Origin of the sequence: Psychroflexus sediminis, assembly GCF_900099815.1 — a bacterium.
Lineage (GTDB): Bacteria > Bacteroidota > Bacteroidia > Flavobacteriales > Flavobacteriaceae > Psychroflexus > Psychroflexus sediminis.
This window is the reverse complement of record NZ_FNCW01000014.1, coordinates 1-52292: the sequence shown is the minus strand read 5'-3', so window position 1 is coordinate 52292 and position 52292 is coordinate 1. Positions and strand designations below refer to the sequence as shown.

Genomic DNA, 52292 nt, shown 5'->3' with positions numbered 1-52292 from the left:
TCGGGAGAACCGCTGTAGATGAAAAAAGCCTAACTCATTGAAAGTCAGGCTTTGATAGATTTAGTCTTGAGGTCTCGAGCGGATTCGAACCGCTGTAGATGGTTTTGCAGACCACTGCCTAGCCACTCGGCCACGAGACCTTATTTTGAGATTGCAAATTTAAGGATAATCTTTAAATGATTAGACGTAATTATAAAAAAATTACCTCTATGATAAATAATACTATTTCATTCAGTTCTATGTTTCTCTATAATATCAGATAAAATAGTTGGAGTTTGAATGATTTTCTTGATAAACTTAGTGCTTTTCATTCGCTTTATAAACTTTTCAATAAATAATGCTTCTGACCTATTTCTACATTCAAATTTTAAAACTAGTTCCCAATCATTAGCCATTCTTGTATATGCACCTTTAAAATAATGATTTTTATGAAGAGCTAGTCTATGTTCCACATGAGAGGTTTCGCCAACGTAATACTTATTAACATCTTCTGAATGTATAATATATACAAAATGCATAATAGAAGAATTGTTAAAGGTAGTGAAATAACATTTGTCGAGCGTCCCGAAGTGTCGGGAGAACCGCTGTAGATGGTTTTGCAGACCACTGCCTAGCCACTCGGCCACGACACCATTTTAAAGAAGTGCAAATTTAAGAAATTATTTCAATCCCCAACAGAATAATGAAGATAAGATTTAATCTCGAGATCTAGACAAGGTTATGCTTACACTTTCAACATCTCCTCCCAGGGGCGGGTTTAATTTAGCCACTTTTACTTTTGAAGTCTGCACAGGATCCAATTCAGAAAAAATCCTGTCCAGAATGCGTTTCGCCACATGTTCTAAAAGCTTGGAAGGCTGTGTCATTTCTTCCTTTACAATTTTATTGAGATGCACGTAATCTACGGTATCTTTTAAAGCATCAGATTCTGCAGACAGGTCCAAATTGGCTTCCACACTCAGATCCACACGGTAATCGCTGCCGATTTTTGTTTCTTCCGGCAAACAGCCGTGGTAGGCATAAACACGAATATTGGTTAACGAAATTCTATCCAAGGTTTTTTTACAAAGATAAGCCAGACTTGAGTCGGAACACTCAAAGCTTCTATTTCGATTCCACCCTATTAATAAGGTTTTAACATAATTTAACGTCGGGCATTGTAACATTACTCAACTTTGAAAGTCCTATTAAGAGCAACTCAAGTCTTATGATAGAAATAAAAAATTTACACAAGTCCTACAAAATGGGGAAAAATTCTCTCCACGTGTTAAAAGGAATTAATTTTAATGTGGAAGAGGGTGAATTGGTTTCTATCATGGGGTCTTCCGGTTCCGGAAAATCCACCCTGCTTAATATTCTGGGGATGCTGGATGAAGCCGATGAAGGCTCTTACACCTTAGACGGTGTACCCATTAAGAATCTGAACGAAAAGCTGGCTGCTCAGTACCGAAATAAATTTTTAGGCTTTATTTTTCAGTCTTTCAACTTAATCAATTATAAATCTGCCCTGGACAATGTGGCCTTACCCTTATATTACCAGGGGGTCAATAGATCTGAACGCATGGAAAGGTCCATGGCTTATCTTGAAAAAGTAGGTCTTGCTGCCTGGGCACATCATAAACCCAACGAACTTTCCGGAGGTCAAAAACAAAGGGTGGCCATCGCGAGAGCTCTGGCTAGTGACCCTAAAGTTCTTCTTGCCGATGAGTTAACCGGGGCTTTGGACTCTAAAACTTCCTATGAAATCATGGATCTCATTCAGCAAATTAATGATGAAGGCAGAACCATTCTAGTGGTGACCCACGAAGAGGATATTGCTCAAATGTCTAAGCGCATTGTCAATTTGAAAGATGGAGTGATCATAGACGATAGAAAAATAACTCAGGTAAGAGCGATACAGAATGTTTAGTTTAGAACGCTGGCAAGAGGTTTTTGAGACCATTTCTAAGAATAAACTTAGAACTTTTCTTACAGGATTTTCTGTAGCTTCCGGTATATTTATCCTTGTCATTTTACTTGGCGTAAGTGTTGGGTTTCAAAACGGTATCGAAAGTCAATTTCAAAATGATGCCGAGAATATTATCAATGTTTATCCGGGAAGGACAGCCCTAAGCTACGAAGGCTTCAATAAAGGCCGGAGAATTCAATTGAGAAATGAAGATTATGAAGTCGTTACTGAAAATTCAAAACAGGAAATTGAGTTTAAATCTCCAACCTATCAAATTTATGCAGGTCTCATTTCCCACGGAAATAATTCCGGGAACTATCGGGTAGAAGGTGTACTGCCAGATTACCAGTATCTGGAAAAAGCAGATATCATTGAAGGAAGATTTATAAATGCAAACGATAATAAAGCAAAGGAAAAATATGCGGTTATTGGAAACCGGGTAAAAAAAGATCTTTTCGAAGATGAATCTCCAATAGGTAAATATGTACAGGTTTCAGGACTGAATTTTAAGGTCATAGGGGTGTTCACAGACCCAGGTGGTGAAAGAGAGGAAACAAGAATATATGTGCCTATTAACACCGCTCAAATTGTTTTTGGGGCAGGAACTGATATCCGGTCCATGGGATTTACACTTCCAAAAGAGGAAAATTATGAGCTTGCTCTCAAACAATCCAATGCCTTTGCAGCGCAGATGGAAAGGATGTTGAAAACAAAACTGCAAATCGACCCCAAAGATGAAAGTGCACTATTCATAAGTAACAATATTGAAAATACGAAAGAAATTTACGTGCTAATCAGTGCCATGCAGATATTTTTCTGGGGCGTAGGGATCGCCACTTTACTGGCCGGAATTATAGGTGTGAGCAATATCATGCTTATCATCGTAAAAGAGAGAACCAAAGAGATAGGGATACGGAAAGCCCTTGGGGCAGAGCCCCTGTCTATTGTGGGAATGATTTTACATGAATCCATTTTTGTAACAGCTATTTCCGGGCTTTTCGGATTGATTTTCGGACTTGTTTTATTAGAAATAGTTGGCCCTTATATTGAGCTTGACTTTATAAAAAATCCGAGTGTTAACTTCAATATTGCGGTTTCCACCTTGTTATTACTAATCGCAGCTGGTGCAATTGCCGGATTCTTTCCTGCCTGGAGAGGAGCTAGAATTAAACCTATAGATGCTTTAAGAGACGAATAATATGTTCAACAGAGACAAATGGAATGAAGTTATAGAGTCATTGACTTCAAATTTATTCAGGACCATATTGACGGCCTTTGGTGTCTTTTGGGGCATATTTATTCTTGTTATCCTGCTGGCAGCCGGGAATGGCTTTGAAACCGGAGTCAAGCAACTTTTTGACGGTATTTCTTCCAATTCTATGTTTATGTGGTCACAGACCGTTTCAAAATCGTATAACGGCTTACCTAAAGGACGTCGCTATAGTTTTGACCTTGATGATGTAGAAGAAATAAAAAGAGGTGTCAGCGGGCTTAAATACGTTTCTCCAAGAAATCAGCTTGGTGGTTTTGGCGGAGAAAACAATGTCGTAAGAGGCCTGAAAAGCGGCGCCTTCAATGTGTATGGCGATTATCCTGACATACAGTATCAGGAACCCATGAAAATACTTAAAGGTCGGTTTTTGAATCAAAATGACATTGAAGCCAAAAGAAAGGTTGCTGTCATAGGGGAAGGCGTTGTCAAAGGGCTGTATGATTTCGATGAAGATCCCATAGGGACGTATGTCAAAGTTCAGGGAGTCAACTTTATGGTTATAGGGATTTATAAAAAGAAAGGCTTTGGAGGCGGAAATGCTGAGGAAGCCCAGAAACAAATTTATGTTCCCTTTACGGCTTATTCACAAGCCTTCAATATGGGTCAAAACGTGGGCTGGATGGCCATTACTGCCAACGATAATAATTCTATTACCAGGCTAAAACCTCAAATTTTTGACATTATAAAAGAAAATCATGACATCGCTCCAGACGATGACAGAGCCATAGGTAATTTTGATTTGTTCGAGCAATTTTCAAAGATATCCGGACTTTTCATAGCGCTCAACGCCGTAGCTTATTTTGTAGGCATATTGATCTTGTTGTCTGGGGTGATAGGCATCAGCAACATCATGCTTATCGTTGTCAAAGAAAGAACCAACGAGATAGGAGTACGCCGGGCATTGGGAGCAACACCCTGGCAGATAAGAGGCCAGATTCTTTTTGAATCTGTTTTTCTCACCATTATTGCCGGGATGACAGGAATCGTATTTGCAACTGGGGTTTTGGCAATCATCAATGCGCTGATGCCTGAAAATTCTGATATTCCTTTTACAAATCCAAGTGTGGATCTTATTACCGTTATCATCGCCTTATTAATATTAATTGTTTCTGGTCTTTTTGCCGGTTTTATTCCAGCACAAAACGCGATACGCGTAAAACCAGTAGACGCCTTAAGAACTGAATAAAAACAACCTTTACCTAATAGAAATTAAACATGAAAAAAGTTATCACCATCATTATTCTACTTGTCATTGTAGTCTTATTTGGGGGATCTTTATTTTACCTCTACCAAAAAAATCAAGAAAGCCCTGAAGTTTTTAAAACTGAAGAACCCACCACCGAAACGATTGTAAAGAAAACAATGGCTACGGGGACACTCATACCAAGAGAGGAAATAGACGTAAAACCCAATATTTCCGGAGTTGTTGACAAGCTTTTTGTCAAGCCTGGAGAGATCGTAAAGATTGGCGATATGATTGCTCAGCTAAAGGTGGTTCCTAATATCACTAGCCTGAACTCAGCAAAGAACCAGGTAAGACAGGCAAAAATCAATTTAGCCAATGAGAGAAAAATATTTGAAAGACAAAGCGAACTTTTTGAAAAGGGAGTGATTTCTGAAAATGATTTCGATCTAGCTAAAAATGCCTACGACAACGCCTTGCAAACGCTTAAGGCTGCCGAGGAAAATTTGGAAATCATCCAGACAGGTACCACTCAGGATGCCGGAAATGCGGCTACTACAGAAATAAAAGCAAGAATCTCAGGGATGATTCTGGATGTTCCTATTGAAGTGGGTAACCAGGTTATTGAAGCCAATAACTTCAACGAGGGAACTACAATCGCCATTATCGCGAAAACGGACGATATGATTTTCGAAGGAAAAGTTGACGAATCTGAAGTCGGTAAAATAAAAGAAGGTCTGCCTTTGGAAATAACCGTTGGCGCCATAGAAGACAAAACCTTTAATGCTACGTTGGATTATATTTCTCCAAAGGGTACAGAAGAAAATGGAGCGGTTCAATTTGATATTGAAGGAAGCTTAAAACTCAATGACAGCATTTTTATAAGATCCGGACTTAGCGCCAATGCGTCAATCATTTTAGAAAGATCTGACGATGTTCTAGCGATCAGTGAAGCTTTAGTTCAATTTGAAAAAGACACCAAAAAACCCTTCGTGGAAGTCGAAATCGGCGAGCAGAAGTTTGAGAAAAGAATGGTAGAACTTGGTCTGAGCGATGGAATTAATGTGGAAGTCATCTCTGGAGTAAGCAAAGGAGATAAAATTAAAGTATGGAATAGAGTTGAAGAACCTATTGCCGGTAATCCTAGAAGAAGATAGTTTATGAGATCATTTGTATTAATTATAAGTATATTCTTTTTGAGTGTTCAGGTACAAGCTCAAGAGAACGATGTTCCAAAGGAATGGACCTTGGAAGCCTGTGTGAGGTATGCCATGGATAACAATATCTCTGTTAAACAATCCCGTTTAAACATAGAAACTGCAGAAATAAGCAGAAGCGAGGCCATTGGAAATTATTTGCCAAGCTTAAACGGAAGTACAAGCAACTCCTGGAATTCAGGTCTTACACAAAACGTCACTACGGGAATTTTAGAAACGCAAACCGTCAGGAATCTTTCGGCCAATGTTACCGCCGGTGTGACCTTATTTGATGGATTGAATAATCTGAGAACCTTTCAGCGAGCCAAATTAGAGAAACTTGCCAGCCAGTACTCCTTACAACTGATGAAGGATGATATTGCCCTTTTTGTGGCCAATTCGTATCTGCAGATCCTGGTCAATAAGCAGCAACTTGAACTGCTGGTAGAACAAAATTTAGTCACCAAAAAACAACTGGAGCTTACCCGAAAAACTGTAGAAGCAGGGAGTGCCCCGGAAGGTGATTTGTTAGAAATTGAGGCTATCAATGCTGACGAAGAGCAACAGATTGTGGTAGCGCAAAACAATTTAAGAATTGCAAAAATAAGTTTAGCACAAACCCTCTTGATTGAGGATTACCAGAATTTTGATATTGCAGACGAAGAATACGATATTCCCCTGACCGATATCTTGTCTAAGACACCGGAAGAGATCATTGAAAAGGCCAAGGTAGATCGCTATGAGGTTAAAGTTGCTGAACAGAATCTGGAAATAGCTGAAAAAGACATTGAAATTTCAAGAAGTCAGCTTTATCCTTCGCTTAACGGTTTTCTAAACTATAACACCAGAGAGTCTGACAGAGGACGAAGTGTAGGTGCCGGTATTGATCCAAATGAACCCACAAGAGAGATTGGCGTCGTTGAAGCCACTGGCCAGGCCGTAGTCGCTCCGAATTTTAGAGTAGAAACTGCAGGACCCAGTAGTTTCTTCGATCAGCTGTCCAGAAACGACGGGTATACATTCGGTCTTCAGTTGAATGTTCCTATTTTCAATGGATTTGCAACCCGCAATCAGATAAAAAGAAGGGAAGTCAATGCGAAACGTGCTGAATTTGAATTACAACAGGCCGAACTGGATCTGGAAGCCAATGTTTATCAGGCTTACGTAGATGCACAGGGCGCAGCAAAAGCCTATGCCGCAGCTATGAAAGCCGTAGAATCTCAAAAATTAGCTTTTGATTATGCTCAACAACGCTTTGAAGTAGGTGTTTCCAATGCTTTTGAACTGAGCCAGTCCAAATTTAGACTTACCAATGCAGAAAATACTTTAATCAATGCTAAATACGATTACATATTCAATATAAAAGTTTTAGAATTGTACTTTGGAATTAGAGTTGTCGAGTATTAAAAATAAAGCGTTTTGGACAGTATTATCCTTTGTTTAGAAACCTCCACGACCAATTGCTCGGTGAGCATTGGTCGCGGAGACTCCATACTCGCTTTTAAAGAAGTCAACTCCAAGAATTTTTCACATTCTGAGCAACTGCATGGTTTTATCAACGAATTACTGGCTCAGGAAAAATTAACGCCTAGGGATCTGCACGCGGTCTCCATCAGTAAAGGTCCAGGCTCTTATACGGGGCTCAGAATAGGCGTTTCTGCCGCAAAAGGCTTGGCCTTTGCTTTGGATATTCCATTGATTTCAGTCTCTACTCTGTTCTGTTTAGCTAAGCAGGTTGATATTGAGGAAGGTTTGATTGTCCCCATGCTCGATGCCAGGAGAATGGAAGTATACTCAGAAGTTTTTGACGCTGACTTCCATTCCAAAAGAGAAATCAAAGCTGAAGTTTTAGAGGAAAATTCCTTTCAAAAGGAACTTGAATCAGGGGAAGTCCATTTCATAGGAAGTGGTGTTGAAAAATTTGAGGGCATTTGCAGTCATCCCAATGCTGTTTTTCATCATAAAAAACTTCCTTCTGCCCAGGAACAATTCTTTATAGCAAAACGGAAGTTTGATAAAAAAGCTTTTGAGGATGTGGCTTATTTTGAACCCTTTTACCTCAAGGATTTTGTGAGTAAGTAAAGGTTTAAGATTCCTTTTCTTTACTCATGTCAAATAAATGCACATCTCGCTGTGGGAATGGGAACGATACACCAGCATCTTCGAGTTCGATTTTGAGTTTTTCCATCGTATCAAAATTCAAGGCCCAGTAATCTTCTTTTTTGGCCCAGAATCTTAAAGATAAATCTACAGAATTATCGCCTAACCCCGTAACTACAACAGCCGGTTCCGGATCTTTTAAAGTTCGTTCATCAGAATTAACTATATCCAGTAAGACTTCTCTGGTCTTTTTAATATCGCTATCATAAGAAATACCAACGGGCATCGCATTTCTTCGTATAGGTTCAAAAGAGTAATTGACGACCTTATTGTTGGAAAGCTGTCCGTTTGGGATAATAACTCTTTGGTTACCAATGGTAGTCAAAAACGTATAAAAAATTGTAATTTCAGTCACTGTACCCGATTCGCCCTGGGCATCTATAAAATCGCCTACGCGAAATGGCTTTAGAATAATTATCAAAACCCCTCCTGCAAAATTGGATAAGGAGCCTTGTAAAGCCAAGCCGATGGCCAAACCGGCAGCCGCTAAGATGGCGGCAAATGATGTGGTTTCTACCCCAAGTTTCGAAATCACAATAATGAACAGTAAGATCTTAAGAGCAATTCCAAGAATGCTCAATGCAAATCCTCTTACCCCTGGATCCACTTCGCGCTTCTCCATGACTTTCCTGATTTGGCCTAGGATTAACTTAATGACCCAAAATCCAAGAATGAGGATTACTAAGGCAGCTATGACGCTTGGCAGATAAGAAATTACTTTACCTAAAAATAAATTGGCCAGTCCGCTAATACTTTCTATTGAGATGTCTTCCATAGTTTTTGTTTTTATGTTATCTAACAAATATAAAATTAATTAATAATTAAACCATTAGTTACTAGCTCTCTAGATTCCGGATTGATAAAGATTAATTTACCTGAAGAATCCTGGGTCATCAAAATCATGCCTTCACTCAATGTTCCCTTCAGTTTTATAGGTTTAAGGTTAACCACAACGCTTACCTTTTGGCCTACTAGTTCTTCAGGCTTATAATGTTCGGCAATCCCGGAAACAATGGTTCTTTCATCAAGCCCAGTATCGACTTTCAGGACCATCAGCTTTTTGGTTTTCGCTTTTTTCTCTGCGGAAATGATTGTGCCTACTCGCAAGTCCAGTTTTGAAAAATCTTCAAAAGTAACTTCCTCTTTTTGGGGTTCCAGTTTTGATTCTTCTTCAGCGTTTGAAACTTTAGTAGCTTCCAGTTTTTCAATCTGCTTTTGAATTTCGTCGTCTTCAATTTTACTGAATAAAAATTCAGCTAAATTAATCTGATGCTCTGAAGGAATCAATTCGTCTAGTTTTGAAATATCCCCCCATAATAAGGGATGCGAGAAGGAGTCAAAATTCAGCATTTTCTTCAATTTCTCTGCGGTAAACGGCACAAAGGGTTCACTGACGACTGCCAAAGCTCCCGCCACCTGCAGAGCCACATACATGATGGTCGCTGTGCGTTTCGGATCGGTTTTCTGAAGCTTCCACGGCTCTTCGTCAGCTAGATATTTATTGCCCAGTCGCGCCAAATTCATCATCACACCCTGAGCTTCACGGAAACGGTATTTTTCTATGGAGTCTGAAATGCTTTGCGGAAAGGCTTTAATATCGCTTAGAACTTTTAAATCGGTCTCTGTAAATGAAGAAGCTTCGGGCACCATGCCTTCATAATACTTATTGGTAAGTACCACGACTCTGTTGATAAAGTTGCCATAAATCGCAACTAATTCGCTGTTGTTTCTGGTTTGAAAATCCTTCCAGGTGAAATCGTTGTCTTTGGTTTCTGGAGCATTGGCCGTCAAGACATATCTCAGCACATCTTCTTGACCTGAAAAATCCTCCAGGTATTCATGCAGCCAAACCGCCCAGTTTCTGGAGGTTGACAATTTTCTACCTTCCAGGTTCAAAAATTCGTTTGCCGGCACATTATCCGGCAGAATATAGCTGCCTTCTGCTTTGAGCATGACCGGGAAAATGATGCAGTGAAAAACGATATTGTCTTTTCCGATAAAATGCACCAGTTTGGTGTCTTCGTCTTTCCAGTAGGGCTCCCAGTCTTTGCCTTCTCGCTCAGCCCATTCTTTAGTTGAGGAGATATAACCGATAGGTGCATCAAACCAGACGTAAAGCACTTTGCCTTCGCCGCCTTCCACGGGAACAGGAATGCCCCAGTCCAGATCTCTGGTCACCGCTCTGGCGCGTAAGCCTTCATCGATCCAGGATTTACACTGTCCGTAAACATTGGACTTCCAGTCTTTTTTGTGGCCTTTTATGATCCAGTCTTTCAAAAAATCATCGTATTGATCTAAAGGTAAAAACCAGTGCTTGGTTGATTTCAAGGTGGGGACGTCGCCTGTAATCGCTGACTTGGGATTGATTAGATCTGTGGCGTTAAGCGAAGATCCACATTTTTCACACTGGTCTCCGTAGGCTTCTTCGTTACCGCATTTCGGGCAGGTTCCCGTCACGAAACGATCGGCCAGAAACTGATCCGCTTTTTCGTCGTACAATTGCTCGGTCGTTTCTTCGATAAACTTATCGTTATCGTACATATTCTGAAAAAACTCCGTCGCCGTATCGTGATGTACCTGGGCTGAAGTTCTGGAGTAATTATCAAACTGAATTCCGAAATCCTGAAAAGACTGTTTGATGATGGCGTTGTATTTATCGACGACATCCTGTGGACTTACGCCTTCTTTTTTGGCTTTGATGGTGATAGGCACGCCGTGTTCATCGCTACCACAAACGAAGACCACATCTTCGCCTTTTAATTTTAAGTAGCGCGTGTAGATATCTGCAGGCACATAAACACCAGCCAAATGACCTATATGTATGGGGCCGTTGGTATAAGGCAAGGCCGCGGTAATCGTATAACGTTTTGGATTTTTCATAGTCTAAAATTCTTACCACAAATGTAATAAACACTGTCACATTAAAAGACAAAGGATATCGATTCTTGAGCATAAGCAGTCGAAGGTTTTATACACGACCTGTAGATTAATTATAACTCTAGTGATGTCCCTTGGGAGATGAGCAGAAGGTTTTGATTTCACAGCAGACATTCATTTAAGAATTAAATTGGATTTGTAGGAGTTGAGCAGATGAATCCTAAAAAATCATCATAACATTTAACAGTACGGATTATTGTGTTATATTTGTACGTATAGAATAATTAGCTATGGATTCAAAACTGACTTTAAAGCTCAATCAAAGCGTTATAGAGAAGGCTAAAGTATATGCAGCTGAAAACAAAATGAGTTTATCTCGAATTATAGAGGCTTATTTACAATCGTTAACAAGCAAAAATGACACTTCAGAATTTGACATTTCACCCTTTGTAAAAAGTATAGCCACTGGAACTCAACTCCCTTCTGATATTGACTATAAAAATGAGTATTCTAATTATGTATTAGAAAAATACAAATGAAAAGAAGAATTTTTTTAGACACCAATATTATGTTGGACTTCCTTGGAGAAAGACATCCCTTTTATGATTCAGTCGCGAAAATTGCAACGCTTGCTGAAAAAGGTGAATTAGTCATGGTGGTTTCTCCAATTTCATTTGCAACGGTCAACTATTTTTTAACAAAGTTTGAAAACCCTAAAATAGCAAAAGAGAAACTTAGAAAGTTTAAAATTATCTGTGAAATATGTTCTCTAAATGAACAGACTATAGAAAAGGGACTAAATTCTTCTATAAAGGATTTTGAAGATGCTTTACAATATTTCAGTGCCACCGAATCTAACTGCGACCTTATACTCACTAGAAATGCTAAGGACTTTAAGAAATCATTATTACCTGTAATGACAGCAGATGAGTTTTTAAAATCGCTAATGACTAAATAATCTATGAGTTATGTAGAAATATCAATTTGTAGGAATTAAGTATTTTAGTGCTTCAAATTCAACTATGATTCAACCTCCTCCCCTAGAAAAAAACGACCAGGTCGCTATCATAGCCACTGCAAGAAGCATTACAGAAAAAGACCTGCAACCCGCAATCGACTTATTAAAAACCTGGGGGTTGATACCTGTTTTAGGAACAAGCATTGGTTTACAGGAGCATCAGTTTGCAGGCAGCGATAAAGAACGGGCCGAGGATTTTCAAAATCAGATCAACGATCCTAAGATCAAAGCGATCTGGTTTGCCAAAGGTGGTTACGGCTCAATCCGGCTTTTGGATCTGGTGGATTTTTCTATGCTGAATAACCAGCCTAAATGGCTGATTGGCTATTCGGATGTCACCGCCATTCATCTGCACCTGCAAAACATGGGCATTGCCAGTCTTCATGCGCAAATGGCTTCTGCCATCGAGACCCGGTCTGCTTCCACTTCAGGTGAACTTAAGAAGGTACTATTTGGTAAGAATCTTCAGATTGAATATGCCTCCAGACATACGAATCATGTGAATGGGGAAGTCAAAGCGGAAGTACTGGGTGGCAATCTATCTGTATTATATTCAGCAATAGGAAGTCAAAGCATGCCCAGCTTTAAGAATAAAATTTTATTTCTCGAAGACCTTGATGAATACCTTTACCACATCGACCGGATGATGCAGAATCTGAAAAGAAGCGGACTTCTGAGTCAGATTTCGGGACTGATTGTGGGGGGAATGACCGACATGAATGATAACACTGTTCCCTTTGGTAAAACGGCTGAAGATATCATTTTTGAAGCGGTAAAACACCTAAATATTCCCGTAGCTTTTAACTTCCCCGCAGGCCATGTGGAAACCAATTTGCCCGTCATGTTTGGCAAAACGGCTCAGCTTAGCGTTACTTCTGACAGGGTTCGCTTGGTGTTCTAATCCTGTGTAAACTGAATTGACTACAAATGAAGGCTTTGGCACATCGCCAATGCTGAATAAGCTGATTGGAATGAGGCTTTATACTACCACCCTAACCTGTTGAATAATAAAACTTTAAAGCTATCTGTTAATTGAAAATTAGCAATACCTTTCGACCTGTAAACTCTTAAACAATATGATGAGAAATTTAATGTTAGTAATGGTTATTCTGTTTTCAACAAGTATAGTATTCACCTCTTGTCGGGAAACAACAACAACGACCAAAGAAGTGAGAGTTGAGACCATAGAATCGAAAGGAGCGATAGAACGTGCCGGAGAAAAGGTGGATTCTAAAGTCAATGAGGAAATTGACAAAACCATCGATAAAATCGATAGCGAGTAATAAACTTGATAAGCTCGAACAGATTGTTCGAGCTTTTTTTTATTAAGCAGTTTGCTGTAATTCTATTTTTTTAAAGCACTTCCCATAGATTTAAATTATTATTTCCAAACCTCCTAAAACAAACTCCTTTTCATAATTTCAAAGACTTCATTTCTGATGTAAAGTCATACTTGAATTGATCTTTCAAGAATGACGTATGCTTATCCGTTTAGTGTCCTCAATAATTTTTTATGTTGAAGGCCTGGAAAAAGTCTCGAATGTATAGATGGGACACTTTTGATTCAGGTTTAACGTTTAGGTTTCATAGCCGATATAGAGTTGATAAGCTATCTTTAAGTATCTTAGAGTTAAATTTAGTTGTTATAATAGCCATGGCACAGCATAACGAATTAGGTAAAAGCGGCGAAAAAGACGCGGTGAATTTCCTGAGAAATAAGGGCTATGACATCCTGGAAACCAATTATGTTTACGATAAAGCTGAAGTCGACATCATTGCCAAATCCGGTGAGTATCTGGTCGTCGTGGAAGTGAAAACCAGGAGCACGCCAGACTTTGGCGATCCGCAGGATTTTTTAAAGCCCGCACAAATCAAACGTTTGATTAAGGCTGTGGACTATTATATAAATGAAAAGGATATCGATCTGGAAGTGCGCTTTGATATTATAGCGATAATTAAAAATAAATTAGGAAAACGTATAGAGCATCTTGAGGATGCTTTTTATTACTTTGAATAAAATTTAATGCTATGAGTAAGCCCGTTTTAAAAATAAAAGAGCTCGGTTTTCACTGGGAAACCAAAGATCCGTTTATGTTTTGTGCCTTTCATCAGGATCAGTTTCCTAAAGGCGAAGCTAACTTAGGCCCACCTAAAGAGGCTCTGAAAGGGCGATTTCTCGGAAACGATTTCCAGAAAAAAGATGGCTGGAGAATGTATCACGGACAGGAAGTGCCGGGATTCCCCTACCATCCGCACGCCGGTTTTGAAACCATCACTTTGGTGGAACAGGGCTATGCAGACCACTCCGATTCTATGGGCGCCAAAGGGCGTTTTGGCGAGGGCGATGCACAGTGGATGACGGCCGGAAAAGGGGTGTTACATTCGGAAATGTTTCCACTGCTGCACCGGGATCAGGAAAATCCCTTACTCTTGTTTCAGATTTGGCTGAACTTACCCAGGCGATCCAAAAAAGTAGAGCCGCATTACAAGATGCTTTGGCATGAGAATATTCCGATAGTTGAAGAACAGGACGAGAACGGAAAAACTATTAAAGTCAAAGTGATCGCCGGAAAGTATAAATCAGAGAAAGCACTGGATCCGACACCAGATTCGCTGGCGGCTGAAGACAACAACGACATCCAGGTGTGGAGAATTACCCTGGAAGCGGGAGCAGAATTTACACTCCCAGCCGGGGATGCCAAGAGTAACCGCGTATTGTTTTTCTACGAAGGCGAAGAACTCAAAACCGAAGGTTTTGAAATTCCCGAGGGACATTCCCTTGATCTGGATGCTTCGCAGGAACTTAAACTAGTCAATGGCACTCAAAAAGCTGAGCTGCTTTTGCTACAGGGAAAACCCATCAACGAACCTGTGGTTCAACAGGGACCATTTGTAGCCAATTCACGTGAAGAAATGAGTGAAATCATCGGCGAATACCAGCGCACGCATTTTGGCGGATGGCCCTGGCCAAAAGCGGAATTTACCCATGGAGACCGGGGACGTTTCGCCTTGTTTGCGGATGGAACTTTGGTGGAAAAATCTCAGCAAGAACTAACTTAAAAAGGCAGTTCTGATTTTATGCATTCCTTTTGCTCCGCTCGTCGGATGCAAGAGGAAAGGTGCTTTGAACCTCTTATTTAAACCATTTATTATGAAAAAAATCATCCTTCTTTTAATTGTAAGTTTTAGCTTGATATCTTGTGTAGACTTATTCCTGGACGATGATATCAATTATCCGGATACTGGAGAACCCGTCACTTCTTTTCAAATCAATGTTGGTAATAACTCAGCAGGAGGTAACAATATCGTTGAATCAAGCTTAGGAACCTACCGAGAGGACCAAAGCGCAAGCTTTAAGTTACAGGCGCAGCATTACCAAATCAGTAAACTAGAACGAAATCAGGACACCGGAGAAATTATTTACATATACCAGCCTCAACAAGATTATGTTGGAGAAGACTATGTCGAAATACTTGCTCCGACCGATAGCAATGGAAATCGAGTGTTTGAAAGTAAGGTGTTTGAATTTCAAATCAACGTAGGTAATTGAAGAGTTAAATGGGTTAAAGTGATTCAATCGGCCTATCAAAAAAAATATTTAAAATCAAGGAAATCATTTAATAGAAATAAAAATTGCCCCATTGAGCAAAGTGGACAGGTATTAAACTCTGAAATTTAAAAAGTTTTCGATAGTGTTTTGTTAACGAATAGAAAGGTTATCAATGGCAACTTTATTAATAATCAGGCTGTTTTGTTTAAGTTCGAGCGGAGTCGAGAACCATCTACATCTCGACTCCGCTCAATGCTAAAACATATAAAAAAACCTATTTGATATTAAATGAATTTAAAAAAATTTCAAGAAGCTAGAACTGACAAAATCAGGCATTTTAGAGCGTCTTACTTATTCTTCCAGTTATCCCTCAGCGTTACGGTCCTGTTAAAAACCAGGTTGTCCTCAGTTGAATCCCTGTCCACACAGAAATACCCAATGCGTTGAAACTGAAATTTATCTTCAGTCCTCGCTAATTTTAAATAGGGCTCTACATAGGCCTTACTGATTTCCAAAGACTCCGGGTTAACGAATTCTAGGAAGTCCTTTTCCTTGTCGGCCGTAGGATCTTCAACGCTAAACAATCTGTCGTAAAGTCTCACCTCAGCTTCCACAGCATGTGGAATCGACACCCAGTGCAGGGTCCCTTTCACTTTACGCTGAGAGGCTTCCGTCCCACTCCCGCTTTTACTCTCAGCATCATACGTACAGTGCACTTCCAGAATGTTGCCGTTGTCATCTTTCACCACATTCTCGGCTTTGATGATGTAAGCGTTTTTCAACCGAACTTCCTTTCCTAGTTTCAAACGGAAAAACTTCCGGTTGGCTTCTTCTCTGAAGTCTTCCTGCTCGATAAACAGTTCTCTGGAGAAAGGAACTTTATGTTCCCCTGCAGATTCGTCTTCAGGGTTGTTTTCGGCAATGAGCCATTCCTCCTGTTCTTCAGGATAATTGGTGATGACCACTTTCAAAGGGTTCATCACACCCATCACACGAGGTGCTTTTTGGTTGAGATCATCTCTCACGCAAAACTCCAGGTGAGCGACATCTATCATGTTTTCCCGTTTGCCGATGCCGATGCTGTCTGCAAAAGTTCTGATCGATTCTGGCGTATACCCGCGTCTTCTCAATCCAGAAATGGTAGGCATTCGGGGATCATCCCAGGAACTCACGATATTTTGTTCTACAAGATGAGCCAGTTTCCGTTTGCTAACGACTGTGTGACTCAAGTTTCTTCTGGCAAACTCACGCTGTTTGGGTACCAGCTCACCGGGCTTGCTCACGCGCTCCACAAACCAGTTGTAAAGCTCGCGGTGTGGCAGAAATTCTAGCGTACAAAACGAATGAGAGATCGACTCAATAAAGTCAGATTCTCCATGCGCCCAGTCGTACATTGGGTAAATCATCCAGTCGTTTCCTGTTCGGTGGTGGGCTTTGTGCAGACACCTGTACATCACAGGATCCCGCATAATCATATTTGGAGAAGCCATATCTATTCTAGCACGGAGCACATGGGCTTTTTCGCCGGTTTCTCCGTTCTTCATAGCTTCAAAAAGCTCTAAGTTTTCTTTCACAGAACGATCTCTGTAAGGACTCGCCGTTCCCGGCTGTGTTGGTGTTCCTTTTTGGGAAGCGATGTCTTCAGACGACTGGCTATCCACATAAGCATCTCCGGCCTTAATCAACTCTACAGCCCAGTCATACAACTGCTGAAAATAGTCTGAAGCATAGCATTCCTGCGCCCACTCAAACCCAAGCCACTTTACATCGCTTTTGATGGAATCCACATACACCGTTTCTTCCTTAAGCGGATTAGTATCATCAAATCTTAAATTAACGGGAGCATTGTATTTCAGCCCCAAACCAAAATTCAGGCAAATCGATGATGCATGTCCAATATGCAAAAACCCATTGGGTTCTGGCGGGAAGCGAAATTTTAAGTCGCTTACTTTATAGTTGGTTTTCAAATCCTCTTCAATGATCTGCTCAATGAAATTCAAAGATTTTTTCTCTTCAGACATAATTCTAATTTAAGTTGCAAATTTACTTAAATTCACCTTGCTACGCAGAGCAGGCTGCATAAGATTTTTTCAGATTTCTTCTGATTTTGGATTTCGACAGATTTCAGGTGTAGAATAAATTAGCCTAAGGCCACAGCATCCCTTCAGCTTCATGCTCAGGCTTTGGGTTCTGCTGAAGGGTCTCGGGTATTTTTTAGACATTTTTACATTTAAATACAAAAGCCCTCTCAAAGTGAAAGGGCTTTGTAACTAGTATTCGATTTCTACTTCAGTTCAACCACTAAATCATCGGCATACACCATAATACCGGGCTTAAGGGCAATCTTACTGACTTCTCCTTCAGCATTGGCGGTAACGGTGGTTTCCATTTTCATGGCTTCGATGATAAACAAAGGTTGGTTTTTCTTCACTTTATCTCCTTTTTTGACAAGAATTTGAGTTAGTGAGCCCTGGAGCGGCGCACCTACTTGTTTCTCATCCGACTTGTCTGCTTTTTCATGAGCAACATTAACTACTTTTACATCTTCATTTCTAACTTGAATATTTCGAGTTTGCCCGTTTACTTTAAAGAATACAGTGGCCATACCGTCATCATCGGTTCTGCCAACAGAAACCAGGGTAATCAGCAAAGTTTTTCCACGATCAAGTTCAACTACGATCTCCTCACCGGGTTCCATTCCATAGAAAAAATTCTTGGTGGGGATGTTGAAAACACTACCATATTTCAGATGGTGGTTGTAAGCGTCTGTGAACACTTTGGGATATAATTTATAGGATAAGAAGTCGGTGAACTCTAAAACTCTGTCCATGTCGGCCGAAAACATATTTTGAAATTCTTTGAATTCTTTTTCAAAATCCACGGGTTCCAAATGTGCATTGGGTCTGTCGGTATAAGGTTTTTCGTCTTTTAAAATGATCTTCTGAATTTTCTCCGGAAAGCCACCAACGGGCTGACCCAAATCCCCTTTAAAGAAACTCACGACCGACTGGGGAAAGGATAAATTTTCGCCGTCTTCCAAAACATCGTCAATGCTTAAATTATTACTCACTAAATACTGGGCCATGTCCCCCACTACTTTAGAACTTGGCGTTACCTTGATAATATCTCCAAAGAGTTTATTCACCTGAGCGTACATATCTGTGATTTCATGAAATCGGTCTGCAAGTCCCAGAGATTCCGCCTGTGGCTTCAAATTGGAATATTGACCGCCGGGAATTTCATGGGTATACACTTCTCCTGTTCCGGATTTCAATCCGGACTCAAAAGGATAGTAATAAGTTCTCACCTGCTCCCAGTATATGGAGTATTCGTTGAGTTTTTGGACATCCAGTTTATTTTCTCTTGGATGGTATTTAAGGACCTCAACCAGTGAATTGAAATTGGGTTGTGAAGTCAGACCCGACAACCCGCCAAGGGCAACATCTACCACATCTACTCCGGCTTCTATGGCGTTGAGGTAAGTAGAGGCCTGCATCGACGAGGTATCGTGCGTATGCAGGTGAATTGGAATCTTAACTTCAGATTTTAAGGCCGACACCAGTTCTTTGGCAGCATTCGGTTTAAGCAAACCAGCCATGTCTTTGATTGCCAAAACATGAGCACCGGCATTTTCAAGGTCTTTGGCCAGCTGGGTATAGTAGCTTAATGTGTATTTAGTTCGGTTAGGATCCATGATATCCCCGGTATAGCACATCGAGGCTTCCGCTAAACCACCGGTATTTTTTCTCACGTATTCTATACAGGGCGCTATGGATTTCATCCAGTTTTGTGAATCAAAAATCCTGAAAATATCAATACCACTGTTCCAGGATTCGGTGACAAAACGCTCAATCAGGTTGTCCGGATAAGCGGTATAGCCCACCCCATTGGATCCTCTCAAAAGCATTTGCAGCAAAATGTTGGGCATTGCTTTTCTCAAAATTTTGAGTCGCTCCCACGGATTTTCCTTCAGAAATCGCATACACACATCAAAGGTGGCTCCACCCCATACCTCCATACTAAAGACTTCAGGATGAGATTTAGCAAAATTTTCCGCCACTTTCTGCATATCATAGGTTCGCATACGCGTTGCCAGTAAACTCTGGTGCCCATCACGCATGGTGGTGTCGGTAAAATGAATTTTCTTTTCATCGGATAACCACTTCGCAAATTCATCGGGACCAAGCTTGGTCAGTAAATCTTTGGTCCCTTTCTGGTAAGGCGTTGATTTGGATAATTTTGGAACTTCTGGTTTTAAGAATTTCGGGTTATCGATGGTGTGCTTTACATCGGGATTGCCGTTGACGGTAATATCCCCTAGAAAATGAACCATTTTGGTAGCCCGGTTTCTCGGCTCTTTGATGTTGAAAAGCTCAGGTGTGTTCTTGATATAATTCACCGTTACTTTTCCTTCGCGGAAAGTGGAGTCTTTTAAAATATTATCGAGAAAGGCCATATTGGTTTTTACCCCACGCACCCTAAATTCTGCCAGGGCACGTCGCATTTTACGGCAGGCATCATCCAGAGTTCTGCTGCTCGCTGAGACCTTAACCAGCATCGAATCAAAAAACGGAGAGATTTTCACACCCTGGTAAACACTACCGGCATCCAGGCGAATTCCAAAACCTGAAGCACTTCGGTAAGTGGTAATGGTTCCATAATCCGGCTTGAAATCATTTTTAGGATCTTCGGTTGTAATTCTACACTGCACGGCATATCCGTTTATAGAAACCGAATCCTGGTCAGGAAGTTTTATTTCTTCGTCAGATAGTTTGTAATTATCGGCGATATAAAGCTGGGTTTTAATCAGATCTATACCTGTCACTACTTCTGTTACCGTATGTTCAACCTGCACTCTGGGATTAACTTCAATGAAATAAATACTGCCGTCATCATCCACAAGGAATTCAACAGTACCAATATTGTTATAATTTACTGCTTTACAGATTTTGACCGCATACTTATAAAGATTGTTTTTGACCGTTTCATCCAGATCCTTGGAAGGCGCAAATTCAATTACTTTTTGATAGCGGCGCTGGACCGAGCAATCCCTTTCAAAAAGATGGAGAATGTTGCCATGGTTGTCGGCCACAATTTGAATTTCAATATGTTTTGGGTTTTCTATAAATTTTTCAAGGAAAACCGTTTCATCGCCAAAGGCATTTTTAGCTTCCCGCCTAGATTCGCCGTAGGCATTTTCGAGTTCATCCATGCTTCTAAGCACCCGCATTCCGCGACCTCCTCCTCCTGATGCAGCTTTTAGCATCAGGGGAAATCCTATACGTTCAGCTTCTTCCGTGGCAATTTCCAGAGAGGTCAAATCTTTTTTATTGCTTTCAATGATGGGCACCTCATTGTCGATAGCTACTTTCTTGGCGGTGACCTTATCGCCCAAAGATTTCAGAACATCTACTTTAGGGCCTACAAAAACGATGTTATTGTCCTCGCAGGCCTGAGCAAATTTTGAATTTTCAGAAAGAAAACCATAACCAGGATGTATGGCATCCACACCGTTTTCTTTGGCGACACGAATGATTTCGTCAATGTCCAGGTAAGGTTTAAGCGGCTCTTTATCGTCGCCGACCTGGTAAGATTCATCGGCTTTGTATCTGTGTAAGGAATACCTGTCTTCGTAAGTGTAAATTCCAACAGTTCTAATACCTATTTCCGTACAGGCGCGAAAAATTCGGATAGCGATTTCACCTCTGTTGGCCACTAAAACTTTTTTGATGTTCATTCTGATCGTGTTTATTTTGAAATTAATACAGGTAAGTTTTAAATTTATAAAAATAAATTTGCCAACCTCGTAGATTTGGGGTTTTTTTAAAACAAAATCGATTTAATTAGACCTAAATAAATGGAAACTCAACTCAAATCCTTAGACAACGAGATACTTTCAATTCATGATCTATTAAAGAAAGGACAAATAAACCTTATCCTTTTTTACAATACGTATTGTCTTGGCTGTACTGGAAGAGCTATTCCTTTTGCTTACAAGTTATCTCAACATTTTCCCGAATTGAATTTAATTGTTATTCATACCAATTTTGGAAATCAGATGTTTTCTAAAACTGAAATTTTAGACATTTTCACTTCAAAAACATCGCCTTTTGAAATTTATTTGGATCCTGATGCTGAAGCTTACAACTATTTTGAATGTGAAGGCACTCCGCATTGGATAGTTTTGGACCAAAATTTAAACATTTCCCGAAGTATTTTTGGTTCTCAAAATCAAGCTCAGCAAAGATTATGGTATGCTATTGAGGAATTGAAAGTTTAGCAGAATTATTCTTACTATTTTACTTAAAATGATTTTTCTACCAGAGATTTCTCAGGAAATTCGGATGTGTTTTTAATCACAAAATCTACAACACCAATTATTAATTCTTCTTCAGTGATCACCTGAACTTTCCATTGGCCTTCCGTAACATTGGTTTTATAAGTATATCCGCGAAAACCACGACCACGTCCACCAGTAACTTCAAAACCAATATCTTCAGTCACTTCCCAGTTTTCAGTGTCAGGATTATACCATTTCCACCGATGAAAAACCGATGTATTTAAATCTGTAGGTGCAAAAATAGAGGTAAACACATACACAGGTTCATCATCAAGACGATGAAAATCGATTTGATGTGATCGCCAGAATATATACCAGTCGTCACTTTCATAGGTAAGGATGTATTTGTTATCCTTGATTTGGACATCATGAGCCACCAATCCCGTTTCCATAGCAAGAGGAACCGGCGGGATGAGCCTGAAATAGTAAAACACATTGGTAGATATATACAGAAAGAGGATAAGGCTTACCAGTTTTTTTAAGCTTATCTCTGTTCTGGTGCTTGGACTGGAGGCGTAAATGAATACGATGAGTGCCAGCGTGCTTCCTAAACTTACGAGTCCAGAAATAATAAAAACAACAGTGTTTATTTCCTTTATAAACACAGGGATCATAAAGGCAAAAAATGTAAAGCTTATAAAAAAGTAGACACTAAACTGAAGGTATTTATTGGATATTTTCTTTTTAAGAAATTCATTGGCAAATAAAAGAATAAGTAGCAAAATGAAAAAGGCCATCGTTTTTGACAAGGAGACACTTCTAAAGAAATAAATGACAAAAGCACTTGAAAGACCTCCAAAGAAAAACTGTATCACCAGCGGAAAGTATTTGGAATAACGCCCGATGAAAGTGCCCTCCCACTTGCCATCATCGTCTAAATTGAATAAATAAAGGCTTATCGTTAATAAAGCCATATACAGGCAGAGAAACACGATATCGTAGGTGCGATCTATTCGGCCTAAAGTGAACGTGTCAAAAATAAAGCCGCCAGTAAAGAACAGGACAGGTGCATACTTTTGATGGCGAGAAAGGAATTTTCTAAAAGCACAATTTTTAAATCTTACTAAAGCTCTTTTCATGATGTATTATGAAGACTAAATGTATAGCATTTTACCTGGCGATTATTTTTCTTAGATATTTTTATGAAAATTATTAATCTATATTTAATCCACAATGAATGGCTAAAGATAACTGCCCTAAAAAAAGTATTGACGTCTTCTAAAATCTTTTAAAAATCAAAATTTCAAAAAATTAAAATCGATTTTTAATGAGAACCTATGGCCTGCTCCTTTAAATAAAAAACCACTCCGTAAAGAAGTGGTTTTAGAATGAAGTGGAGAATATCGTCCCGAAGCATCGGGAGAGCCGATGGCCTTTAGATATAAATTTAATTAGCCTTTCTCTGGATTTGAGAGTTTTGAGTTTTTGCTCAAGTTGATATGCCTCTTTTCTGGTGTTAAAGCTTTGCTGCCAAATTAACTTCCAGGGGCTGTAGGGTTTAGTGTATCTAGAAAACCCCTTGTTGTGCTCTTCAAGTCTTTTTTGTAAATCTTGGGACTGGCCGATGTAAAATCGGCCATCCTTTAAAGATTCTAGTATGTAAGTGAAATATTGCATAATAATGAGCTATTACCAAAACTTCCGGAAAGTCAACTTCGTATTTTGAAATCAAAAAAACCACTCCTAAGAGAAGTGGTTTTTGTGGAGAATATCGGATTCGAATCCCATGATTTAAGCTTCTCTGAAGCTATAAATCATGTGGACTCTCGGCATTAATAGCCTTTGAAAAAGGCTTTAATGTCGGAGCCGATGGCCTCATCCTTTGGATATAAATTTAATTAGCCTTTCTCTGGATTTGAGAGTTTTGAGTTTTTGCTCAAGTTGATATGCCTCTTTTCTGGTGTTAAAGCTTTGCTGCCAAATTAACTTCCAGGGTCTGTAGGGTTTAGTGTATCTAGAAAACCCCTTGTTGTGCTCTTCAAGTCTCTTTTGTAAATCTTGAGACTGGCCGATGTAAAATCGGCCATCCTTTAAAGATTCTAGTATGTAAGTGAAATATTGCATAGTAATGAGCTATTACCAAAACTTCCGGAAAATCAACTTCGTATTTTGAAATCAAAAAAACCACTCCTAAAAGAAGTGGTTTTAGAATAAAGTGGAGAATATCGGATTCGAACCGATGGCCTCCACGCTGCCAGCGTGGCGCTCTAGCCAACTGAGCTAATCCCCCGAGCTTACAAAAATAAACAAATTTCAGACGTGTCGAAATCATACTTCAATTATTTTGAGTATTAGATACTCTGAAACCATTTCAGAAGCAATTTTTATTTAATTTTATCAACTAAACTTAAGATTTAACACATGGAAGATTTTTGGCTGTACCTCAAAATGGGTTTTGAGCATGTTTTGGACTGGAATGCATACGATCACGTGCTTTTTCTTACAGCTTTAGTGGCATCTCTGTCCTTCCCTCAGAGTAAAAAGGTCATTTGGCTGGTGACACTTTTCACATTGGGTCATATTTTATCCTTGGCGCTTTCTGCTTTTAATATCCTGAGGGTAAACACTGATCTCATTGAATTTTTAATTCCTTTAAGCATTATTGTTACGGCGGTTTATAATGTCTTTACGGTTGGAAAAATCAAAGGAAAAAACAAAGCCACTCTTCTTTACTTTTTTACTTTCTTCTTTGGCCTGGTCCACGGCTTTGGTTTTTCGACCTACTTCAATATGCTTGCCAAAGGCACTGATACTATTTTACTGATGCTGGTAGAATTTGCCCTTGGAATAGAACTCGCTCAAATTTTGGTGGTTTTTGTAGTTCTGCTTTTAGGGTTTATTGTTCAAAATATTTTCAGATTTTCCAAAAGAGATTGGGTACTTGTCATTTCTTCAATCGTCCTTGGAATGACAATCCCCATCCTTATAGACAATTGGATTTTCTGAACGCTGTCAAAATCAACAATTTAGAGTTTAAGTAAATTTAGGCAGCTTCTTAACGCTTGTAAAGAATCATAAGTTTTATATTCGAATTTATTTTGCGAATGGTAACAGAAAAACAACTCAAATATGATAAAGCTTACCTGCGAATTGCTCGAGAGTGGGGTAAGTTATCTCATTGTAAGCGAAAACAAGTAGGAGCCATCATCGTCAAAGATCGCATGATCATTTCCGATGGTTTCAATGGTACCCCGACTGGATTTGACAATGCATGTGAGGATGAAGACGACCTTACCAAATGGTACGTGCTTCATGCTGAAGCAAATGCTATTCTTAAAGTCTCCGCTTCCACACAATCGTCAAAAAATGCAAGCCTTTACATCACCTTATCTCCTTGTAAAGAATGTAGTAAGCTCATACATCAAGCTGGCATCATTCGTGTGGTGTATCAGCAAGCTTATAAAGATAATTCAGGTTTGGATTTTTTAAAAAAGGCTGGTGTTCAACTAGAACATATTCAAGATCTTGAGGAATGAATAAAAAAATGAAAATAATTTTACCCCTGCTTATAACTGTGTTTTTTGTAGCAGGAATATGGCTCGGAAATCTATTGGATTTTCAGGACAACTCTCTTTACAGCTCATCCTCTAAACGTCAAAAGCTAAACAGACTGATTAATTTCATCGATAAGGAATATGTAGATGAAGTGAATACAGATAGCATCGTGGACATTACTGTAACCTCTATTTTAGAGAATTTAGACCCGCATTCTGCTTACATCTCCAGGCAAGAATTTGACTATGTCCAAGATAATATGCGTGGAGATTTTGTTGGGATTGGTATAAATTTCTACACCATTAAAGATACCATTGCTGTCATAAGAACCTTGGAAAAAGGTCCTGGTGAAAAAGCTGGTCTTGAAGCTGGAGACCGAATCCTGTACGCAGACGCTGTCCCTTTATTTGGAAATAATATGTCGAACGATTCCATCATAGAGCTGCTCAAAGGACCCGAGAATTCCAAGGTCAAGCTCAAAGTCAAACGTTTTGGAGTAAATGATTTACTGGATTTTGAAATCAACAGAGGCACAGTTCCCTTAAAGAGTGTTGACGCTGGATACATGGTGAATGACACCTTGGGATATATCAAAATCAATAGATTTGCTGAATCAACTTACTCCGAATTCAAAGCCAAAATGAAGCAGTTTGCCACTCCAAAAATGAAAAGTATCATTTTGGATTTAAGAAATAATGGCGGTGGGTTTTTAAAGCAGGCTACTCTTATTCTGGATGAATTTATCGCCGATGGAAAATTGCTTTTATTCACCAAAAATAAAAGCGGGGACTTAAGAAAAACTTATGCTACTGAATACGGAATATATGAAGACCAAAATCTGTATGTGTTTATAGATGAGAAATCCGCTTCTGCAAGTGAAATTGTAGCCGGGGCGATTCAAGATAATGACAGAGGAACTATCATTGGACGACGCTCTTTTGGAAAAGGGCTTGTGCAGCGGGAAATGAATCTTGGAGATGGAAGCGCCGTGAGACTGACTGTTGCCAGATATTATACCCCAACAGGAAGGTCTATCCAGCGACCTTATGAAAATGGAAATAGTGAAGCTTATTATTCCAGATACATGGAGCGCTATACCAATGGAGAACTCCTGAGTAAAGACAGCATTACAACGGATGATTCCCTGAGGTATAAAACTCCAGAAGGCAAGATTGTTTACGGAGGCGGCGGGATTATTCCAGATGTTTTTGTCCCTAGAAGCGCCTCACAAGATATCCAGGATATCAAATTTATGTATGAAGGTGGAGTGATGGATCGGTTTATTTTTAATTTGTTGGATGAAGACAGAATATATTATAATTCGCTTTCTCAAAACGATTTTTTAGAAAGAAGACTTATCACTGAAGAAGTCTTAGATAAATTCACGCGTTATCTTGGGGATTATAATATGTACTACAACTTTGGAAGTAGCAGTTATGTTTTAAAAAAATATCTAAAAGCGACTATGGCAAGGCAGTTGTTTGGCAGCGATCTTGCTGAAAAGATTTCCAACGAAAATGGAGCTTTCATCACAGCTCTTCTAAATTCTAATTTAGGACGGTCTGATCTGCCGGCAAGTCTTAAAACAAAAACTTCAGAAGAAAACCCAGCAACAGACTAACGGGTGTATGAAAGATTTTGCTCAATTGGTAAAAACGATAGACAGCACCAACAAGACCAATAGAAAGGTGGAGGCGCTGAGCAACTACTTTCTAAAAGCTTCAGATACTGACAAAGTTTGGACCATTGCCATTTTATCTCACAGAAGACCTCCCAGACCAGTAAATAGTACGCTGATAAGAAATTACGCTTCAGAATTGGCAGATATTCCTCTATGGCTTTTTGAAGAATCTTATCATATTGTGGGCGACCTCGCCGAAACTATTGCGCTTGTTGTCCCCGAAAAAGTAAAAACTACCGAAAAAAGCTTAAGTCAGTATCTACAGGAAATACTTCAGCTCAAACCAAAATCAGAAGAAGAGAAAAAACAATACCTCATCGAGAATTGGAGCCAGCTGAATTATTACGAGCGTTTTGTATTTACCAAATTGATTACAGGCGGGTTCAGAATAGGCGTAAGTCAGAAACTGATGACCCGCGCACTTTCCATAGCTACCGGCATCGATGAGGATATTTTGGCTTTCAAACTCATGGGAAACTGGGACCCTGGCAAGATTTCATATTCTGAATTGATCCTGGAAGAAAATGAAGCGGATTACTTGTCCAAGCCGTATCCCTTTTATCTCGCTTATGCCATAGAAGAGGAGGCGTCGGAACTGGGAAATCCTGCCGACTGGATTGCGGAACACAAATGGGACGGTATCCGTTCACAGCTGATTGTTAGAAAAGGACAGCTTTTTGTGTGGAGTCGTGGCGAAGAACTGGTCACCGACAAATATCCAGAATTCGAAGCGTTTACGGAAGTTCTCCCCGATGGAACCGTTTTGGATGGTGAGATTTTGCCGTATCCAAACGCGGGAATCGGAGATTTTAAGGACCTGCAAACCCGAATCGGTCGTAAAAATGTCAGCAAAGCCCTTTTAAAAAAATTGCCCGTTATCCTGAAAGCTTACGATATACTGGAATACCAGGGAGAAGACATTCGCTCAACCCCATTTGAAAAACGAAGAGAAATTCTAGATGACCTTTTCGCTGAGTATTCATCAAAAATAAAGCCTTTTCATTTGTCTGAAACCATGCGCTTTTCATCCTGGGAGGACATGGCCAGGGAACGTCAAAAAGCAAGGGAGATCAAGTCTGAAGGACTTATGATAAAACGAGCGGATTCCAGCTATGGTGTTGGTCGCAAAAAGGGAGACTGGTGGAAATGGAAATCAGATCCGTTTAGTATTGATGCGGTGCTTACCTATGCGATGCGTGGACACGGTAGAAGGAGTAACCTGTTTACAGATTATACCTTTGCGCTGTGGAATGACGATAAAACAGAGCTGGTCACTTTCGCCAAAGCTTACTCCGGTCTGACGGATAAAGAATTTAAGAAAATTGATGCGTGGATCAAGAAAAACACCATCGAGCGTTTTGGTCCTGTAAGAAGTGTGGAGCACGAACAGGTATTCGAAATCGCCTTTGAAGGTATCGCAGAATCCAAACGCCACAAAAGCGGCATTGCCACACGCTTTCCAAGAATCCTGCGCTGGCGACAGGATAAAAAAATTGCAGACGCCAATACCTTAGAAGATTTAAAGGCCATGATTCCTGAGTGAAGACGATGAAGATAAAAAGAGGAAAGAACAAAGAGAAAAGAGAGAGTTCAGAGACTAAACAAATAGACAAAGACGAAGACGAAGACGAAAATAATAGTAGAAGGTAAATATTAGAAGTACGAAGTAGAAAAACTTAAAAATTCAAAATTTGAGGCGGTGAGCTTGAAATTTGAAATAATAGATTTGAAATAACAAATTTGAAATCCGGTATTCAGTATTTGCTATTCGATATTTTTTGGTGATGCGGTGATAAAAAGTTAGGGGGCTTCTACTTATCCTTCAGCTTCTTACGGTAAATAAAGTCGTTTAAGGTCCACGAAAAGATGCCGTAAATTCCACCACCCACAACGATGGAAATGGCCAGCTGTACAAAAAAATCAGTATTGCTCAGCTGTCCCCATTTGTCCCAGTAATTGATCACCAGGTTGACTGCGAAAATTAATATCCCAAAACCAAAGCCATGTTTGATGATGTATTTTGCTTTGCCCTGACTTTTGATTTTCTCCCAGTTGTCAACAAATTTTTTATCTGCTTCTTTCATAAATTTTTATTTGGTTAAGTAAACTTTATCTATTTCCAATTGAAATTCTTCTTCCTTTTTGTTTCCTATAAGGAAGGCAACTTCCCGAATCACGTCAGCCTCAAAGTTGGGCAAATTTAAATTTCTTCCCCTATATCTGGGATAAAAACTAGATAGTTTTAATTGAATCGTTTGCCATTCCGGAGTCACTTTAAATTCCTGGACATAAGAAGGAGCTTCTTCTTCACCACTCTTCTTGATTCTGAATTGATACGTTGATGGCTTTCCTTTTACCCGAATATTCACATGGCTATAATCATGAATATTTTTAATCGTGGTTTGATGCCTTACTGAAGCAAAACCGCCATTGTTTTCCAGCGAAATTTTTCCGGAAAAAACCGCGTTTCCGTCTTCGCTAAGATGAATTGAACTCTGAGACAAACCACCCATCACCCCGTCATTTACAATGTCCCAGTCTTTGATGTTTTTGTCAGGTTCGAAATCGTAAATGGTAAAATTTTGTGCCATAGCAGTTGTGATTATTAAACAGAACATTAAAGTTTTCATAGGAAATCCGTATTGAGCATTAAATTTAGTTATTTTAAATCGAAAATCTAAGGTATGCCTCAAGCACTTTCGAAAAGTTATTTTGAAAACACAAATGTCGTTTTTCTCGCCAAAGATTTGATTGGAAAACAGTTGACCACTCATATCGACGGCGTCATCACTTCTGGCATTATCACCGAAACGGAAGCCTACGCTGGTCGGGGGGATAAAGCCTGTCATGCGCATCTTGGAAGGTTTACCGAGCGCACCAAAGTGATGTACGAATCCGGTGGAATTGCTTATGTTTACCTGTGCTATGGTATTCATAACCTTTTCAACATCGTCACAAATACCCAAGGAAATGCGGATGCCATATTGATAAGAGCTATCGAACCTACTCAAGGCATCGACATTATGCAGAAACGCCGAAAGAAAGTGGAGGTAGATAAAACCTTAACCGCAGGTCCGGGAAATGTGAGCAAAGCTTTGGGCATCACCAAATCTCATAACCAATATAGTGTGACAGGTGATGACATTTGGATAAAAGATGTTGGACAACAAACTGCTAATATTGTAGAAACCACAAGAATTGGCATAGATTATGCAGAAGAAGATGCAGAGTTGCCCTGGAGATTTTACGATAAAGATTCTAAATTCGTTTCTGTGAAATAAAAACTATGAAACTTAAACTCATTTCATGTCTTGTTATACTAGTTTCGCTGAGCACGAACCTGCACAGTCAAGACAAATTATTTTACAACCGGATCCATTATTTTGAACACCTGACATGTCAACATCCTATCGGAACAATAATTCAGGACAAAGTCTTTTTTGCTAACAACACAGACAACAGTTCTTTTCTCAATTTCAATAATTCTGAAAATGAAATTGCAAATGTAGACTTGATCAATTATGGAAAATATACTGCGTTTAATCAGTTTTTTAAAACCGATTTTCTGGCAGCAAACACCATTATCATGGGGTTTCCACAAGGCGTTTCAAGTGTTTCTCAATCTATTCAGAAAGCGAGAAACCAATTTCGGCTGGATAAGGTCAAAGACACCCTCATTGATGATAAAAAACTGAAGCATATTCGCATTAAGCCAAAGGATACTTTAGTTCACCGGTTTAAATCCTATAATATCTTAATCAACAGCAGTACAGATACCGAAACGCCCCTTTACAGGTCTCCTACAATTTATTTTTTATTGATGGGTAGCCTTAAAGACCTCAAAGGTACAGTCGTAGAGACTTATTTTATTGACTTACAAGGCTATTGGTTTTGCCGGGACGTCCTTTCCGGATTTGAAATCACCAACAAACGGGTGATTGTAAAGTAAAGATTTGCAATAGAATTTTTTCTAAGACATATAAATGATAAACTCATCTAGTTGAAATGATTAATTTTAAATAGAATGATGAGATCATAGCTTTCAAACCCATTTCTAATTTAAACTCTTATCCAAAATTCAGCCCTGGATATATTTCTTTGGCGTAGTTCCAAATTTCTTCTTGAAGGCTGCAATGAAATGACTGGCCGTGCTGTAACCGATACTCAGGCCAACCTCATTTACGTTGTGCTGACCTTTCTCCAATAGTTTTCTGGCGTAATCCATTTTATAATCGAAAAGAAAAGAGAACACGGTATCCCCGTAAATTTCCTTGAAACCTTCTTTCAGTTTTTTTAAGCTCAACCCGACTTCATCGGCAAGTTCCTGCAAAGTAGGGGGCTCTGTCATTCGCTGAAGAATAATACTTTTAGCCAATTTGATTTTCTTCACATTATCTTCATCATCTAGAAACGGACACTGCTCAATATCAGCCTCTGCAGGCCGGTTGAAATAAAGCCCTATCAATTCGTAAACTTTGCCCTTGAGATATATTTTTCTAACTGAAGGATGGAGATTGAAGTTCAAAATCTGACTTAAAATCACAGCCATAGCCGGCGAAACCATGACTTCCTTATAGAATTTTTTATCGCGATTATCCTCGGTCAGGAAATCGATATAATTGGCCTCAGCAGAAAATAAAGTATGCAGTTTTTTGATGGATATCAAAATGGAGACCGACCAGGAATTGGAAGACGATTCGAGATTAAGCGGTAAATCCCGCTCCGGATTATAAAGCAGTAAAGAGGAATCTTCCTTAATATTTAAAGCATACCTCCCTTCGTTAAAATTGAATTTAATCTCGCCTTTCACACAAAAATGAAATTGAATGAAATCCGCACTGATCTGGTGCGTGATACATTCTTCGTAGTCCGAATCATTTTTAACGGATAAGATGGATATCCCTTCTTCAATCTCTATAAGTTGCTCGGAACCTCTAGCGATATTTTTATCTGACATCAAGGCCATTTCTAGTCGTTTATTATTTAGAACGGTTCTAATTAAACAGGCTCTAACTGGTTATCAATACTACAAAAATACTTAATTAAGCTGATATTTATCAGATTTCAATTAAAAATACGCCAAACGACAAAAAAGGAACTTACAGCGTTATTTTTAACTCTGCTTATATTCTAGTTTTGTACACCATATTTTTTGGAATCAAAGAATGCAGAAATACAACGTCTCTAAACATAAAAACTTTTACGTCATAGGCATCAGCTATCAAAAAGCAGATGCAGAGACTAGAGGTAAATTCAACCTAAACATAGACCAGAGAAAAGCTTTGCTTGACAAGGCTAAATCTATTGGTCTTACTTCTGTGGTGACTTCTTCAACCTGCAACAGAACTGAAATCTATGCATTTGCCGACGAGGCAGAGGTATTGATAGATCTGCTTTGTGAATTTAGCATCGGAGACCAGACCACCTTTGTGGAAAGCGGGTATGTTCTGGAAAATGAAGCGGCCATCATTCATATGTTTCGTGTGGGAGGCGGACTGGATAGTCAGATTCTTGGTGATTTTGAAATCATAAGTCAGATCAAATCGGCCTTCACTTTGTCCAAGAAAAAGGGAATGATCAATCATTTCATGGAAAGACTGGTCAATTCTGTGATACAGGCCAGCCGCAGAATCAAAAATGAAACTAAAATATCTTCAGGAGCAACTTCGGTTTCTTTTGCCTCTGTCCAATATATTTTAGACCACACCACTCATGTTTCAGATAAGAAAATACTCTTGTTTGGGACTGGTAAAATAGGGAGAAACACCTGTGAGAACCTGGTGAAGCATACCAGTAATAAAAACATTACGCTCATCAACAGAACTAAAGATAAAGCTGAAGAAATCGCTGGCAAATTCAATTTGATCGTCAAGGACTTTTCAGAATTACAGTCGGAAATCCGTTCTACTGATATTTTGATTGTGGCCACTGGTGCACAAACTCCAACCATCACCAAAGAACTGATTTATCCTAAAAAAGAGCTTTTAATTCTGGACCTTTCCATTCCTAAAAATGTAGCTGAAGATGTGGAAGGAATGACCAATGTGAAGCTGCTTCACCTGGATCATTTATCTCAGCTTACCGATGAAACTCTATCTAAAAGAAGAGCTTTTATCCCAGATGCAGAAGCTATCATTGAAGATGTAAAAACTGAATTTGATGAGTGGCTGGACACCAGAAAATTTGCTCCAACTATCAAAGCCCTTAAAGAAAAATTCAAAATCTTCCAGGATGAAGAATTGGATTATCAAAGCAAAAAGAACAATCAGTTTGATAAAGAGCAGGCCGAACTCATCAGTGATCGCGTGATTCATAAAATCACAAGAAGCTTTGCAAGCCACTTAAGAAGCGCCAACGGTTCTACGGAAGACAGCATTGCTTTACTCAAGAAAGTCTTCGAACTGGAAACTGAATCTGATTAGCCTTAATTTTCATCCCTATAACTCTGTTTCTTTATGTCAAAAACTATACGGATAGGAACTCGTGATAGTGAGTTGGCCTTATGGCAGGCACACCAAGTAAAATCACTCCTGGAACGCGAAGGCTATACTCCCATTCTTAAACCCGTCAAATCTACCGGAGATCTCAATCTCGAACAACCGCTTTACGAAATGGGCATCACTGGGATTTTTACCAAAACCCTGGATGTGGCCCTCATCAAAGAAGAAATTGATATTGCCGTGCATTCCATGAAAGACGTGCCTACAAGATTGCCAATAGGCGTTGTGCAAGCGGCTGTTTTACCAAGAGCCAACACAAGTGACATCCTTATTCATAAAGGTGTTGAGCATTTTTCTTCAAAAGAAACGATTGCCACGGGAAGCTTGAGACGCAAAGCCCAGTGGCTGCGAAAATATCCAAATCATGAGGTCGTCAACTTGCGAGGAAACGTCAACACCCGTCTGCAAAAGCTGGAGGACAGCGACTGGGCTGGAGCCATATTTGCTGCAGCTGGACTTGAGCGCATCGATTTAAAACCGGACAACCACACCGAACTCGACTGGATGATTCCTGCAGCTGCCCAGGGGGCGATGCTGGTTGTAACTTTGGATTCAAATACGATTTGTAAAGAGGCTTTGCGTCCTATAAATCACGCTGAAACCGCTCTGGCTGTAAAAGTTGAGCGAGAGTTCCTTAGAACTTTAGAAGGGGGCTGCACAGCTCCTATTGGCGCCCTAGCTAGTATTGACGGTGATGAACTGAAACTAAAAGCCGGACTGTTTGGTCTGGATGGAACCGAAAGCTACATCATCGAAGAATCCACAGCTTTAGACCAGGCAGATGGTTTTGGTAAACGCTGCGCTGAACTGGTTTTGAGACAGGGGGGTGATCGACTGATGAAAGAACTGCGGAAAATACTGTAAGATGTCTTCTGTCCTTTCTACAAAACGGCTTTCACCCGCTCAGAAAAACCTGCTCCTCAACGCGGACCTTAGTCTTACCGAATACAATTTTATAAAGACACAAGCCTTAGAATTGCCGGCCTCCGTATCCGAAGCACCTTACCCAAATGCCATTATCACCAGTCAGACAACAGTTGAATTAATCCGGGATTTCAAAATCAAAACCTGCTTTTGTGTGGGTGAAAACACCGCTTTAAAATTGAAATCCCTGGGATTTGAAGTCGAACTCATCGCTGAACATGGGAAGGCCTTAGCTGACGCCATCATCGAAAGCTATGCCGATCAGGCTTTTACCTTTTTTGGAAGCCGGCAGCGAAGACCTGAGCTTTCTGAAGCCCTTAAAAAAGCAAAAGTCAGTCTCACAGAGATTTTCGTTTACGAAACCATCAAAACCCCTAAATCCTTCAACCGAACATTTGATGCCGTGCTGTGCTTCAGTCCTTCCGGAGTGGACAGCTTTTTTGAAGCAAATCCGGCTTCAACATCCAAACTGATTTGCATCGGGCCCACGACGGCCAGGCAGGCCGGATTGTATTCTGAATCTGTTTTTGTGTCGAGTAAAACCAGTATAGAAAGTGTCATCGTGAAAGCGGTGAAGGTGTTGAAGTAAACTTTTTTCTTTTAGCTTTATCCCAAACCATATAGCGTACCTGACGGCACGCTGAGCCTGTTTCGTATTAGGGTTTACCAAAATATAGTCCCTAACGGGACAGGTTAGTAGTTACTAGTTTTATGGAGTTCGTGACTTAACATATGCCTGGCGAAAAAGGCTCAAAACTCATTTTCAAACCTTAACTAAGAGAGAGCGCTTTGATTGACTTGTCTCTTTAGAGACTTTATATAGGTAATAGAGAAAGCCACCGGCACCACCTTGTGCCTTTAGGTACAAAATATGAATGCCCACACCAAATCATGCTATAGAGCTAACAGTAAGCTAACCTTGTTATGTCTTAAGTTACACCCTGACTATTCCCTCGCCGGGCAAGCATAACTTTGTTTATCCACCAAAACCTGTGTAGAAAGTGTCATCGTAAAAGCCTTGAAGGTGTTGAAATGAAAAACTAGTCTTCGAGCTTGACCTCAACCCAGACCAGTCTATGATCGGAGCTGGATTCCCTATCCAGCATCAATTCATGCAAAGCTTCGCCTTCTACCGGCCAGAATACACCATGATCGACCACATTCAAATCTTTGGAAGGCAGGACATAGTCGGCTCTCAATTTCCAAAAAGCCGTGTGGTATTTTCCATAGGGATTATCAGGGCTTAAGGATTCACCGCCTTTGCTGGAAGGGGTAAACTCATTATTCACCCTAGGATGATTCAGTAAATCGCTGATGCCTTCGGTCCTGGCGTTACCTTCATAAGGTGAAGCGTTCAAATCTCCCATAATGACGAAGGCCTCTGACCCCAGGGGACCGGTTTCACCCTTATCATCATAAATATAAGCGCCCTGGGTTTTATCGATATAGTCTTTCCAGAATCTTATCTCATCGTGATTTCTCTTGCCATTTCTATCTTCCTCAGCATCGAAACCTGGTGGAGTAGGATGACTTGCCAATACATGTATGGTTTGATCACCAAATTTTACAGGCACATCCCAGTGCGATTTGGAAGACAACCTGAAAGCATCCCAGGCTTCATCGCTATAAAAATTATTCCCGTCAGCCGTTTGGGTTACCAGATAACCGGGCATATCCTTCCACTTAAACTTCTGAAAGGTGCGGATATTCGCTTTGTCGATGGGGTATTTTGATAGCAGTACCATCCCATAATGTCCAGGATATCGTCCATAACCAAAGGCATCGTTGGCACTGCCTTCAAATTTGCCGTCTCCGTTAAGATCGAACGGCGTTTCTATTCCGGTGTTGGAGGCAGCATAGTAATAATAAGGATAGTCGATCGCTTGTGCTTCTCCCTGAGGCACTTTAAGATAAGCCTTGATGAATTGCTCTACTCCCTGCTCAGGATTTTCGATATAGTCAAATTCATTGAGCAGAATTACATCCGGCCTTTGGGTCTGTATGATTTTGGCAATATTTTTTATATGTGGACTCGTTCCCCCGGCCAGTTTATCGATTAGCACCTGAGAAGACACACCATCGGCATATCGGCCTAAATAATTTTCAGATTCCATACTGACGTTGAAGGTCGCAAACATGACTTCTGACTGCTGGTCTGATGCACTTGGATTTTTGCATTGAACCATGAGCAAAACCAATACTAAAAGCTGGGGTAAATCTTTGAAGCGCATGCTGTTTTATTTAGACTGTACGTCTGCAATAATACGCTTATGCAAACTTTTCTAAATGATTAATTATTCAAAAAAACCGGGGCCTGACTGTTTTTTTACCTAAAACAAAAAAAATCCCGCCATTCAGCGGGATTTAAGAATCATAAACACTAAAACTTATTCGAAATCGGCATCGGTAACGCCTTCGTTAAATTTTACTTCTTCTATTTTGATATCGACAGTTTGTGGACCAAAATTTTGACTTAAGGTCATGGGAATCAAGATTCCGTTTTTATCTGTATAATCCAGGTATGAAATCGTGGATACCATTTTTTGTCCCATTTGTTCTGCTGTAGTTTCAGTGGCCAGTTTCAAGCCAGAATCTACACTGTAGAATTCTCTTACATTATCTGTAAGCTGAACAACATAAGCCTCTTCGCCATTTACTGACTCAATCCCCTTAAGTTCTGCGTTTTCTGACACACTTAATTCAGGAAAGAGACCAGAGCTTGCTTTAGAGTCTTTCACCTGCTGCTCGTTTAAATCTATTCTCTGACCCTGACCAGCAGCATAGCCTTTTTCGCCATCAAAAACCTGCTTGCTAAGCGTCATTCCATTCATTTCGATCATAGTGAGAGATTTTCCGCCTTTAGCCGCTTTACTTATAAAAGATAAAGTCATCCCCTGAACACTTGCATTCCCTTTCATCATCATGGAATTGACTTTAGAAATCGCCTCTTCTCCACCTACAGCAGTGATATAATCCTCATACACAGTTGCCACTGTAACCCCTTCCGGCAGTTCTTTTTTAAACTCAGGTTTGTCAATCGGATTCGCATATTGATCAAAATAATTTACAGGAAGGTTCAATCTATCAAGCTTATCTACAACCTCACTTCCTTTACCCACCATGACTATTCTAGCATTATCAATCTTAAAATACTTTTGGGAAACTGCCTTAACATCCTCAGCAGACACCTTATTGATATTATCAAGATAATTTTCATAAAAATCCTGTGGTAAATTATTGAGCTTTATACTAAGCGCATAGTTTGCAATGGTTTGAGGACGCTCCAATGCCATTACAAAATTTCCAACATACTTCGCTTTAGCGTTTTCTAAAGTTTGCGCATCAACTGGCTCTGTTCTAATTCGTTTTATTTCTTTAACGAACTCAACCACTGCACTATCCGCAACGGCATTTCTTACCTTAGCAGAAGCATTGAATCTAGAGACACCATATCGGTTTGACCCTAAACTTGAATAAGCTCCATAAGTATAGCCTTTGTCTTCACGAAGATTTTTGAACAGGTAGCCTTCACCACCTCCTCCAAGAATGTTATTTGCCATCAATGCAGCAAAATAATCTTCGTCGTTCTGCTTCAAGTCAACATTATTTGTTACTGTAATGTCCGTTTGAGAGGCGTTTGGCATATCGATAAAATTGATTTGAGTAGTCGATACATTCTCTGTCAATTTCGGTTCAGTTATGTTTGGTAAATCCTGCTTTTCCCAATCCCCGAAAAACTTTTTTATTTGTTTTTTTGCAGCTTTTGGATCAATATCTCCTACGACAACAATATAAGCATCGTTGGGAGCAAAACGCACCTGATAAAGATCTTTCACATCTTGAAAAGTAACATTGTTGACCGTTTCTTCTGTTAAATACTCTCCATAAACGTGATCCTTGCCATAAGCCAAAGCGCTTACAACTCTTCCGGAAACAGCATCTAAGCTTTTTTCGCTTGACTTTAAATTTTCGATCAGTTTTTCTTTCTCCTTTTCAAATTCTTCTTCAACCAATAAAGGATTGATTGTAGCATCTGCCATCAACTCGACAATGCGATCTGAGTATTTCGCCAATCCACTTCCAAAGGCTCCACTTGAACCAAAGCTTATGCTAGCTCCTAAAAAGTCAACTTCTTCGTTGAAATCATCTTTAGAAATCGAAGTGGTTCCATTACCGAGCATTGCAGATAATAAACTTGCAACACCTGCTTTATCTCCTTCCTTGTAAGGCAAATTGTCGATTCTCAATTGATAAGAAACGCGAGGTAACTTATTATTTTCAACCACCATAAGGGTGATTCCGTTCTTTAATTTAAATTCCTTTGGCTTTTCAAGATTGATTTTGGGTTCAGGGCCAGCTTCAGGCATTTGAGATCTATCTATTTGAGCGTTGACTCCAAATGCAATCAAAGCAACACCTATAAAAGCTACTAATTTTATGCTTATTGTTTTCATCTTAGTTATCTTCTTTTTTTGGTAAATACTCGATTTCTACCCTTTGATTAGGGCTTAAATACTTCTTAGCAACGTCTCTAATTTCCTCTCTTGTTATAGATCGGTAAAGTTCCAATTGAGTGTTGATCAGATCCACATCCTCATACAACAAGTAATATGTAGCCAAAGAACTGGCTATCCCTGCAACACTAGAGTTAGAACTTACGAATCTGCTTTCAAATTGGTTTAATAATTTCTGGTAATCTCTTTCTGAAATTAATTCAGTTTGCATTTTAAGAATCTCTTCATCTATTTCTTCTAAAAGAGTATCCAAAGAAACATCGCCTAAGGGCAGAGCTAACAAAGCAAAAATATTATAATCTACCTGACCTAGGTTGACAGCCTGAGCTTGTAAAGCCATCTTTTGTTCATCAACTAATTTTTTGTACAAAACAGAACTCTTTCCTCCGCTTAAATAAGTTGAAATCATGTCTAATACAAAAGCATCACGGGTTGCCTGTCCAGGTAATCTATAGGCAGCAATGATTGCGGGGATCTGGATATTTGCATCGTAAGCTTTCACCCTTTTAGTAGACGTTATAGGCTCTTCTTCAGGGAAATCTCTTATCACTTCAGGACGAGGCTTAACTTCACCAAAGTATGCTTTAACCATTTTCATGGTCTCCTCTTTGTCTATGTCTCCAGCAACAATCAGAACAGCATTGTTAGGACCATAATATTTGTTGAAATACGCATTAAATTCTTCTAAAGTTGCCGCATCTAAGTGCTCCATTTCTCCAATATTCGTATCCTTATAGGGATGAACTGTGAAAAGATTTTCGCCTACAACCTCTAAAAATTTACCATAAGGTCTATCGTAGCTTTGTCGCTTTTCTTCTTTTACAACCTCATTTTGAGTCTCTACTCCCTGTTCATCAATTACTGGATGGAGCATGCGTTCAGACTCTAGCCATAGTCCCAGTTCCAGCTTATTGGACGGGAAGATTTCATAATAATAGGTCCTGTCCTGAGAAGTATTTGCATTAAACGTACCTCCGTTAGCAGGAATTATTTTCATGAACTCACCTCTTCCTATATTTTCTGAGCCTTCAAATAACAAATGTTCAAAGAAGTGAGCGAAGCCGGTACGATCTCTAGGGCCATCCTTTCCACCCACATTATACATAACAGAGGTGATTACAACAGGAGCTGTGTTATCCTGATGCAGGATCACATGCAAACCGTTGTCCAGGTCGTATTCTGTAAATTCCACCTTCTGGGCCTGCGCCAGCGTGATAAAAAATACAAAAACAGATAACATAATAGTCTTAGTCATTTTTTTTGTTTTTGGTTATATCATATAGGTCTAAAAGTATATGATTTGTTACAAAAAAAATTCAATCCATTTTATATTTTTGTAATCCTTAAGAGTTTATTAATTCACGTTGAAAATTCTTATCCATTCTTAATTTTGATATATTAGCAAATAAATTTAACCCATGAGTCGATTTGTACTTTCTGTAAGATTTGGAATAGCATTAGCTTCCTCTTTAATAGCATACTTTTTGGTTTTGTCCTTATTTGGACTGCATACCAATCCATTATTTAGTTTATTTAATGGGGTTATTACCGGTTTTGCCATCTATGAAGCCATAAGATATAAGCGAATTGAATTAAAAGAGGATTATACCTACACAAAAGGCTTTCAGGCCGGAATAGTGACCGGTTTTCTGGCTACTATCCTCTTTACCATTTTTATGGCAGTCTATGTGACAGAAGTCGATCCCGATTTCATGAGTAAAATCGCAGAAAACTTCTCTAAGTCCTATACAGTGGGTGTTGGAATATTTAGTTTCACCGTTTTACTTGGTGGTTTTGCTACGACCATAGTCCTGACTCTCTCCTTCATGCAGCTGCTAAAACGCAGTTTGAAAGGTTAGTATTTTCATTTCAATTTAAATTGCCCTTTTATTTTTAAAGTACTATATTTGCAAACTATTTAGTAAAAATTAAATAACTAAACACTATGTATGCAATTGTAGAGATAGCAGGGCAGCAATTTAAAGTTGCGAAAGACCAGAAAGTGTTTGTTCACCGTTTAAAAGAAGAGGAAGGTGCTGATGTATCTTTTGACAAAGTTCTTTTACATGCAGACGGAGACAACATTACTCTAGGCGCCCCGGCTATAGACGGTGCTTCCATTAGCGCAAAAGTCGTTAAGCACCTGAAAGGAGACAAGGTTATTGTCTTTAAAAAGAAAAGAAGAAAAGGATACCGTAAGAAAAATGGTCACCGCCAGTACCTTACTGAACTCCAAATTGGAGACATCTCTGTTTCCGGAGGTTCTTCAAAATCTGCTTCCACTTCTAAGAAAAAAGAAGAAACCAAAGAAGCTAATAAAGAAGAAACAACTGACTTGAGCAAGCACACTGTGGCTGAGCTTAAAGAAATGGCCAAAGAAAGAGGCTTGGAAGGATACTCTGCTTTGAAAAAAGCTGAATTGATCGAATTATTAAGTAAGTAACATAATTACAAAAACTAAACATCATGGCACATAAGAAAGGTGTTGGAAGTTCAAAAAACGGAAGAGAATCAGAATCAAAACGTCTTGGCGTTAAAATTTTTGGCGGACAGGCTGCTGTTGCCGGAAATATCATCGTGAGACAAAGAGGAACTGCTCACAAGCCAGGCGAGAATGTATATGCTGGAAAGGATCATACATTACACGCTAAAGTGGATGGAACCGTACATTTTAAGAAAACAAAAGATGATAAGTCTTTTGTCTATGTCACTCCATTTGAAGCTTAAGCAATTAACTTCTAATATACAATAAGCCCTTTAATTAATTTTAAAGGGCTTTTTTATGGTTGAATCCTGTCTCAGTGACTTAGGAAAGGAAATTATATGGGATTTCATAAACAAACTTCAGCGTTTTAATTCAGGTGCATACGCATCCAAAGTCAGGTTAAGTTCCCTGAAAGTGCTTCCGGGAGCTTTACGTCTTAAGCCTGTTATGATATGCTTATATTAAAACCAGGCCTTCCAGGGAATCCTTGAAAGCATAAGCAGTAAGGCCAGGGCATAAAAAATAGCGATGGTTCTAAACTTCTTATTGGACGCCAGTTTCTTTTTGTGCTTGCTGTAGCCTACGGTGATGAGGACAATCGTTATTATCATCGTTAATGGGTGCTCCACAAGGTATAATCTCAAAGTGCTGTCCTGCATGACGCCTTTCATACCAACTTCTGAAAAGGCACTGAAATAAGGGCTTACGAAATATAAGACAAGACCAATAAGCAATTGTAGATGCGAAACAATAAGCGTAAACAGTGAAATTCTAAAGTCTTGCGGGCCAAATGATTTTTTGCCCAGGGTTTTGATAATCGCATTAAAAGTCGCTAATACAAGGACTAAAACGACCAAATAAGCCCAATAGGAGTGAACAATCTGAATAACTTCGTACATAGTATTTATTTATTATTTTCAAAAAGAGCTTTAAGCTCAGTCGCGTTTTGTGGTTTCATTTTACCTGCCAGAACCAAGCTTAACTGCTTACGTCTTAAAGCAGCATCAAACCTTTCTTTTTCAAGTTTGGTTTGCGGCTCTAATTTAGGAACTTCTACGGGATTTCCTGTATCATCAACAGCAACAAACGTATAAATCGCTTCATTGGCTTTAGACCGTTTTCCGCTTTCACGGTCTTCGATCCAGACATCGATAAATATTTCCATCGAGGTTTTGAAGTTTCTGGAAACTTTAGCTTCAACAGTCACCACACTCCCTAAGGGGATGGCTTTGTTGAAAGCGACGTGGTTGACAGATGCCGTGACGACGATACGTCTGGAATGTCTTCTTGCAGCAATACTCGCCGCACGATCCATTCTGGCCAAAAGTTCTCCACCAAACAGGTTGTTGAGTGGATTCGTTTCACTGGGTAAAACTAAATCTGTAAGTGTGGTTTTAGAATCTTCAGGATATTTTACTTCCATGTATATTTTTTTGCAAAGATAGGTTTTGTCTTGTTAACCCTAACCTAAAGTTGCTTTACATACAACCAGGCCTCTGGATTTTCTGTCGCCTTTATTGTTCTAAGCTGAGACAAGGCCTCCTCTTTTTGCACATAACTGTCAAAAGCCACCTGGTGCAAGCCATAGGCATTTTCTCCAATCATCGAAGCCTTATAGCCCTGAGCCCGGAGAAGCTCTACCTTTCGATTAGCATTGCTTTTCACTCGAAAAGCCCCGGCAATAATGTGGTATTTTGGTTTTAAAGTTTCAAGCTTTGTGGTGCTTAAAGGGAGTTCGGATAAGGTGTAGCTGAATTCGGCACTCTGAATTTTATCCTGCAGAAGGGATTCAGCTTTTTGAGCCTGAGCATCGTTATGTGAAATCACGTACGTGTTATACTGATACAATCCTGCAAAACCGGCAAGGCCAAGGGCAATTACTCCTACTGCAGCATACCTTAGATAGGCTTTGTTGTTTTTTCTTTCTGTTGAGCTTGAAGTATCCAGTTTTCTAACTTTTACACTTGAGTCCTCTTGTCCTTTGATCTCTTCTAATGATTGCGAAATGGTATCCAGTGTGATATCATCCAGTCCGAAAGACTCTATAAAATAGTTAACATAAGCATCAGGCTCAAAAGATACTTTACCCTCTTTATCTTGATGAAATCTTCCTAACCGAGGAATGTCTATAACTTTTTCAAGGTTTAAAGCCGTTTGAAAATCATTGACAAAAAGCTGGATTTTGTGCTTTGCACTCTCAAAATCCATAGATTCTCCTTTGGCAATGGTTTCTGCTAAAAGGCCATCGTGATTTTGAATCGCTTTATTAAAGGTTAATTTCCTGGAAGGAGGTGAGAACTTGTGAGAGTCCGCATGATAGATGGACGTGTTTTTTTGTGTAACAAAAGCGCCTAATCCTGGCACTATAACGCATTCGTATCGGTATAACAGGTCTTGTATGTACTCTTCTACTCTCATACGAACAAAGTTAATTTTTTTACTTACATAAGCAACAGGCAATTTAAATTTTGAAAGTCTAATTCCTAAAACTTAAATTTTATTCCGGAATAAATTCCGAAGAAATAAGGCTGAAAGCTGGAGGTATTACTTTCGAAGGTGTTAATTTGATACATGAACTTAGGCTCTAAATTAAAGGATACCTGCTCTGAAAAGTTATAATCCATACCTACACCCAGATTGGCGCTAAAACTAAAGGTGTTGAGATTATTTGCTTCACCGATATTCGAAGAGCGTCCATTATTTTCGAAAAAGATCTCGTTGTTATTTAATACATAAGTGCTGGCTCCGCCCAATACATGTATGCCTATTTTTTCATCTAAAAGCGCATATTCTACCTCCAAAGGCACTTCTACAAAGCCCAGTTCATGATTTAGTACGCCAACAGGATTTACCTTTGAAGGTCTAAGACCTAAAGAAGTGATACCCGCTCTAGTCTGTACATCTCGGTTATTAATTGCGGAAATCAGAGAAAATTGGCCTAATTGGCTTGATTGCCTATTGATATTACTCGAATTCTCTCCTTTAAAAGACGGAGAGGTGATGGATAAAACAACATCTTGAGTTGCATATCCCATAGCTACCTGGTTGATTCCTGTTCTTATTTTAATCTTTTTATTAATGGCATAGGCAACATTGACGCCGTAAGACAGGTTGGGATTACTCGTTGTTTTTCCCTGGAGAGTTGATTCTATAGGGTTTCCTCCGCTAAGAGAACTCATAAAAACAGGAGCAATATTGGGCTGAACAGTCCAGGGCTTATCTATGGACTTAGCCTCGTCAACTGCTGAAAGATTATCTTCCTGCATCGCATCAAACAGTGATTTTTTCTTGCTTACCGTGTTTTCCTTTACATCAGCTTTGGCAAGGCTGTAAGTTACAGAGGGGCTTGAAAGAAAATTTATCAAAGAACCCTTCAACTGGCTAACTGTCGAAAACGACCTTTCTGTAGTTTTTGTTTTTTCTGCAGGGGCTGCATACCAGTCTTTTTGATTAAAATTTAAAGTTGAACCGGCTAATACTGAACTGCCTGCTTCCGGTTCTCTAATTTGAAAAGCTAAACGGCTTTCAAAAGAATTTTCCATTTTGGATAAACTTTCAGTAACCGATGAAAATCTATATTGAAGAGGAATAAGTTCTAAGGAAGTTGATTTTAATGATGCAGGCTTCTTAAACGTTATAGAGGGTTTATAAACCGATGAATTATAATAAAAAACGCCTATAGAACTAAATATAAGTACAATAGCAGCAACCGAGGCTACTTGCCACCAAAAGGGCAAAATTCTCCTGGAATGTTTTTTTCCTGTTAATTTCTCCTCAATACCATTCCAGACTTTTGGTGATGGCGAAGCCTGAAAGTCTTTAAAACCTTCTTGAAACAAGCGCTCTATAGATTTAGAAGATTTCATTTAATTCCGATCTATTTTATAAGGATATTCACCATAAGCCTTGGCTTCGATAATTTTTTTTCTTAAAATTTCTTTTGCCCTAGACAAGTTTGATTTCGAGGTGCCTTCACTAATATCCAGTTTTACAGCAATTTCTTTGTGAGAAAAACCATCAAGTGTATAAAGGTTGAAAACCATTCTGTATCTGTCCGGAAGATTCTGTATGCAATTCAAAAGAAATTGTAAGGAATAGCTTTCGTCTTCTACATAAACCTCTTCAGCTTTGAGAGCGTCTTCATTCACCAACTCAAATACTTTTTGGTTTCGATAGCGTTCAAGACAAATGTTAATCGTTATTCGTTTTAACCAGCCTTCAAAAGAACCTTTGTGTTGAAATTGATGTACTTTCTCAAAAATCTTAATAAATGCATCTTGCAAATTATCTTCTGCTTCAGCATAATTGCGGGAATATTTTAAAGAAATACTAAAAAGAACCTCTGCAAACATCTCATATAAAAGCCTTTGTGACGATAGGTCATTCTGCTTACAGCGTTTGATTAGGTTTTTTAGTTTCATTGGTATTTATTCTATTACAATCACCTTTTTGTCTATGAAAACGGGTTGTCCAAGGCTATCGTTTGCGGTTAAGAATTTGAAATAAAAATCAGATTCAAATGAATTAATAAAATCGACGTCTATTGGTATTCCTTCATTCTCGAGTTCGCAACTAATGCCTTCTTTTTGAGTGAATATAGTTATTGCGCGAACAAAATACAAACTATCTTGCTGTATTTCAGCATCAAACCCTGAAAAGCTATGACAATCTGACTTTTTTTCATAAGTGACTTCTAGAACGTAGGCTTCTCCAACCCGCATTGTATCTGGTACGCTAGCAGCTAGTATAGGGGAGACTTCTGTGGATTGAAAAAAATTATCATCCGCAGATTCACAGCTCGAAAGAATAATGGAGGTCAAAAAACCAGCCATCACAAATTTGGTGAAAAATTTCATTGGCAGTTGCGTTTACTTAATAGACGAAATAAAAGAAAGAAGGTTGCGTTGGGTCAAAAAAATAGCAGGCATAAAAAAACCGATGAGTTCATCACCGGTTTTTTTATGTATTTTAAAGGGTAGTATTTTAATCTTCAGATTTTGCCAATTTGATAGCTTCTACGATTTTTTCTTCCAGCTCATCCATCAGTTCAGGGTTGTCCTGCAATAAAGTTTTTACGGCATCTCTACCCTGACCTAGCTTGGTGTCTTCATAACTAAACCAGGACCCTGCTTTTTTAATGATTTCGTAATCGACTCCAATATCAATGATTTCACCAACTTTAGAAATCCCAGTTCCATACATTATATCGAATTCTGCCATTTTAAATGGGGGAGCTACTTTATTTTTGACCACTTTCACTCGGGTTTTATTACCCATCACATCACTATTGGCATTTTTAATCTGCGTAGAACGTCTGATGTCAAGTCTTACAGATGCATAAAATTTTAAGGCATTACCGCCGGTCGTTGTTTCGGGGTTTCCAAACATCACTCCAATTTTTTCTCGCAATTGGTTTATAAAAATCACGGTACAATTGGTTTTGCTAATGGTCGATGTCATTTTTCTTAAGGCTTGAGACATCAGTCTCGCATGAAGACCCATTTTGGAATCTCCCATTTCACCTTCAATCTCACTTTTTGGAGTCAAAGCCGCTACGGAGTCAATCACAATAATATCAATAGCTCCGGAACGAATCAAATTTTCAGTGATTTCCAAAGCCTGTTCTCCGTGGTCTGGCTGGGATATGATTAGATTATCAATGTCTATGTTAAGGTTCCTGGCATAAGTTCTGTCAAACGCATGTTCCGCATCTATAAAAGCTGCTATGCCACCTGCTTTTTGAGCTTCCGCAATGGCATGAAGCGTCAATGTGGTTTTACCAGAAGATTCTGGTCCATATATTTCTACTACTCTTCCTCTAGGATATCCTCCAACTCCGAGAGCCAAATCCAAACCTAAAGAACCCGAAGAAATCGCCTCTACATCCTGAACTGCCTGGTCACTCATTTTCATTACCGTTCCCTTACCGTAAGTCTTATCAAGCTTATCCAAAGTCAATTGAAGCGCTTTTAACTTTGCATCTTTCTCGCTATTTTCTTTTGCCATTTTTTTTTAATTGAATTCATTTTATGTAAAAATAGTATTTCTTTTTTATTATTTGGACCTTCATTACGCAACCATTTAAGTAAAAACACATCTTACTAATAAATATCACTATTTGAAGTTTTTAAGAAAAACATCTTTTACCCGTACAAATGGAATTTCGATTTCGTTCATGACGGTGTCTAGTTGCAAAATAGACGGGGGCTGACGTTGTTTACTTTTTGATTGATTGAAAAAAATTAAAAATGTATAACAACGAATTAGCCAAACCTTGTTGTTTTGACAACATTTTGAAAAAGCCTCTGTAAATAGAGGCTTTTTTCGTTTTAACAATATTTAACATATTTCAGCTTTTTTGACCTTGTCATTGGTATAGTTTGAATTATGTTTGTATCATCATCTGCCACTTTTCGGTGTATGATTTATAAAGAAGAGGCGAGAGACAGGCTCCGCGACCCTCGGCAACCTCAACATAGTGTTGAAAAGGTGCTAATTCCTGCCCAAAAAGGGACATATAAATTATAAGAAAATGAACTTGTATTTTTTAAACACCAGGCTTTCCATTCAATTCAGTTTTGAATTTGTATCACTAGTATCTTTTTGCACATCGTCCATGCGAATGCACACGCCTATGTCGTGCTGTTGTTGTATGTGCGCATAGGCTCACTTCTCAAGTTTCCTAATTTATCTCTGCCCTTCTCTTCTGAAGGAATACCGAGTAAATCCATTCATAACCTTTTAAAATCCTTACAAATGTCTACACTAAAATTTGAAAGTTTACAACTTCACGCCGGACAGGAAGCCGATCCCACCACAGGTTCAATTGCTGTCCCCATTCACCAGACCTCCTCTTATAAATTTAAAAATTCTGAACATGCCGCAAAATTATTTGGCCTGCAGGAGTTTGGAAATATCTATACCCGAATCATGAATCCCACCACCGATGTGTTCGAAAAGCGCATTGCTGCTTTAGAGGGTGGAGTTTCGGCGGTAGCGACCTCTTCCGGTCTGGCCGCGCAGTTTCTGGCTTTATCGACCCTTCTGCAGGCTGGAGATAATTTTATTTCCACGTCGTTTCTATACGGCGGAACCTATAATCAATTCAATGTCACCTTCAAGAAACTCGGTATCGAGGCACGTTTCGCCAACGGCGATGAGCCGGGTTCTTTTGAAGCCTTAATCGACGATAAAACCAAAGCGATTTACCTGGAAACCATCGGCAATCCAAAATTCAATATTCCGGATTTTGAAGCCATTGCCAGGATTGCGCAAAAGCATGAGATCCCCCTTATTGTGGATAACACCTTTGGGGCCGGAGGTGCGATTGCCCAGCCGATAAAACACGGGGCCAATATTGTGACTTCTTCGGCAACCAAATGGATTGGTGGTCACGGTACGAGCATTGGCGGCGTACTGGTAGATGCAGGAAACTTTAACTGGGCCAATGGAAAATTCCCCGGGTTCACAGAACCTTCTGAAGGTTACCACGGTCTGAAATTCTGGGAGGTGTTCGGCGAAGGCAACCCCTTGGGTCTCCCTAACGTGGCTTTTGCCATAAAAGCCAGAGTGGAAGGCCTGAGAGATTTCGGACAGTCCATTAGCCCATTCAACTCCTTTTTACTGCTTCAGGGCCTGGAAACCTTATCCCTCAGAACCGAACGTCATTCTGAAAATGCTTTGAAGCTGGCCCGACACCTGGAAAAACATCCCAAAGTAGAATATGTCAATTATCCGGGCCTGGAAAGTTCAGCCTATCATGAAAATGCCAAAAAATACCTCCGCCATGGCTTCGGTGCCGTGTTATCCTTTAAGCTCAAGGGGGACGTGAATGATGCAGACCAGCTGGTAGATGCTTTAGAGCTTATCACCCATACCGCAAATGTGGGGGATGCCAAGACTTTAATCATTCATCCGTCTTCTACCACCCATCAGCAGCTTAACGAAGAGGAGCAAGAAGCCTCCGGCGTATTCCCGGGAATTCTCAGAGTTTCTGTAGGGATAGAACATATAGACGACATCATCGCTGATTTGGAACAGGCATTTTCACAACTTAAAAATTAAATAGAATGAGTTTATCAAACTTTTCAATAAACGGATCCAGTATCAATTCAACCTTATATAAAGGCACTTCAAGGCAATTTAGCTTTTTAGTGGACGAACCCCACGAACTTGGCGGACAGGATTTAGCCGCCAATCCGGTAGAATATCTCCTGGCAGGCTATGCGGGCTGCCTGAATGTGGTCATCAATTTGGTAGCTAAAGAACTGGGGATCAAACTTTATGATTTTAATATCAATATCAACGGAAATATAGAGGCTGACAAATTCCTGGGGCTAAGCGAAGAAGGCCGGGCAGGCTTTCAGTCTTTGGAGGTGAGTATCGATTTTGTCACCAACGCCACTCAGGAAAGCATAGACTTTCTGTTGAAAAGCGTAAAACAAAGATGTCCAGTCAGCGATAATTTAAGTCAGGCGACCCCAATTCAGTATCACATTACAAAGTCAGCTTACACCGAAGAAGCCTATGCCTAAATTATTTACGTATCGAAAGCCTTTCAGACTCGAAAATGGTCAGACTTTACCTAAGCTTGAGCTGGCTTATAACACCTTAGGCCAGCTCAATGCTGAAGCTTCAAATGTCATCTGGATATGCCATGCCTTAACCGCCAATGCGCATCCCGAAGAATGGTGGCCGGGCATTTTTGATGAGAAAAACGGTATTGATATCGATAGGTATTTTGTGATTTGCGTCAATACGATTGGTTCCTGCTATGGGAGTACCAATCCGCAAAGCTTGCATCCGGAAACCAAAGAAGTCTACGGCCTGAATTTCCCTAAGTTTAGCATTCGGGATATTTCAAAGAGCCTGGATCTTTTGAGTGCACATCTGGGAATCGACCAGATTCAATACCTCCTGGGGGGGTCTATGGGAGGTATGCAGGCGATGGAATGGGCTATTCTAAAGCCTGAGAAAATCAAAAATCTGATTTTACTAGCAACCAGCGCCAAACATTCTTCCTGGGGCATTGCCCTCAACGAAACCCAGCGTATGGCGATTGAGGCAGATTCTACATTTTTTGAAAACAAAAAAGAGGCCGGTAAAAAAGGCCTTGAAGCTGCCAGGGCCATTGCTTTGGTGAGTTACAGGAACTACAGGACTTACCAGAACTCGCAAATCGATCAGGACAATACCACAGATCACTTCAGGGCCTCTTCCTATCAAAAATACCAGGGGGAAAAACTTTCCAGGCGTTTTGACGCGAAAGCCTACTGGTATTTGTCCAAAGCCATGGACAGCCATAACGTAGCGAGAAATAGAGGAGGTTTTGAAAATGCACTATCCAGAATCAGGGCCAAAACCCTGGTGATAGGAATTCAGACCGATTTTCTATTCCCTGTAGAAGAGCAGGAATTTCTTGATCAACACATCGCTAATTCAGTACTGGAAATCATAGATTCCAGCTATGGTCATGATGGGTTTTTAATTGAGGTTGAAAAGATAAAATCATTATTACAAAAACACTTTAAACTATAATCCATGTCACAAAATTTAAGAATCGGATTGTTTGGGTTTGGTAGTGTAGGTTCTGGCATATACCATGTACTCAAGAAAAAAGAAATGTCAGAAATTAACATAAAAACCATCGTGGTTAAAGACCCGAGCAAACCGAGATCTATCGACTCCAAACACTTTAGCTATGCCGCAGAAGATATTCTTGAAGATGAAGATATCAACGTGGTTTTAGAGTTAATCGATGATGCAGATGCCGCTTTTCACATCGTAAAACAGGCTTTAAACCATAAAAAACACGTTATATCTGCAAACAAGAAAATGCTGGCCGAACATTTTGAAGAACTCATTGCTTTAGCCCAAAAACAGAAGGTAAGCCTGCTTTACGAAGCCGCCGTTTGTGGAAGTATTCCTGTGATACGAACTTTGGAGGAATCTTTTGGTTATGATGCGTTAACCTCCTTAAAATCCATAAGCAACGGGACCAGCAATTATGTACTGACCCGCTTGTTTCAAAATCCACAGCCTTTTGAGGAGATCATCACCGATGCGCAAAAACACGGCTTTGCAGAATCTGACCCTACTCTGGACATCGACGGCTGGGATTCCAAGTTTAAGCTCATCATAAGTAATTACCATGCCTTTGGGATACTGAACACCCCAGAGGATATTTTAAATCTTGGGATACGACATGTTAAACCGGAGGATATTGAATTTGCCAAGGAGAAAAATTTCAGCATCAAATTAATCGGGCATTCCAAGATGGAAGATGGCAAACTGGAAGCCTACGTGGCCCCCCAGTTTATCCCGACTTCCGAAGCCATCACTTCCATTGAATTCGAAAATAACGCGGTGGAAATCAATGCTGACTTTGCACATCAGCAGCTGCTTCAGGGAAAAGGAGCCGGGAGCGTCCCTACGGCCAGTGCCGTGCTTTCAGACCTGGTTTCTTTACTGAAAAACTATTCCTATCCTTATTCCAAAGTAAACACAAGTATTTCTGAGTTTGATTCTGAAAAGCTTATCAAAATCTACATTTCTTCTTATGATAGAGAAGACTTAGAGCCTTTCTGTTTTAAAGAGGCAATACTTTGCGGCACCCAAAAGCAGCTTCAGTATAAAATTGGAAAAATTTCAGTTGAGCATTTAAAAGAACAGGTGGAACGCTCTAATGCTGAAGTTTTTATCGCGGTGTTTCCAGACTGAAACTAATTCTATTGAACATTCGTAATCAAACTTTGGTAATTTAGAATTTCATATTATATAAGATGATTTTTCTATGTTTTAGCATCGAGCATTCTAAGTTAAAAACAAATTTTTAAGCCGATAATTTCACAAAAGGTTCATCTCTTTTTGCAACAGCAAATATTCTTAAAACGAGTTTATTAGCGATGGCGTTTATTACACTCATGTGATGTTTTCCATCTTTAATCTTACGATTGTAATATGCCTTTAGCTGAGGATCATGCTGTGCAGCTGTGATAGCTCCCTTTGTCAAAATAGATTTTAAAGATTTATCTCTCAGAAAATGAGTCTTGGTTTTTCCTTTAATACTGCTTCCCGACTGGTATGGAAAAGGAGCTAAACCACAGTGGCAGCTAAATTTTCTTGGATTATCAAACTTATTAAAATTAC

The 52292-nt window shown here is 39.6% G+C and carries 53 protein-coding genes, 2 tRNA genes and 1 riboswitch; of the genes, 30 read left to right on the top strand and 25 right to left on the bottom strand.

All coding sequences use genetic code 11. From position 1 onward, the window contains the following. Nucleotides 1-69 precede the first annotated feature (69 nt). The 3 genes from BLP81_RS12250 to folB form a co-directional block, all read right to left on the bottom strand. A tRNA-Cys gene (locus tag BLP81_RS12250) sits at nt 70-140 on the bottom strand. An 87-nt stretch (nt 141-227) separates the two neighbouring features. Then, on the bottom strand, nt 228-518 hold the full coding sequence (locus BLP81_RS12245) for a GIY-YIG nuclease family protein (RefSeq protein WP_093369559.1): 291 nt from the start codon (nt 516-518) through the stop codon (nt 228-230). A gap of 177 nt (nt 519-695) precedes the next feature. Continuing rightward, nucleotides 696-1055 (bottom strand): dihydroneopterin aldolase, encoded by a 360-nt coding sequence (folB, locus tag BLP81_RS12240; RefSeq protein WP_093369555.1) that lies wholly within the window; start codon nt 1053-1055, stop codon nt 696-698. Nucleotides 1056-1207: 152 nt separating this feature from the next. Between folB and BLP81_RS12235 the strand changes: the two genes are divergently transcribed. The 6 genes from BLP81_RS12235 to tsaB are packed head-to-tail and all read left to right on the top strand — an operon-like array spanning nt 1208 to nt 7682. Continuing rightward, a complete protein-coding gene (locus BLP81_RS12235) occupies nt 1208-1909 on the top strand; it encodes an ABC transporter ATP-binding protein (RefSeq protein ID WP_093369550.1) in 702 nt (233 codons plus the stop codon). Further along, complete coding sequence (locus BLP81_RS12230) at nt 1902-3146, top strand: ABC transporter permease (RefSeq protein ID WP_093369546.1); 1245 nt, start codon at nt 1902-1904, stop codon at nt 3144-3146. The genes BLP81_RS12235 and BLP81_RS12230 overlap by 8 nt, the downstream gene beginning before the upstream one ends. A gap of 1 nt (nt 3147) precedes the next feature. Further along, a complete protein-coding gene (locus tag BLP81_RS12225; protein WP_093369543.1) occupies nt 3148-4407 on the top strand; it encodes an ABC transporter permease in 1260 nt (419 codons plus the stop codon). Between the two features lie 29 nt (nt 4408-4436). Continuing rightward, entirely contained in the window at nt 4437-5561 is a 1125-nt protein-coding gene (locus tag BLP81_RS12220; RefSeq protein WP_093369539.1) for an efflux RND transporter periplasmic adaptor subunit, read from the top strand. Between the two features lie 3 nt (nt 5562-5564). Further along, a complete protein-coding gene (locus tag BLP81_RS12215) occupies nt 5565-7007 on the top strand; it encodes a TolC family protein (protein WP_093369535.1) in 1443 nt (480 codons plus the stop codon). Nucleotides 7008-7019: 12 nt separating this feature from the next. Further along, nucleotides 7020-7682 (top strand): tRNA (adenosine(37)-N6)-threonylcarbamoyltransferase complex dimerization subunit type 1 TsaB, encoded by a 663-nt coding sequence (gene tsaB, locus BLP81_RS12210; RefSeq protein WP_093369529.1) that lies wholly within the window; start codon nt 7020-7022, stop codon nt 7680-7682. A 4-nt stretch (nt 7683-7686) separates the two neighbouring features. Here the strand turns inward: tsaB and BLP81_RS12205 are convergent, their stop codons facing one another. Together BLP81_RS12205 and metG are read right to left on the bottom strand one after the other, a co-directional pair. Beyond that, nucleotides 7687-8535 (bottom strand): mechanosensitive ion channel family protein, encoded by an 849-nt coding sequence (locus BLP81_RS12205; RefSeq protein WP_093369524.1) that lies wholly within the window; start codon nt 8533-8535, stop codon nt 7687-7689. 35 nt (nt 8536-8570) lie between these two features. Further along, a complete protein-coding gene (metG, locus tag BLP81_RS12200; RefSeq protein WP_093369520.1) occupies nt 8571-10640 on the bottom strand; it encodes a methionine--tRNA ligase in 2070 nt (689 codons plus the stop codon). A gap of 287 nt (nt 10641-10927) precedes the next feature. On the opposite strand from metG, the gene BLP81_RS12195 reads away from it, so the two are divergent. The 7 genes from BLP81_RS12195 (at nt 10928) to BLP81_RS12165 (ending at nt 15205) form a co-directional block, all read left to right on the top strand. Next, a complete protein-coding gene (locus BLP81_RS12195; RefSeq protein ID WP_093369516.1) occupies nt 10928-11176 on the top strand; it encodes a DUF6364 family protein in 249 nt (82 codons plus the stop codon). Continuing rightward, nucleotides 11173-11595, top strand: coding sequence for a type II toxin-antitoxin system VapC family toxin (locus BLP81_RS12190; RefSeq protein WP_093369511.1), 423 nt, complete (start codon nt 11173-11175; stop codon nt 11593-11595). The genes BLP81_RS12195 and BLP81_RS12190 overlap by 4 nt, the downstream gene beginning before the upstream one ends. A 64-nt stretch (nt 11596-11659) precedes the next feature. After that, nucleotides 11660-12556 carry a S66 peptidase family protein gene (locus BLP81_RS12185; protein WP_093369506.1) on the top strand — a complete coding sequence of 299 codons (897 nt, stop codon included), beginning with the start codon at nt 11660-11662 and terminating at the stop codon, nt 12554-12556. Between the two features lie 175 nt (nt 12557-12731). After that, nucleotides 12732-12938, top strand: a complete 207-nt coding sequence (locus BLP81_RS12180) for a hypothetical protein (RefSeq protein ID WP_245686470.1) — start codon at nt 12732-12734, stop codon at nt 12936-12938. Nucleotides 12939-13309: 371 nt separating this feature from the next. Next, nucleotides 13310-13672 carry a YraN family protein gene (locus tag BLP81_RS12175; RefSeq protein WP_093369502.1) on the top strand — a complete coding sequence of 121 codons (363 nt, stop codon included), beginning with the start codon at nt 13310-13312 and terminating at the stop codon, nt 13670-13672. An 11-nt stretch (nt 13673-13683) separates the two neighbouring features. Next, nucleotides 13684-14715 carry a pirin family protein gene (locus BLP81_RS12170; protein ID WP_093369498.1) on the top strand — a complete coding sequence of 344 codons (1032 nt, stop codon included), beginning with the start codon at nt 13684-13686 and terminating at the stop codon, nt 14713-14715. Between the two features lie 91 nt (nt 14716-14806). Beyond that, nucleotides 14807-15205 carry a hypothetical protein gene (locus BLP81_RS12165; RefSeq protein WP_093369493.1) on the top strand — a complete coding sequence of 133 codons (399 nt, stop codon included), beginning with the start codon at nt 14807-14809 and terminating at the stop codon, nt 15203-15205. A gap of 347 nt (nt 15206-15552) precedes the next feature. On the opposite strand, the gene BLP81_RS12160 is transcribed toward BLP81_RS12165, so the two are convergent. Next, the gene (locus BLP81_RS12160) at nt 15553-17226 is read right to left on the bottom strand and encodes a glutamine--tRNA ligase/YqeY domain fusion protein (protein WP_093369487.1); all 1674 of its coding nucleotides are present in this window, start codon (nt 17224-17226) and stop codon (nt 15553-15555) included. Between the two features lie 263 nt (nt 17227-17489). Next, complete coding sequence (locus BLP81_RS12155; protein WP_093369481.1) at nt 17490-20942, bottom strand: pyruvate carboxylase; 3453 nt, start codon at nt 20940-20942, stop codon at nt 17490-17492. 120 nt (nt 20943-21062) lie between these two features. Between BLP81_RS12155 and BLP81_RS12150 the strand changes: the two genes are divergently transcribed. Then, complete coding sequence (locus tag BLP81_RS12150; protein ID WP_093369477.1) at nt 21063-21485, top strand: TlpA family protein disulfide reductase; 423 nt, start codon at nt 21063-21065, stop codon at nt 21483-21485. Between the two features lie 23 nt (nt 21486-21508). Here BLP81_RS12150 and BLP81_RS12145 read toward each other — a convergent pair whose 3' ends face one another. The 4 genes from BLP81_RS12145 to BLP81_RS12130 all read right to left on the bottom strand — a co-directional run bounded on the left by BLP81_RS12145 (nt 21509) and on the right by BLP81_RS12130 (nt 23775). Next, on the bottom strand, nt 21509-22624 hold the full coding sequence (locus BLP81_RS12145; RefSeq protein ID WP_093369473.1) for a DUF2914 domain-containing protein: 1116 nt from the start codon (nt 22622-22624) through the stop codon (nt 21509-21511). A gap of 244 nt (nt 22625-22868) precedes the next feature. Beyond that, nucleotides 22869-23162, bottom strand: coding sequence for a GIY-YIG nuclease family protein (locus BLP81_RS12140; protein WP_093369468.1), 294 nt, complete (start codon nt 23160-23162; stop codon nt 22869-22871). A 198-nt stretch (nt 23163-23360) separates the two neighbouring features. Beyond that, nucleotides 23361-23609 (bottom strand): GIY-YIG nuclease family protein, encoded by a 249-nt coding sequence (locus BLP81_RS12135; protein ID WP_093369464.1) that lies wholly within the window; start codon nt 23607-23609, stop codon nt 23361-23363. Nucleotides 23610-23701: 92 nt separating this feature from the next. Continuing rightward, nucleotides 23702-23775, bottom strand: a tRNA-Ala gene (locus BLP81_RS12130). Nucleotides 23776-23906: 131 nt separating this feature from the next. On the opposite strand from BLP81_RS12130, the gene BLP81_RS12125 reads away from it, so the two are divergent. The 4 genes from BLP81_RS12125 (at nt 23907) to BLP81_RS12110 (ending at nt 28264) form a co-directional block, all read left to right on the top strand. Then, nucleotides 23907-24491 carry a HupE/UreJ family protein gene (locus BLP81_RS12125; protein ID WP_093369461.1) on the top strand — a complete coding sequence of 195 codons (585 nt, stop codon included), beginning with the start codon at nt 23907-23909 and terminating at the stop codon, nt 24489-24491. 98 nt (nt 24492-24589) lie between these two features. Beyond that, nucleotides 24590-25021, top strand: coding sequence for a deoxycytidylate deaminase (locus BLP81_RS12120; RefSeq protein WP_093369456.1), 432 nt, complete (start codon nt 24590-24592; stop codon nt 25019-25021). Continuing rightward, nucleotides 25018-26661 carry a S41 family peptidase gene (locus tag BLP81_RS12115; RefSeq protein ID WP_093369451.1) on the top strand — a complete coding sequence of 548 codons (1644 nt, stop codon included), beginning with the start codon at nt 25018-25020 and terminating at the stop codon, nt 26659-26661. Before BLP81_RS12120 ends, BLP81_RS12115 begins: the two co-directional genes overlap by 4 nt. Nucleotides 26662-26668: 7 nt before the next feature. Then, a complete protein-coding gene (locus BLP81_RS12110) occupies nt 26669-28264 on the top strand; it encodes an ATP-dependent DNA ligase (RefSeq protein WP_093369447.1) in 1596 nt (531 codons plus the stop codon). Nucleotides 28265-28532: 268 nt separating this feature from the next. Here the strand turns inward: BLP81_RS12110 and BLP81_RS12105 are convergent, their stop codons facing one another. Both BLP81_RS12105 and BLP81_RS12100 read right to left on the bottom strand, forming a co-directional pair. Continuing rightward, nucleotides 28533-28805, bottom strand: coding sequence for a hypothetical protein (locus tag BLP81_RS12105; protein WP_093369444.1), 273 nt, complete (start codon nt 28803-28805; stop codon nt 28533-28535). Nucleotides 28806-28811: 6 nt separating this feature from the next. After that, a complete protein-coding gene (locus BLP81_RS12100; protein WP_093369440.1) occupies nt 28812-29312 on the bottom strand; it encodes a CIA30 family protein in 501 nt (166 codons plus the stop codon). Nucleotides 29313-29405: 93 nt separating this feature from the next. Between BLP81_RS12100 and BLP81_RS12095 the strand changes: the two genes are divergently transcribed. Both BLP81_RS12095 and BLP81_RS12090 read left to right on the top strand, forming a co-directional pair. Then, nucleotides 29406-30002 carry a DNA-3-methyladenine glycosylase gene (locus tag BLP81_RS12095; protein ID WP_093369433.1) on the top strand — a complete coding sequence of 199 codons (597 nt, stop codon included), beginning with the start codon at nt 29406-29408 and terminating at the stop codon, nt 30000-30002. Nucleotides 30003-30007: 5 nt separating this feature from the next. Continuing rightward, a complete protein-coding gene (locus BLP81_RS12090; RefSeq protein ID WP_093369428.1) occupies nt 30008-30670 on the top strand; it encodes a hypothetical protein in 663 nt (220 codons plus the stop codon). A gap of 129 nt (nt 30671-30799) precedes the next feature. Here BLP81_RS12090 and BLP81_RS12085 read toward each other — a convergent pair whose 3' ends face one another. Then, nucleotides 30800-31687 carry an AraC family transcriptional regulator gene (locus tag BLP81_RS12085; RefSeq protein ID WP_093369425.1) on the bottom strand — a complete coding sequence of 296 codons (888 nt, stop codon included), beginning with the start codon at nt 31685-31687 and terminating at the stop codon, nt 30800-30802. Nucleotides 31688-31886: 199 nt separating this feature from the next. Between BLP81_RS12085 and hemA the strand changes: the two genes are divergently transcribed. From hemA to BLP81_RS12070, 3 genes are read left to right on the top strand one after another with little or no spacing between them, the layout of a single operon-like run. Then, nucleotides 31887-33143 carry a glutamyl-tRNA reductase gene (gene hemA, locus BLP81_RS12080; RefSeq protein WP_093369421.1) on the top strand — a complete coding sequence of 419 codons (1257 nt, stop codon included), beginning with the start codon at nt 31887-31889 and terminating at the stop codon, nt 33141-33143. Nucleotides 33144-33176: 33 nt separating this feature from the next. Further along, nucleotides 33177-34085 (top strand): hydroxymethylbilane synthase, encoded by a 909-nt coding sequence (gene hemC / locus BLP81_RS12075; RefSeq protein WP_093369417.1) that lies wholly within the window; start codon nt 33177-33179, stop codon nt 34083-34085. A 1-nt stretch (nt 34086) separates the two neighbouring features. Further along, nucleotides 34087-34734: a uroporphyrinogen-III synthase gene (locus BLP81_RS12070; RefSeq protein WP_093369413.1), complete on the top strand. Its 648-nt coding sequence runs from the start codon at nt 34087-34089 to the stop codon at nt 34732-34734. Nucleotides 34735-35185: 451 nt separating this feature from the next. Here the strand turns inward: BLP81_RS12070 and BLP81_RS12065 are convergent, their stop codons facing one another. The 3 genes from BLP81_RS12065 to BLP81_RS12055 all read right to left on the bottom strand — a co-directional run bounded on the left by BLP81_RS12065 (nt 35186) and on the right by BLP81_RS12055 (nt 39914). After that, nucleotides 35186-36376 (bottom strand): endonuclease/exonuclease/phosphatase family protein, encoded by a 1191-nt coding sequence (locus BLP81_RS12065; RefSeq protein WP_093369409.1) that lies wholly within the window; start codon nt 36374-36376, stop codon nt 35186-35188. A gap of 156 nt (nt 36377-36532) precedes the next feature. After that, complete coding sequence (locus BLP81_RS12060) at nt 36533-38599, bottom strand: insulinase family protein (protein ID WP_093369403.1); 2067 nt, start codon at nt 38597-38599, stop codon at nt 36533-36535. Between the two features lies 1 nt (nt 38600). Further along, on the bottom strand, nt 38601-39914 hold the full coding sequence (locus BLP81_RS12055; RefSeq protein WP_093369397.1) for a M16 family metallopeptidase: 1314 nt from the start codon (nt 39912-39914) through the stop codon (nt 38601-38603). A gap of 163 nt (nt 39915-40077) precedes the next feature. Between BLP81_RS12055 and BLP81_RS12050 the strand changes: the two genes are divergently transcribed. From BLP81_RS12050 to rpmA, 3 genes are all read left to right on the top strand, one after another. Next, nucleotides 40078-40518 (top strand): DUF4199 domain-containing protein, encoded by a 441-nt coding sequence (locus BLP81_RS12050; RefSeq protein ID WP_093369392.1) that lies wholly within the window; start codon nt 40078-40080, stop codon nt 40516-40518. Between the two features lie 86 nt (nt 40519-40604). Further along, nucleotides 40605-41102, top strand: coding sequence for a 50S ribosomal protein L21 (gene rplU / locus BLP81_RS12045; protein ID WP_093369387.1), 498 nt, complete (start codon nt 40605-40607; stop codon nt 41100-41102). A 23-nt stretch (nt 41103-41125) separates the two neighbouring features. Continuing rightward, nucleotides 41126-41386 (top strand): 50S ribosomal protein L27, encoded by a 261-nt coding sequence (gene rpmA / locus BLP81_RS12040; RefSeq protein ID WP_093369382.1) that lies wholly within the window; start codon nt 41126-41128, stop codon nt 41384-41386. Between the two features lie 219 nt (nt 41387-41605). On the opposite strand, the gene BLP81_RS12035 is transcribed toward rpmA, so the two are convergent. From BLP81_RS12035 to recA, 7 genes are all read right to left on the bottom strand, one after another. Continuing rightward, the gene (locus BLP81_RS12035; RefSeq protein WP_093369378.1) at nt 41606-42043 is read right to left on the bottom strand and encodes a hypothetical protein; all 438 of its coding nucleotides are present in this window, start codon (nt 42041-42043) and stop codon (nt 41606-41608) included. A 5-nt stretch (nt 42044-42048) separates the two neighbouring features. Beyond that, nucleotides 42049-42567 carry an acyl-CoA thioesterase gene (locus BLP81_RS12030; protein ID WP_093369373.1) on the bottom strand — a complete coding sequence of 173 codons (519 nt, stop codon included), beginning with the start codon at nt 42565-42567 and terminating at the stop codon, nt 42049-42051. Between the two features lie 44 nt (nt 42568-42611). Next, a complete protein-coding gene (locus BLP81_RS12025; RefSeq protein ID WP_093369369.1) occupies nt 42612-43562 on the bottom strand; it encodes an HU domain-containing protein in 951 nt (316 codons plus the stop codon). 65 nt (nt 43563-43627) lie between these two features. Further along, the gene (locus BLP81_RS12020; protein WP_093369364.1) at nt 43628-45010 is read right to left on the bottom strand and encodes a hypothetical protein; all 1383 of its coding nucleotides are present in this window, start codon (nt 45008-45010) and stop codon (nt 43628-43630) included. After that, nucleotides 45011-45565, bottom strand: a complete 555-nt coding sequence (locus tag BLP81_RS12015) for an RNA polymerase sigma factor (protein WP_093369360.1) — start codon at nt 45563-45565, stop codon at nt 45011-45013. It abuts the gene before it with no gap. A gap of 6 nt (nt 45566-45571) precedes the next feature. Further along, on the bottom strand, nt 45572-46000 hold the full coding sequence (locus tag BLP81_RS12010) for a hypothetical protein (RefSeq protein ID WP_093369355.1): 429 nt from the start codon (nt 45998-46000) through the stop codon (nt 45572-45574). 127 nt (nt 46001-46127) lie between these two features. Further along, nucleotides 46128-47150 (bottom strand): recombinase RecA, encoded by a 1023-nt coding sequence (recA, locus tag BLP81_RS12005; protein WP_093369351.1) that lies wholly within the window; start codon nt 47148-47150, stop codon nt 46128-46130. A 416-nt stretch (nt 47151-47566) separates the two neighbouring features. Next, nucleotides 47567-47668, top strand: a riboswitch (SAM riboswitch). Nucleotides 47669-47900: 232 nt separating this feature from the next. Between recA and BLP81_RS12000 the strand changes: the two genes are divergently transcribed. The 4 genes from BLP81_RS12000 to BLP81_RS11985 are packed head-to-tail and all read left to right on the top strand — an operon-like array spanning nt 47901 to nt 51863. After that, the gene (locus BLP81_RS12000) at nt 47901-49208 is read left to right on the top strand and encodes an O-acetylhomoserine aminocarboxypropyltransferase/cysteine synthase family protein (protein WP_093369347.1); all 1308 of its coding nucleotides are present in this window, start codon (nt 47901-47903) and stop codon (nt 49206-49208) included. A 5-nt stretch (nt 49209-49213) separates the two neighbouring features. Continuing rightward, nucleotides 49214-49678 (top strand): OsmC family protein, encoded by a 465-nt coding sequence (locus BLP81_RS11995; protein ID WP_093369343.1) that lies wholly within the window; start codon nt 49214-49216, stop codon nt 49676-49678. Further along, nucleotides 49671-50681 carry a homoserine O-acetyltransferase MetX gene (gene metX / locus BLP81_RS11990; protein WP_093369339.1) on the top strand — a complete coding sequence of 337 codons (1011 nt, stop codon included), beginning with the start codon at nt 49671-49673 and terminating at the stop codon, nt 50679-50681. Before BLP81_RS11995 ends, metX begins: the two co-directional genes overlap by 8 nt. A 3-nt stretch (nt 50682-50684) precedes the next feature. Then, nucleotides 50685-51863 carry a homoserine dehydrogenase gene (locus tag BLP81_RS11985; protein ID WP_093369335.1) on the top strand — a complete coding sequence of 393 codons (1179 nt, stop codon included), beginning with the start codon at nt 50685-50687 and terminating at the stop codon, nt 51861-51863. 112 nt (nt 51864-51975) lie between these two features. On the opposite strand, the gene BLP81_RS11980 is transcribed toward BLP81_RS11985, so the two are convergent. Then, on the bottom strand, nt 51976-52292 hold a 317-nt coding region (locus BLP81_RS11980), incomplete at its 5' end, for a transposase (RefSeq protein WP_143002836.1).

What these genes read in the sequence shown, in the direction of transcription:
- BLP81_RS12190 (WP_093369511.1), top strand. Translation starts at nt 11,173, where the DNA reads ATGAAAAGAAGAATTTTTTTAGACACCAATATTATGTTGGACTTCCTT.
- BLP81_RS11995 (WP_093369343.1), top strand. Translation starts at nt 49,214, where the DNA reads ATGAGTTTATCAAACTTTTCAATAAACGGATCCAGTATCAATTCAACC.
- BLP81_RS12095 (WP_093369433.1), top strand. Translation starts at nt 29,406, where the DNA reads ATGCCTCAAGCACTTTCGAAAAGTTATTTTGAAAACACAAATGTCGTT.
- BLP81_RS12050 (WP_093369392.1), top strand. Translation starts at nt 40,078, where the DNA reads ATGAGTCGATTTGTACTTTCTGTAAGATTTGGAATAGCATTAGCTTCC.
- BLP81_RS12180 (WP_245686470.1), top strand. Translation starts at nt 12,732, where the DNA reads ATGATGAGAAATTTAATGTTAGTAATGGTTATTCTGTTTTCAACAAGT.
- BLP81_RS12030 (WP_093369373.1), bottom strand. Translation starts at nt 42,567, where the DNA reads ATGGAAGTAAAATATCCTGAAGATTCTAAAACCACACTTACAGATTTA.
- hemA (WP_093369421.1), top strand. Translation starts at nt 31,887, where the DNA reads ATGCAGAAATACAACGTCTCTAAACATAAAAACTTTTACGTCATAGGC.
- BLP81_RS12020 (WP_093369364.1), bottom strand. Translation starts at nt 45,010, where the DNA reads ATGAAATCTTCTAAATCTATAGAGCGCTTGTTTCAAGAAGGTTTTAAA.
- rpmA (WP_093369382.1), top strand. Translation starts at nt 41,126, where the DNA reads ATGGCACATAAGAAAGGTGTTGGAAGTTCAAAAAACGGAAGAGAATCA.
- BLP81_RS12100 (WP_093369440.1), bottom strand. Translation starts at nt 29,312, where the DNA reads ATGGCACAAAATTTTACCATTTACGATTTCGAACCTGACAAAAACATC.
- BLP81_RS12155 (WP_093369481.1), bottom strand. Translation starts at nt 20,942, where the DNA reads ATGAACATCAAAAAAGTTTTAGTGGCCAACAGAGGTGAAATCGCTATC.
- BLP81_RS12070 (WP_093369413.1), top strand. Translation starts at nt 34,087, where the DNA reads ATGTCTTCTGTCCTTTCTACAAAACGGCTTTCACCCGCTCAGAAAAAC.
- BLP81_RS12135 (WP_093369464.1), bottom strand. Translation starts at nt 23,609, where the DNA reads ATGCAATATTTCACTTACATACTAGAATCTTTAAAGGATGGCCGATTT.
- BLP81_RS12105 (WP_093369444.1), bottom strand. Translation starts at nt 28,805, where the DNA reads ATGAAAGAAGCAGATAAAAAATTTGTTGACAACTGGGAGAAAATCAAA.
- BLP81_RS12195 (WP_093369516.1), top strand. Translation starts at nt 10,928, where the DNA reads ATGGATTCAAAACTGACTTTAAAGCTCAATCAAAGCGTTATAGAGAAG.
- BLP81_RS12060 (WP_093369403.1), bottom strand. Translation starts at nt 38,599, where the DNA reads ATGAAAACAATAAGCATAAAATTAGTAGCTTTTATAGGTGTTGCTTTG.
- BLP81_RS12025 (WP_093369369.1), bottom strand. Translation starts at nt 43,562, where the DNA reads ATGAGAGTAGAAGAGTACATACAAGACCTGTTATACCGATACGAATGC.
- BLP81_RS12175 (WP_093369502.1), top strand. Translation starts at nt 13,310, where the DNA reads ATGGCACAGCATAACGAATTAGGTAAAAGCGGCGAAAAAGACGCGGTG.
- BLP81_RS12115 (WP_093369451.1), top strand. Translation starts at nt 25,018, where the DNA reads ATGAATAAAAAAATGAAAATAATTTTACCCCTGCTTATAACTGTGTTT.
- BLP81_RS12000 (WP_093369347.1), top strand. Translation starts at nt 47,901, where the DNA reads ATGTCTACACTAAAATTTGAAAGTTTACAACTTCACGCCGGACAGGAA.
- BLP81_RS12010 (WP_093369355.1), bottom strand. Translation starts at nt 46,000, where the DNA reads ATGAAATTTTTCACCAAATTTGTGATGGCTGGTTTTTTGACCTCCATT.
- BLP81_RS12245 (WP_093369559.1), bottom strand. Translation starts at nt 518, where the DNA reads ATGCATTTTGTATATATTATACATTCAGAAGATGTTAATAAGTATTAC.
- BLP81_RS12230 (WP_093369546.1), top strand. Translation starts at nt 1,902, where the DNA reads ATGTTTAGTTTAGAACGCTGGCAAGAGGTTTTTGAGACCATTTCTAAG.
- BLP81_RS11985 (WP_093369335.1), top strand. Translation starts at nt 50,685, where the DNA reads ATGTCACAAAATTTAAGAATCGGATTGTTTGGGTTTGGTAGTGTAGGT.
- BLP81_RS12140 (WP_093369468.1), bottom strand. Translation starts at nt 23,162, where the DNA reads ATGCAATATTTCACTTACATACTAGAATCTTTAAAGGATGGCCGATTT.
- BLP81_RS12110 (WP_093369447.1), top strand. Translation starts at nt 26,669, where the DNA reads ATGAAAGATTTTGCTCAATTGGTAAAAACGATAGACAGCACCAACAAG.
- BLP81_RS12150 (WP_093369477.1), top strand. Translation starts at nt 21,063, where the DNA reads ATGGAAACTCAACTCAAATCCTTAGACAACGAGATACTTTCAATTCAT.
- metG (WP_093369520.1), bottom strand. Translation starts at nt 10,640, where the DNA reads ATGAAAAATCCAAAACGTTATACGATTACCGCGGCCTTGCCTTATACC.
- BLP81_RS12120 (WP_093369456.1), top strand. Translation starts at nt 24,590, where the DNA reads ATGGTAACAGAAAAACAACTCAAATATGATAAAGCTTACCTGCGAATT.
- BLP81_RS12160 (WP_093369487.1), bottom strand. Translation starts at nt 17,226, where the DNA reads ATGTCTGAAGAGAAAAAATCTTTGAATTTCATTGAGCAGATCATTGAA.
- BLP81_RS12185 (WP_093369506.1), top strand. Translation starts at nt 11,660, where the DNA reads ATGATTCAACCTCCTCCCCTAGAAAAAAACGACCAGGTCGCTATCATA.
- BLP81_RS12235 (WP_093369550.1), top strand. Translation starts at nt 1,208, where the DNA reads ATGATAGAAATAAAAAATTTACACAAGTCCTACAAAATGGGGAAAAAT.
- rplU (WP_093369387.1), top strand. Translation starts at nt 40,605, where the DNA reads ATGTATGCAATTGTAGAGATAGCAGGGCAGCAATTTAAAGTTGCGAAA.
- BLP81_RS12090 (WP_093369428.1), top strand. Translation starts at nt 30,008, where the DNA reads ATGAAACTTAAACTCATTTCATGTCTTGTTATACTAGTTTCGCTGAGC.
- recA (WP_093369351.1), bottom strand. Translation starts at nt 47,150, where the DNA reads ATGGCAAAAGAAAATAGCGAGAAAGATGCAAAGTTAAAAGCGCTTCAA.
- BLP81_RS12165 (WP_093369493.1), top strand. Translation starts at nt 14,807, where the DNA reads ATGAAAAAAATCATCCTTCTTTTAATTGTAAGTTTTAGCTTGATATCT.
- BLP81_RS12055 (WP_093369397.1), bottom strand. Translation starts at nt 39,914, where the DNA reads ATGACTAAGACTATTATGTTATCTGTTTTTGTATTTTTTATCACGCTG.
- BLP81_RS12205 (WP_093369524.1), bottom strand. Translation starts at nt 8,535, where the DNA reads ATGGAAGACATCTCAATAGAAAGTATTAGCGGACTGGCCAATTTATTT.
- BLP81_RS12035 (WP_093369378.1), bottom strand. Translation starts at nt 42,043, where the DNA reads ATGTACGAAGTTATTCAGATTGTTCACTCCTATTGGGCTTATTTGGTC.
- BLP81_RS12065 (WP_093369409.1), bottom strand. Translation starts at nt 36,376, where the DNA reads ATGCGCTTCAAAGATTTACCCCAGCTTTTAGTATTGGTTTTGCTCATG.
- BLP81_RS12170 (WP_093369498.1), top strand. Translation starts at nt 13,684, where the DNA reads ATGAGTAAGCCCGTTTTAAAAATAAAAGAGCTCGGTTTTCACTGGGAA.
- BLP81_RS12015 (WP_093369360.1), bottom strand. Translation starts at nt 45,565, where the DNA reads ATGAAACTAAAAAACCTAATCAAACGCTGTAAGCAGAATGACCTATCG.
- BLP81_RS12220 (WP_093369539.1), top strand. Translation starts at nt 4,437, where the DNA reads ATGAAAAAAGTTATCACCATCATTATTCTACTTGTCATTGTAGTCTTA.
- hemC (WP_093369417.1), top strand. Translation starts at nt 33,177, where the DNA reads ATGTCAAAAACTATACGGATAGGAACTCGTGATAGTGAGTTGGCCTTA.
- BLP81_RS12225 (WP_093369543.1), top strand. Translation starts at nt 3,148, where the DNA reads ATGTTCAACAGAGACAAATGGAATGAAGTTATAGAGTCATTGACTTCA.
- BLP81_RS12085 (WP_093369425.1), bottom strand. Translation starts at nt 31,687, where the DNA reads ATGGCCTTGATGTCAGATAAAAATATCGCTAGAGGTTCCGAGCAACTT.
- metX (WP_093369339.1), top strand. Translation starts at nt 49,671, where the DNA reads ATGCCTAAATTATTTACGTATCGAAAGCCTTTCAGACTCGAAAATGGT.
- BLP81_RS12125 (WP_093369461.1), top strand. Translation starts at nt 23,907, where the DNA reads ATGGAAGATTTTTGGCTGTACCTCAAAATGGGTTTTGAGCATGTTTTG.
- BLP81_RS12215 (WP_093369535.1), top strand. Translation starts at nt 5,565, where the DNA reads ATGAGATCATTTGTATTAATTATAAGTATATTCTTTTTGAGTGTTCAG.
- BLP81_RS12145 (WP_093369473.1), bottom strand. Translation starts at nt 22,624, where the DNA reads ATGAAAAGAGCTTTAGTAAGATTTAAAAATTGTGCTTTTAGAAAATTC.